At 66.2% G+C, this 55511-nt stretch carries 55 protein-coding genes (2 of these 55 cut by a window edge); 29 read left to right on the top strand and 26 right to left on the bottom strand.

The window, feature by feature from the left end; all coding sequences use genetic code 11:
• The 9 genes in view from QTI66_RS07315 to QTI66_RS07275 are tightly spaced (at most 44 nt apart) and all read left to right on the top strand, a layout consistent with a single transcriptional unit that may run on beyond the window.
• Window positions 1-397: the 3' end of a tripartite tricarboxylate transporter substrate binding protein gene (locus QTI66_RS07315; RefSeq protein ID WP_444814960.1), read on the top strand. Its footprint begins 587 nt before the window's first position; the window shows 397 of its 984 coding nt (coding positions 588-984); its start codon lies off the left edge, out of view; its stop codon occupies window positions 395-397.
• 44 nt (window positions 398-441) lie between these two features.
• Complete coding sequence (locus QTI66_RS07310; protein ID WP_286558520.1) at window positions 442-1605, top strand: Gfo/Idh/MocA family protein; 1164 nt, start codon at window positions 442-444, stop codon at window positions 1603-1605.
• Window positions 1606-1626: 21 nt separating this feature from the next.
• A complete protein-coding gene (locus QTI66_RS07305; RefSeq protein ID WP_286558518.1) occupies window positions 1627-2811 on the top strand; it encodes a dihydrodipicolinate synthase family protein in 1185 nt (394 codons plus the stop codon).
• A 41-nt stretch (window positions 2812-2852) separates the two neighbouring features.
• Window positions 2853-3812 (top strand): Bug family tripartite tricarboxylate transporter substrate binding protein, encoded by a 960-nt coding sequence (locus QTI66_RS07300; RefSeq protein WP_286558517.1) that lies wholly within the window; start codon window positions 2853-2855, stop codon window positions 3810-3812.
• Window positions 3790-4497 carry an SDR family NAD(P)-dependent oxidoreductase gene (locus QTI66_RS07295; RefSeq protein ID WP_286558516.1) on the top strand — a complete coding sequence of 236 codons (708 nt, stop codon included), beginning with the start codon at window positions 3790-3792 and terminating at the stop codon, window positions 4495-4497. The genes QTI66_RS07300 and QTI66_RS07295 overlap by 23 nt, the downstream gene beginning before the upstream one ends.
• The gene (locus QTI66_RS07290; protein WP_286558515.1) at window positions 4497-5423 is read left to right on the top strand and encodes an NAD(P)-dependent oxidoreductase; all 927 of its coding nucleotides are present in this window, start codon (window positions 4497-4499) and stop codon (window positions 5421-5423) included. Before QTI66_RS07295 ends, QTI66_RS07290 begins: the two co-directional genes overlap by 1 nt.
• 5 nt (window positions 5424-5428) lie before the next feature.
• Window positions 5429-6307, top strand: a complete 879-nt coding sequence (locus tag QTI66_RS07285) for a sugar phosphate isomerase/epimerase family protein (protein WP_286558514.1) — start codon at window positions 5429-5431, stop codon at window positions 6305-6307.
• A 33-nt stretch (window positions 6308-6340) separates the two neighbouring features.
• Complete coding sequence (locus tag QTI66_RS07280) at window positions 6341-7432, top strand: DNA glycosylase AlkZ-like family protein (protein ID WP_286558512.1); 1092 nt, start codon at window positions 6341-6343, stop codon at window positions 7430-7432.
• 15 nt (window positions 7433-7447) lie between these two features.
• Entirely contained in the window at window positions 7448-8563 is a 1116-nt protein-coding gene (locus tag QTI66_RS07275; RefSeq protein ID WP_286558510.1) for an acyltransferase family protein, read from the top strand.
• Here the strand turns inward: QTI66_RS07275 and QTI66_RS07270 are convergent.
• Window positions 8520-9884 carry a PQQ-dependent sugar dehydrogenase gene (locus QTI66_RS07270; RefSeq protein ID WP_286558509.1) on the bottom strand — a complete coding sequence of 455 codons (1365 nt, stop codon included), beginning with the start codon at window positions 9882-9884 and terminating at the stop codon, window positions 8520-8522. The two genes, QTI66_RS07275 and QTI66_RS07270, sit on opposite strands and share 44 nt — an antisense overlap.
• Before the next feature lie 57 nt (window positions 9885-9941).
• Complete coding sequence (ettA, locus tag QTI66_RS07265; RefSeq protein WP_286558507.1) at window positions 9942-11603, bottom strand: energy-dependent translational throttle protein EttA; 1662 nt, start codon at window positions 11601-11603, stop codon at window positions 9942-9944.
• 287 nt (window positions 11604-11890) lie between these two features.
• Here ettA and QTI66_RS07260 point away from each other — a divergent pair, with 287 nt between their 5' ends.
• Together QTI66_RS07260 and QTI66_RS07255 are read left to right on the top strand one after the other, a co-directional pair.
• Window positions 11891-13729, top strand: a complete 1839-nt coding sequence (locus tag QTI66_RS07260; RefSeq protein ID WP_286558506.1) for a DEAD/DEAH box helicase — start codon at window positions 11891-11893, stop codon at window positions 13727-13729.
• A gap of 112 nt (window positions 13730-13841) precedes the next feature.
• Window positions 13842-14687: a GNAT family N-acetyltransferase gene (locus QTI66_RS07255; protein ID WP_286558505.1), complete on the top strand. Its 846-nt coding sequence runs from the start codon at window positions 13842-13844 to the stop codon at window positions 14685-14687.
• A gap of 40 nt (window positions 14688-14727) precedes the next feature.
• On the opposite strand, the gene QTI66_RS07250 is transcribed toward QTI66_RS07255, so the two are convergent.
• Genes QTI66_RS07250 through QTI66_RS07215 form a run of 8 tightly spaced genes read right to left on the bottom strand, consistent with a single transcriptional unit; the run spans window position 14728 to window position 23932 of the window.
• On the bottom strand, window positions 14728-16233 hold the full coding sequence (locus QTI66_RS07250) for an N-acyl-D-amino-acid deacylase family protein (protein ID WP_286558503.1): 1506 nt from the start codon (window positions 16231-16233) through the stop codon (window positions 14728-14730).
• Window positions 16230-17150, bottom strand: coding sequence for a MurR/RpiR family transcriptional regulator (locus QTI66_RS07245; RefSeq protein ID WP_286558502.1), 921 nt, complete (start codon window positions 17148-17150; stop codon window positions 16230-16232). Before QTI66_RS07245 ends, QTI66_RS07250 begins: the two co-directional genes overlap by 4 nt.
• Before the next feature lie 11 nt (window positions 17151-17161).
• A complete protein-coding gene (locus QTI66_RS07240; RefSeq protein ID WP_286558501.1) occupies window positions 17162-18436 on the bottom strand; it encodes an amino acid deaminase in 1275 nt (424 codons plus the stop codon).
• A 27-nt stretch (window positions 18437-18463) separates the two neighbouring features.
• Window positions 18464-19453: an ABC transporter ATP-binding protein gene (locus QTI66_RS07235; protein WP_286558500.1), complete on the bottom strand. Its 990-nt coding sequence runs from the start codon at window positions 19451-19453 to the stop codon at window positions 18464-18466.
• Window positions 19450-20487, bottom strand: a complete 1038-nt coding sequence (locus tag QTI66_RS07230) for an ABC transporter ATP-binding protein (RefSeq protein WP_286558498.1) — start codon at window positions 20485-20487, stop codon at window positions 19450-19452. The genes QTI66_RS07235 and QTI66_RS07230 overlap by 4 nt, the downstream gene beginning before the upstream one ends.
• Window positions 20484-21344 carry an ABC transporter permease gene (locus QTI66_RS07225; RefSeq protein ID WP_286558496.1) on the bottom strand — a complete coding sequence of 287 codons (861 nt, stop codon included), beginning with the start codon at window positions 21342-21344 and terminating at the stop codon, window positions 20484-20486. Before QTI66_RS07225 ends, QTI66_RS07230 begins: the two co-directional genes overlap by 4 nt.
• Window positions 21341-22291, bottom strand: a complete 951-nt coding sequence (locus QTI66_RS07220; protein ID WP_286558494.1) for an ABC transporter permease — start codon at window positions 22289-22291, stop codon at window positions 21341-21343. The genes QTI66_RS07225 and QTI66_RS07220 overlap by 4 nt, the downstream gene beginning before the upstream one ends.
• A gap of 30 nt (window positions 22292-22321) precedes the next feature.
• Window positions 22322-23932: an ABC transporter substrate-binding protein gene (locus QTI66_RS07215; protein ID WP_286558493.1), complete on the bottom strand. Its 1611-nt coding sequence runs from the start codon at window positions 23930-23932 to the stop codon at window positions 22322-22324.
• Window positions 23933-24047: 115 nt separating this feature from the next.
• Between QTI66_RS07215 and QTI66_RS07210 the strand changes: the two genes are divergently transcribed.
• From QTI66_RS07210 to QTI66_RS07195, 4 genes are read left to right on the top strand one after another with little or no spacing between them, the layout of a single operon-like run.
• Window positions 24048-24443 (top strand): RidA family protein, encoded by a 396-nt coding sequence (locus QTI66_RS07210; protein WP_286558491.1) that lies wholly within the window; start codon window positions 24048-24050, stop codon window positions 24441-24443.
• Window positions 24440-25318, top strand: a complete 879-nt coding sequence (locus tag QTI66_RS07205; RefSeq protein WP_286558489.1) for a 2-dehydro-3-deoxygalactonokinase — start codon at window positions 24440-24442, stop codon at window positions 25316-25318. The genes QTI66_RS07210 and QTI66_RS07205 overlap by 4 nt, the downstream gene beginning before the upstream one ends.
• Before the next feature lie 9 nt (window positions 25319-25327).
• Window positions 25328-25969: a 2-dehydro-3-deoxy-6-phosphogalactonate aldolase gene (locus QTI66_RS07200; protein ID WP_286558488.1), complete on the top strand. Its 642-nt coding sequence runs from the start codon at window positions 25328-25330 to the stop codon at window positions 25967-25969.
• Window positions 25970-25992: 23 nt separating this feature from the next.
• Window positions 25993-26724, top strand: a complete 732-nt coding sequence (locus tag QTI66_RS07195) for an aldolase (protein ID WP_286558486.1) — start codon at window positions 25993-25995, stop codon at window positions 26722-26724.
• Window positions 26725-26874: 150 nt separating this feature from the next.
• On the opposite strand, the gene QTI66_RS07190 is transcribed toward QTI66_RS07195, so the two are convergent.
• Genes QTI66_RS07190 through QTI66_RS07175 form a run of 4 tightly spaced genes read right to left on the bottom strand, consistent with a single transcriptional unit; the run spans window position 26875 to window position 30747 of the window.
• Complete coding sequence (locus tag QTI66_RS07190) at window positions 26875-27576, bottom strand: SDR family oxidoreductase (protein ID WP_286558485.1); 702 nt, start codon at window positions 27574-27576, stop codon at window positions 26875-26877.
• Between the two features lie 34 nt (window positions 27577-27610).
• Window positions 27611-29014 (bottom strand): MATE family efflux transporter, encoded by a 1404-nt coding sequence (locus QTI66_RS07185; RefSeq protein WP_286558483.1) that lies wholly within the window; start codon window positions 29012-29014, stop codon window positions 27611-27613.
• Window positions 29015-29021: 7 nt separating this feature from the next.
• A complete protein-coding gene (locus tag QTI66_RS07180; protein ID WP_286558481.1) occupies window positions 29022-30287 on the bottom strand; it encodes an MFS transporter in 1266 nt (421 codons plus the stop codon).
• Complete coding sequence (locus tag QTI66_RS07175) at window positions 30280-30747, bottom strand: MarR family winged helix-turn-helix transcriptional regulator (RefSeq protein WP_286558480.1); 468 nt, start codon at window positions 30745-30747, stop codon at window positions 30280-30282. The genes QTI66_RS07180 and QTI66_RS07175 overlap by 8 nt, the downstream gene beginning before the upstream one ends.
• Before the next feature lie 53 nt (window positions 30748-30800).
• Between QTI66_RS07175 and QTI66_RS07170 the strand changes: the two genes are divergently transcribed.
• The 5 genes from QTI66_RS07170 (at window position 30801) to gloA (ending at window position 35479) form a co-directional block, all read left to right on the top strand.
• Window positions 30801-31346: a PaaI family thioesterase gene (locus tag QTI66_RS07170; RefSeq protein ID WP_286558479.1), complete on the top strand. Its 546-nt coding sequence runs from the start codon at window positions 30801-30803 to the stop codon at window positions 31344-31346.
• 197 nt (window positions 31347-31543) lie between these two features.
• A complete protein-coding gene (locus QTI66_RS07165) occupies window positions 31544-32596 on the top strand; it encodes a Fe(3+) ABC transporter substrate-binding protein (protein ID WP_286558478.1) in 1053 nt (350 codons plus the stop codon).
• 82 nt (window positions 32597-32678) lie between these two features.
• Window positions 32679-34283: an ABC transporter permease gene (locus QTI66_RS07160; protein WP_444814959.1), complete on the top strand. Its 1605-nt coding sequence runs from the start codon at window positions 32679-32681 to the stop codon at window positions 34281-34283.
• 37 nt (window positions 34284-34320) lie between these two features.
• Window positions 34321-35010 carry an ABC transporter ATP-binding protein gene (locus tag QTI66_RS07155; RefSeq protein ID WP_286558476.1) on the top strand — a complete coding sequence of 230 codons (690 nt, stop codon included), beginning with the start codon at window positions 34321-34323 and terminating at the stop codon, window positions 35008-35010.
• 58 nt (window positions 35011-35068) lie between these two features.
• A complete protein-coding gene (gene gloA, locus QTI66_RS07150) occupies window positions 35069-35479 on the top strand; it encodes a lactoylglutathione lyase (RefSeq protein WP_286558475.1) in 411 nt (136 codons plus the stop codon).
• Window positions 35480-35722: 243 nt separating this feature from the next.
• Here gloA and QTI66_RS07145 read toward each other — a convergent pair whose 3' ends face one another.
• The 4 genes from QTI66_RS07145 to QTI66_RS07130 form a co-directional block, all read right to left on the bottom strand.
• Window positions 35723-36466: a haloacid dehalogenase type II gene (locus tag QTI66_RS07145; protein ID WP_286558474.1), complete on the bottom strand. Its 744-nt coding sequence runs from the start codon at window positions 36464-36466 to the stop codon at window positions 35723-35725.
• Entirely contained in the window at window positions 36463-37110 is a 648-nt protein-coding gene (eda, locus tag QTI66_RS07140) for a bifunctional 4-hydroxy-2-oxoglutarate aldolase/2-dehydro-3-deoxy-phosphogluconate aldolase (RefSeq protein ID WP_286558473.1), read from the bottom strand. Before eda ends, QTI66_RS07145 begins: the two co-directional genes overlap by 4 nt.
• Window positions 37101-38939: a phosphogluconate dehydratase gene (edd, locus tag QTI66_RS07135; protein ID WP_286558472.1), complete on the bottom strand. Its 1839-nt coding sequence runs from the start codon at window positions 38937-38939 to the stop codon at window positions 37101-37103. Before edd ends, eda begins: the two co-directional genes overlap by 10 nt.
• Before the next feature lie 115 nt (window positions 38940-39054).
• A complete protein-coding gene (locus QTI66_RS07130; RefSeq protein WP_286558470.1) occupies window positions 39055-39606 on the bottom strand; it encodes an OmpA family protein in 552 nt (183 codons plus the stop codon).
• A gap of 120 nt (window positions 39607-39726) precedes the next feature.
• Between QTI66_RS07130 and QTI66_RS07125 the strand changes: the two genes are divergently transcribed.
• The gene (locus QTI66_RS07125; RefSeq protein WP_286559044.1) at window positions 39727-40377 is read left to right on the top strand and encodes a gamma-glutamylcyclotransferase; all 651 of its coding nucleotides are present in this window, start codon (window positions 39727-39729) and stop codon (window positions 40375-40377) included.
• A 10-nt stretch (window positions 40378-40387) separates the two neighbouring features.
• Window positions 40388-40930: a superoxide dismutase family protein gene (locus QTI66_RS07120; RefSeq protein ID WP_286558469.1), complete on the top strand. Its 543-nt coding sequence runs from the start codon at window positions 40388-40390 to the stop codon at window positions 40928-40930.
• Here QTI66_RS07120 and QTI66_RS07115 read toward each other — a convergent pair.
• Window positions 40917-41495 (bottom strand): nucleotidyltransferase family protein, encoded by a 579-nt coding sequence (locus QTI66_RS07115; RefSeq protein WP_286558468.1) that lies wholly within the window; start codon window positions 41493-41495, stop codon window positions 40917-40919. The two genes, QTI66_RS07120 and QTI66_RS07115, sit on opposite strands and share 14 nt — an antisense overlap.
• A 37-nt stretch (window positions 41496-41532) precedes the next feature.
• Here QTI66_RS07115 and pdxH point away from each other — a divergent pair, with 37 nt between their 5' ends.
• The 4 genes from pdxH to QTI66_RS07095 all read left to right on the top strand — a co-directional run bounded on the left by pdxH (window position 41533) and on the right by QTI66_RS07095 (window position 44102).
• A complete protein-coding gene (gene pdxH, locus QTI66_RS07110; RefSeq protein ID WP_286558467.1) occupies window positions 41533-42180 on the top strand; it encodes a pyridoxamine 5'-phosphate oxidase in 648 nt (215 codons plus the stop codon).
• A gap of 156 nt (window positions 42181-42336) precedes the next feature.
• Complete coding sequence (locus QTI66_RS07105) at window positions 42337-43164, top strand: DMT family transporter (protein ID WP_444814971.1); 828 nt, start codon at window positions 42337-42339, stop codon at window positions 43162-43164.
• A complete protein-coding gene (locus QTI66_RS07100) occupies window positions 43161-43583 on the top strand; it encodes an acyl-CoA thioesterase (protein WP_286558466.1) in 423 nt (140 codons plus the stop codon). The genes QTI66_RS07105 and QTI66_RS07100 overlap by 4 nt, the downstream gene beginning before the upstream one ends.
• Before the next feature lie 162 nt (window positions 43584-43745).
• Window positions 43746-44102 (top strand): hypothetical protein, encoded by a 357-nt coding sequence (locus tag QTI66_RS07095; RefSeq protein ID WP_286558465.1) that lies wholly within the window; start codon window positions 43746-43748, stop codon window positions 44100-44102.
• Window positions 44103-44109: 7 nt separating this feature from the next.
• Here the strand turns inward: QTI66_RS07095 and QTI66_RS07090 are convergent, their stop codons facing one another.
• Together QTI66_RS07090 and QTI66_RS07085 are read right to left on the bottom strand one after the other, a co-directional pair.
• The gene (locus tag QTI66_RS07090) at window positions 44110-44898 is read right to left on the bottom strand and encodes an HpcH/HpaI aldolase family protein (protein WP_286558464.1); all 789 of its coding nucleotides are present in this window, start codon (window positions 44896-44898) and stop codon (window positions 44110-44112) included.
• 62 nt (window positions 44899-44960) lie between these two features.
• Window positions 44961-45806, bottom strand: a complete 846-nt coding sequence (locus QTI66_RS07085) for an isocitrate lyase/PEP mutase family protein (protein WP_286558463.1) — start codon at window positions 45804-45806, stop codon at window positions 44961-44963.
• 148 nt (window positions 45807-45954) lie between these two features.
• Here QTI66_RS07085 and QTI66_RS07080 point away from each other — a divergent pair, with 148 nt between their 5' ends.
• On the top strand, window positions 45955-47172 hold the full coding sequence (locus tag QTI66_RS07080) for an MFS transporter (RefSeq protein ID WP_286558461.1): 1218 nt from the start codon (window positions 45955-45957) through the stop codon (window positions 47170-47172).
• 7 nt (window positions 47173-47179) lie between these two features.
• Here the strand turns inward: QTI66_RS07080 and QTI66_RS07075 are convergent, their stop codons facing one another.
• Genes QTI66_RS07075 through QTI66_RS07065 form a run of 3 tightly spaced genes read right to left on the bottom strand, consistent with a single transcriptional unit; the run spans window position 47180 to window position 50223 of the window.
• A complete protein-coding gene (locus QTI66_RS07075; RefSeq protein ID WP_286558460.1) occupies window positions 47180-47956 on the bottom strand; it encodes a fumarylacetoacetate hydrolase family protein in 777 nt (258 codons plus the stop codon).
• Window positions 47953-48930: a tripartite tricarboxylate transporter substrate binding protein gene (locus QTI66_RS07070; RefSeq protein WP_286558458.1), complete on the bottom strand. Its 978-nt coding sequence runs from the start codon at window positions 48928-48930 to the stop codon at window positions 47953-47955. Before QTI66_RS07070 ends, QTI66_RS07075 begins: the two co-directional genes overlap by 4 nt.
• Window positions 48931-48981: 51 nt before the next feature.
• On the bottom strand, window positions 48982-50223 hold the full coding sequence (locus tag QTI66_RS07065) for a pyridoxal-phosphate-dependent aminotransferase family protein (protein ID WP_286558457.1): 1242 nt from the start codon (window positions 50221-50223) through the stop codon (window positions 48982-48984).
• A 123-nt stretch (window positions 50224-50346) separates the two neighbouring features.
• Between QTI66_RS07065 and QTI66_RS07060 the strand changes: the two genes are divergently transcribed.
• Together QTI66_RS07060 and QTI66_RS07055 are read left to right on the top strand one after the other, a co-directional pair.
• Window positions 50347-51054, top strand: coding sequence for a GntR family transcriptional regulator (locus QTI66_RS07060; protein WP_286558455.1), 708 nt, complete (start codon window positions 50347-50349; stop codon window positions 51052-51054).
• 7 nt (window positions 51055-51061) lie between these two features.
• Window positions 51062-54106 carry an FAD-binding and (Fe-S)-binding domain-containing protein gene (locus tag QTI66_RS07055; RefSeq protein ID WP_286558452.1) on the top strand — a complete coding sequence of 1015 codons (3045 nt, stop codon included), beginning with the start codon at window positions 51062-51064 and terminating at the stop codon, window positions 54104-54106.
• Between the two features lie 8 nt (window positions 54107-54114).
• Here the strand turns inward: QTI66_RS07055 and QTI66_RS07050 are convergent, their stop codons facing one another.
• Both QTI66_RS07050 and QTI66_RS07045 read right to left on the bottom strand, forming a co-directional pair.
• The gene (locus tag QTI66_RS07050; RefSeq protein WP_444814958.1) at window positions 54115-54912 is read right to left on the bottom strand and encodes an esterase/lipase family protein; all 798 of its coding nucleotides are present in this window, start codon (window positions 54910-54912) and stop codon (window positions 54115-54117) included.
• 75 nt (window positions 54913-54987) lie between these two features.
• On the bottom strand, window positions 54988-55511 hold the 3' portion of the coding sequence (locus tag QTI66_RS07045) for a TetR/AcrR family transcriptional regulator (RefSeq protein ID WP_286558449.1). 109 nt of this gene lie beyond the right edge of the window; only the last 524 of its 633 coding nucleotides appear in the window; its start codon lies beyond the right edge, outside the window; its stop codon occupies window positions 54988-54990.

The following is a 55511-nucleotide window of genomic DNA, read 5'->3' as shown; positions in this document are numbered from 1 at the left end:
AGTGCTCTCGGGCCGCGTCGACTACTACTTCTCGCCCATCGCGCCGGTCATCGGCCAGATCAAGGAAGGCCAGTTGCTGGCGCTGGCGGTCGGCTCGCCCAAGCGCGCCGCTGCGCTGCCCAACGTGCCAACGACCGCAGAAGCCGGCGTGCCGGGTTCGGAATTCAACTTCTGGATCGGCATGATGGCCCCGGCCAAGACCCCACGCGACATCGTGAACCGCCTGCACGACGAAGTCGAGAAGGCACTGGCCAGCCCCGAGGTGAAGGAACGCTTCCTGAAGCTTGGCGCTGACGCATGGACGCTGAAGCCCGAAGCGTTCGATGCCTACATCAAGGACGAGATCAAGAGCAACGCTGCACTCGTCAAGGCTGCCGGCCTCACGCCGGCGCAGTAACCCCGCGCCTTTTACCCAACACACCCACCCGGAGCCCCAACACCATGGCTACTCAACGACTCGGACTCATCATGCACGGCGTCACCGGACGCATGGGCATGAACCAGCACTTGATCCGCTCCATCTGCGCCATCCGTGCGCAGGGCGGCGTGACGCTTTCCAACGGCGACAAGGTCATGCCCGACCCCATCCTCATCGGCCGCAACGCCGAGAAGATGGAAGCACTGGCCAAGACGCACGGCATCGCGCGCTGGGGCACCGACCTGGACAAGGCGCTGGAGAACAAGGACGACACGATCTTCTTCGACGCCGGCACCACGCAGATGCGCCCCACCCTGCTGGCCAAGGCGATTCGCGCCGGCAAGCATGTGTATTGCGAGAAGCCCATCGCCACCAACCTCAACGAAGCGGTTGAGATCGCGCGCCTCGCCGAAGGCTCGGGCCTGAAGCACGGTGCCGTGCAGGACAAGCTCTTCCTCCCCGGCCTGCGCAAGCTCGACATGCTGCGCCGCGCCGGCTTCTTCGGCCGCATGCTGAGCGTGCGCCTGGAGTTCGGCTACTGGGTGTTCGAAGGCGACTTGCAACCGATCCAGCGCCCGAGCTGGAACTACCGCAAGGAAGACGGCGGCGGGATGATCCTGGACATGATGTGCCACTGGCGCTATGTGCTGGACAACCTCTTCGGCGAAGTGAAGTCCGTGTCGTGCCTGGGCGTGACGCACATTCCGAAGCGCTGGGACGAAAACAACAAGCCCTACGAATGCACCGCCGACGACGCGGCCTATGCGACCTGCGAACTCACCGGCCACAACGGGGAGCCAGTCGTGGCGCAGCTCAACATGAGCTGGGCCACGCGCGTTCGCCGCGATGACCTCGTGACCTTCCACGTCGACGGCACCGATGGCTCGGCCGTCGCGGGCCTCTCGAGCTGCCGTGCGCAATCGCGCGTCGCGACGCCGCGCCCCGTCTGGAACCCGGACGAAAAGCAGATGATGAATTTCTTCGACCAGTGGCAGGAGATTCCGGACTCGCAGGTCTACGACAACGGCTTCAAGATCCAGTGGGAGCACTTCATCCGCCATGTGGTGGAAAACGAGCCCTACAAGTGGACGCTGCCCGAAGGCGCCAAAGGCGTGCAGCTGGTCGAGAAGGCGCTGGAAAGCTGGCAAGAGCGTCGCTGGGTCAACGTCGAGCCGCTCAAGGTCTGACCCTTCAACCGGAAGACCACCATGGCCCTCACGCTTTCACTCCCCACCGCCAGCGGCTCGCTGGCGCCGTACACGCTCAAAGGCACCGTGCTCACGCGCCCGGCCGCCGGGCTGAAGTTCAACCGCATTGCGTACTCGGCGGCGCACGTCGTGGCCGATCCACTTGCTGCCGTCGATCCGTGGCTGCAAGCGGCCGTCGACTGGGACGCCACCATCGACTACCGCCGCCACCTGTGGTCGCTCGGCCTGGGCGTGGCGGAAGCCATGGACACGGCGCAGCGCGGCATGGGCCTGGACTGGGCGACATCGCTCGAACTCATCCGCCGCTCGCTCGATGCGGCCAAGGATGTGCCGGGCGCTTTCGTCGCCTCGGGCTGCGGCACCGACCACCTCGACATCGACCGCGTCAAGAGCGTCGATGACGTCATCCGCGGCTACGAAGAGCAGATGGAAGCCATCGAAGCGCTCGGCGGCAAGCTGATCGTCATGGCGAGCCGCGCACTGGCCCGCGTGGCAAAAAGCCCCGCCGACTACGAGCGCGTATACGACCGCGTGCTGCGTCAGGCGAAGCAACCTGTGGTGCTGCATTGGCTGGGCGACATGTTCGACCCCGCCCTCGCCGGCTACTGGGGCACGAAGGATGTCGACGCGGCCATGGACACGGCCCTGGGCATCATCGCGGCCAACCCGGCCAAGGTCGATGGCATCAAGATTTCGCTGCTCGACAAGGACAAGGAAATCGCCATGCGCCGACGCCTGCCCTCGGGCGTGCGGATGTACACGGGCGACGACTTCAACTACGCCGAACTCATCGCCGGCGACGGCTTCGGCAACGAGCCGCTGCATGGCAAGAGCGATGCATTGCTCGGCATCTTCGACGCGATCGCACCCGCTGCCAGCGCCGCACTCGGCGAACTCGTGCAGGGCAACGAGGAGAAGTTCCACGCCCTGCTCGGACCCACGGTGCCGCTGTCGCGCCACATCTTCGCGGCGCCCACGCGCTTCTACAAGACCGGCGTGGTGTTCATGGCCTGGCTCAACGGCCACCAGAAGCACTTCACGATGGTCGGCGGCCAGCAGAGCACGCGCTCGCTGCAACACCTGGCCGAGTTGTTCCGCTTGGCCGATGCGGCCAACGTGCTCGAAAAGCCCGAGCTCGCCGTGCAGCGCATGAAGACGCTGCTGGCGATGCACGGCATCGACTGAGCTCCCCCATTTTTTTGCCGATCCATCGAGGAGACACCGAGATGAAGCGCTTCCTGAAACGTGTGTTGATTCTGAGCCTGAGCGCCGCCGCCCTCTCGGCGGCTGCGCAGGGCTATCCCACCAAGCCGGTGCGCGTCATCATCCCGTTCCCGCCGGGCGGGACGCTGGACACCGTAGGACGCCAACTCGCGCAAAAGCTCCAGGAACAGACTGGGCAGCCTTTCGTGATCGAGAACAAGCCCGGCGGCAACGGCACCATTGGCGCCGACACCGTGGCCAAGGCGCCCGCCGATGGCTACACGTTGCTCTTCAACGCCTCCACCTTCGTCACCGCACCGATGACGATGAAGTCCACGCCCTACGGCGTGGTGAAGGACTTCGAGCCCATCGCGCTGGTGGCCAAGGCGCCGCTGGCCGTGTCGATCAACAAGAACCTGCCCATCACCGATATCAAAACGATGATGAGCTACGCCAAGGCCAACCCCGGCAAGATGACTTTCGCGGTCGGCTCGATCGGCTCGGCCGGTCACCTGTCGACGGAACTGCTCAAGCGCGAAGGCAAGCTCGACTACCTCATCGTTCCGTACAAGGGCACGGCACCGGCATTCCAGGACCTGATTGGCGGGCAGATCGACGGCTTTATCGACCCCATCCTCGGCGCCTTGCAGTATCACAAGGGCGGCATGCTCCGCGTGATTGCCGTGACCTCGAAGGCGCGCGCACCCAACCTGCCCGATGTGCCGACGGTGGCCGAGACCGTGCCGGGCTACGAGTTCTACAGTTGGTACGGCTTGTGGGGTCCGGCGAAGCTGCCAGCTGCCGTCACGACCTACCTCAACACACAAGTCAACAAGGCGCTCGAAGGCGAGATGAAAGACAAGCTCGCGCAGCAGGGCCTGCTGCTCACGCCGGGCAGTCCCGCAGACTTCGCCAAATTCCAGCACGACGACATGGCGCGCTCGCAGAAGATCATCACCGATGGAAACATCCGCATCGAGTGAGCGCCGGGCGCTGGTCACCGGCACGAGTTCAGGCATCGGCCTGGCCGTGGCGCTGGACTTGCTCGGCCAGGGCTGGCACGTCACCGGATTCGACGTGGCGCCAAGCCACATCGGGCACGAGCGCTTCGAAGCGGTGCGCGTCGACCTGTGCGACGACGCGGCCGCCCACGCGGCCATCACGGCGCTGCCACCGCTGGACGCCTTCGTGCATGCCGCCGGCGTCTTGCGTGTCGGGCCGCTTGGCCAACTCGCGGCAAGCGACGGCGCGCTGATGTGGAAGCTGCACGTCGATGCAGCCACGCGCATTGCCAACCACGTGTTGCCTGCGATGGCCGCTGCCGGTCGCGGTCGCGTCGTGCTGATCGGCAGCCGCGTCGCGGACGGCATCGCGGGGCGCAGCCAGTACGCGGCGACCAAGGCGGCTTTGCGCTCGCTGGCCCGCAGTTGGGCTGCGGAAGTGGTGGCGCGCAGTGTCACGGTCAACGTCGTGTCGCCCGCTGCCACCGAGACGCCCATGCTCGACGATCCAGCGCGCAGCACGGCCGCGCCGAAGCTGCCGCCCATCGGGCGACTCATCAAGCCGGGCGAGATCGCTTCGCTGGTGAGTTACCTGCTTTCGCCCGCCGCAGAGGCCATCACGGGTCAGGACATTCGTATTTGCGGCGGCGCGTCGCTGGGGGCGTGATGATGAGCAACTACACGCCATTGCAACCACCGACGATCGGCATCGTTGGCTTGGGCCTGGTCGGCAGCGCCATTGCACAGCGCTTGTTGGCGGCGGGCTTCCTGTGCGTGGGTTTCGACGTGCGCGAAGAGGCACGCGCCGCGCTCAAGGCGAGCGGCGGCCGTACCGCTGCGACGATTGCAGACGTGGCAACTGTTGCCAACATCGTCGTGCTGGCAGTGTTCGACAGCCGCGACGTGCTGGAAGTCGTCGAGGGCGCTGGCGGACTCACGTCCTGCGGAGAAGTGCAAACCATCGTCGATTGCTCGACCGGCACACCCGACGTGCTCGAAGCCTTGTCGGCCAGGCTCGCTGCGCGCGGCATCGACTTCATCGAAGCGCCGCTGTCGGGCTCCAGCCAGCAGATCGCCAAGGGTGAGGCAACCGTGCTGCTCGGCGGCATCCCGGACGCGATCGCACGCTGCACATCGGTGCTCGACGCCCTGTCGACACAACGCATCCACGTGGGCGCCGCAGGCTTCGGCGCCAAGGCCAAGCTAGCCACCAATCTCGTGCTCGGCCTGAACCGCGCGGTGCTGGCCGAAGGCATGGTCTTCGCCGAGACGCTGGGCATTGCGCCTGAAACTTTCCTCGCGCTCGTGCTCGCGACGCCCGCGCGATCGGCCGCGGCTGAAACCAAGGGCCGCATGATGGTCGAAGGCGACTTCGCACCGCAGTCGCGCATCCGCCAACACCTCAAGGACGTGGACCTGATGCTCGATCGCTCGCGAGTCGCAGGCCAACGTCTGCCGCTGTCCGAAACCCACGCAACGCTGATGCGCCATGCCATTTCCGCCGGCGATGGCGAACTGGACAACGCAGCCATCGTCAAGCAGATCCGCCGCGAAACCACGGCCTCCCGCACCACCCCGAACACGGACGACTGAACACCATGCGCGACTTTTCACAGAACCACGACTGGCTTTCCATCAACACCGCCACGATCCGCAAGCAATCGGGCGTCGAGGTGCCTCTGGACCGCATCATCGACCAGTGCGCCGAGCGCGGCATCCGCGCCATCAGCCCTTGGCGCGACCAGGTCGCAGCCGTTGGGCTCGACAAGATTGCGAAGCAGCTGAAGGCGCATGGCATCGGCCTGTCGGGCTACTGCCGCGGCGGATTCTTTCCTGCCCCGGATGCGGCGGGACTCAAGGCCGCCCTCGAAGACAACCGCCGCGCCATCGACGAAGCCAAGACGCTGAACGCACCCTGCGTGGTGCTGGTGGTCGGCGCCCTGCCCGGCGCGCTCGAAGGCAAGGTCGCGTACAAGGACATCGGCCGTGCCCGCGGCGAAGTGCGCGACGGCATCGCGGCATCGCTGGAGTACGCCCGCGAAGTCGGCATGCCGCTGGCCATCGAACCTTTGCATCCCATGCAAGCGGCCGACCGCGCCTGCATCAACACGCTTGAACACGCGCTCGACATTTGCGATGAACTCGATGCAGGCAAGAGCGGCATGCTCGGCGTCGCCCTGGACATCTATCACGTGTGGTGGGACCCCAAGCTGCAGCAGCAGATTGCACGCGCGGGCAAGGAGCGCCTGCTGGCCTACCACGTATGCGACTGGCTCACGCCCACGCGCGACCTGCTGAGCGACCGCGGCATGATGGGCGACGGCGTTGTCGAGCTCAAGAAGGTTCGCGGCTGGGTCGAAGCGGCGGGCTTCGAGGGCTTCAGCGAAGTCGAGATCTTCTCGACGCTCGACTGGTGGCAGCGCAGCGGCGACGAGACGCTGAAGACCTGCATCGAGCGGCACCGCAGCCACGTCTGAAGCGGCCGCGCTGGAGGATGTTTATCCTCCAGCATGGCCGATCCGACCCTCGATGACCTGCGGCGCTACGCCGTCGCACGCACACTGTTCAAACCGACGACACTGGGGCGCGCCATCCAGCGCCTGGGCTTCGTGCAGGCGGACCCGATTCGCGCCCCTGCACGCGCGCAAGACCTCACGCTTCGCCACCGGGTCAAGGACTACCGGGTGGGCGACCTGGAACGCAAGTACACGCGGCTGGCCATCGAAGAGGATTGCCTCGTCAACTACGGCTTCCTGCCGCGCGAGCACCTTGCACTGATGCACCCGCGCGAAGCCAAACGCGATTGGGATGCCGATACGCGACGCAAGGCCGCCGACGTTCTGGCCTTCGTGCGGGAACAGGGCCCGGTGCATCCGCGTGACGTCGAGCTGCACTTCGCGCACGGCCGCATCAAGAACTACTGGGGCGGCTCCAGCAACGCGACGACGCATCTGCTCGATGGCATGCACTACCGAGGCATGCTGCGCGTCGCACGGCGCGACAGCGGTACCCGCGTGTATGAAGCGGTGGACCACGCACCATGCGACGACAGCGCCGACGCCCGCGAGCGCCGTGCCCGCGCACTCATTGAACTCGTGGTGCGCAAGTACGCCCCGCTCCCGGCCGCAAGCCTGACCTACCTGGTGCGCCTGCTCGGCTACGGTGCGCCGCATCTGGCAACGCAATCGCAAGCGGCCCTGCGCGCCGCGCGCGAGCATTTCACCACCTGCCGTATCGATGGCACCACTTGGTATTGGCCGTCCGACGAAAACCCCGCCTCGCGCCGGCACGCACCCGACGGTGCCGTGCGCCTGCTCGCGCCTTTCGACCCCATTGCGTGGGATCGCCGGCGATTTGAATTGCTCTGGGGCTGGACCTACAAGTTCGAGGCCTACACGCCAGCGCCCAAACGCCAGCTCGGCTACTACGCCCTGCCCTTGCTGTGGCGCGAACAGGTGATCGGCTGGGCCAATGTGTCCACGCCTAACGGGCAGTTGCAAGCCTCCTTCGGCTTCGCCCACGCGAAGCCAGGAGATGTGGCATTTCGCACCGCATTGGATGACGAGTTGCATCGCATGGCGCAGTTCCTGCAACCGCGTTGATACGATGGACTTCCAATGACCACTTCACACCACGCTGACAAGCGCGTTTTCCATGCGCTGGACGCCGCACGCGGCATCGCGGCGCTGGTCGTTGTCGTGTATCACCTGCCCAACGCCATGCGCGGGAACGGCTTTGGCAGCGGCCATCTGGCGGTCGATTTCTTCTTCGGGCTCAGCGGCTTCGTGTTGGCCCATGCCTACCTTGGCAAGCTGTCCAGCGGACAAATGAGCCTGCGCGAATTCGCACTGGTGCGCCTCATCCGTCTCTATCCGCTCTACCTGTTCTCGTTGCTGATGCTGCTGGTTTTCCTGGCGGGCATGTTGGCGTTGTCCAAGCCCATTCCTTGGTCCACGCAGGCGCTTGCCGGCAAGCTTCCCTTTGCGCTGCTCATGCTGCCCTCGCCTTCAGGGGATCCACAGGGCTATCTGTACCCGTTCAACGTGGCGGCGTGGTCGATCTTGTTCGAGCTGGGCATCAACCTGGTGTTCGCCATGTTCTGCGCGCGCATCCTGAATTCGCGCACGCGCTGGGCTGTCGTCATCGTCTCGGGTTTGCTGTTCGCGCTGCAGTTGATCTGGCAGGACGAAGTCGGCGGCGCCAGCTGGAACACGCTGCTGGCGGGCGTGCCGCGCGTTTTCTTCTCGTTCTTCCTCGGCATCCAGATCCATGAATGGCACAGCCGACGGGCGGCTACGCGGCCGGCGAAACAGGGGCTCTGGAGCCTGATCGCGCTGGCTGTCCTGTTCGGCTGCCTCTACGCGCCCGCGCACCTGTGGTTCAAGCTGGCGGCCATCTTCGTGATTTTTCCGGTGCTCATAATGGTGCTGAGCTTTGCGGAACTGCCCAGGGGCAAAGTCGGCGATGGGCTTGCGCAGCTCGGCGTGCTGTCGTACGCCATCTACGTGGTCCACGGAACGGTACTGCAGGTGTGGATGAGCGGATATGCGGCCGCGGGTTTGCCGTTACCAACTTCCGGCTTGACCTTCATGCTGCTGATCGGCGCGGTGCTCGCCGTCAGTTGGCTGGCCGACCGCTGGTTTGACCGGCCGGTACGCTCGTGGCTGCAGGCGATGCTGCGGCGGCGCTTCAATTCTGGTAGCGCAAGAGCTTTGCCGGCGTCCCGTCCGTGAGGACGTAAAGCCAGCCATCGGGGCCCTGCTCCACGTCACGAATGCGTTCGCCGCGATCGGCCAGCAGGCGCTCCCGTGCAGTCACGGAATTGCCGTCGACCGTCAAGCGCCACAGCGCGGTGCCTGCCAATGCAGCGACGAAGAGATTGCCCTTCCACTGGGGAATGTTGTCCGCGTTGTAGAAGGCGATGCCGCTGGGCGCAATCGACGACTTGGTGCCACCCGTCCACGCCGATCCGTCGATCTTTTCCCAGTAGGTCAGGGGTGGGTCCATGCCGGCCTTGGCGGTGCCTTCGCCGACCTGGGTGGTGGTGCCGTACTCCTGCCCGTAGCTGATGACCGGCCAGCCGTAGTTGTGACCCGGCAGCACCCGATTGATTTCGTCGCCCCCTTGCGGGCCATGCTCGCTCACCCACAACTCGCCCGTGGCGGGATGGATGGCAGCGCCCTGTGGGTTGCGATGGCCATAGCTCCAGATGGCGGCCTGCGCGCCGGGCGTGGCGGCAAAGGGATTGCCGGGCGCTGGCGCACCATCGGTGGTGATGCGCATCACCTTGCCGTTGCCGCGCGTGAGGTCCTGGGCAAACACGCGCTGCTCGTTCGTCAGGCGCTCACCGAGGGTGACATAGAGGTAGCCATTGCGATCGAACACCAGCCGTGAGCCGAAATGCGCGGTGCTGTCGACCTTGGGCAGCTGCTGGAAGATGACCGTGACGTTTTCGAGCGTGCGTGTGGCCAGGTTCAACTCCGCTCGCGCGACCGCAGTGCCGTTCAGCGTCGCGCTTCCCTGGGCAAAGCTGAGGTAAATGCGCCGATTGGTTGCAAAGGCAGGATCCACCGCCACGTCAAGCAGGCCACCCTGCCCGGCCACCAGGACCGCGGGCACGCCCGAGATGAAATCATTGACGCCGCTTTCGGGTGTGCCGTCCGCCTTGCGCAGTCGCAACTGTCCACCCCGCTCGGTGATGAGCATGTGCCCATCGGGCAGGAAGGCCATGCCCCACGGGCTGTTCAGGTCAGTAGCGACTTCGACCAGCCGCAGGCCGACGGGCACCGAGGGTGGCGACGGCGTAGATCCCGGCGGCGCCGGAGTGGATGCCGGAGTCGGCGTCGAAGACGTGGGTGTCGAGCCAGGCGTGGGAGACGATGCGCCCGTTGCACCTGTCCCGCTCGCATCGCCGACGACCGTCGTATCAGCAATTGCGTTCGACACGTTGGCGGCCGCCGGTGCCGAAGAACTGCCGCCGCCTCCCCCGCCGCAACTTGTTGCAGCGATGGAGAACGCCAGCAGAACCAGCGAAAGGAGTTTCGACTGTTGCATGAGGCCGAGCTTGGGGCAGCCCCAAGTTTGCGCCCTTCAGCCGAAATCCGGAATCGCTTACTTGAGCGCTTTGTAACGCATCCGGTGCGGACGCGCGCCTTCTTCACCCAGGCGCTTCTTCTTGTCGGCTTCGTATTCCTGATAGTTGCCGTCGAAGAAAGTCCACTGGCTGTCGCCTTCGGCCGCGAGGATGTGCGTTGCGATACGGTCAAGGAACCAGCGGTCATGGCTGATGACCAGCACGGAACCCGCGAACTCCAGCAACGCGTCTTCCAGCGCGCGCAGCGTTTCCACGTCCAGGTCGTTCGACGGTTCGTCCAGCATCAGCACGTTGCCGCCGGCGATCAGCGTCTTGGCCAGGTGCAGGCGTCCGCGTTCACCGCCGGACAGCGTGCCCACCTTCTTCTGCTGGTCGCTGCCGTTGAAGTTGAAGCGGCCCGCATAGGCGCGGCTGGCCATCTGGAATTTGCCGACGTTGATGATGTCCAGGCCGTTGGAGATGTCTTCCCACACGGTCTTGTTGTTGGCCAACTCGTCACGGTGCTGGTCGACAAAAGCCATCTTGACGGTCTGGCCGACGATGACTTCACCCGAATCCGGCTTCTCCTTGCCCGCGATCAGCTTGAACAGCGTCGACTTGCCGGCGCCGTTCGGGCCGATGATGCCGACGATGGCGCCCGCGGGCACGTTGAAGCTCAGGTTGTCGATGAGCAGGCGATCACCAAAGGACTTGCTGACGTTCTTGAATTCGAAGACCTGGTTGCCCAGGCGCTCGGCCACAGGAATGAAGATTTCCTGCGTTTCGTTGCGGCGCTGGTATTCGACGTCGCTCAATTCCTCGAAGCGGGCCAGGCGCGACTTGCTCTTGGCCTGGCGTGCCTTGGGGTTCTGGCGCGACCATTCCAGTTCCTTCTTCAAGGCCTTGGCGTGGGCTTCTTCGCTCTTCTGCTCTTGCGCCAAGCGGTCGCCCTTTTGCTCGAGCCACGTGCTGTAGTTGCCCTTCCATGGAATGCCACGACCGCGGTCCAGTTCCAGGATCCACTCGGCTGCGTTGTCGAGGAAGTAGCGATCGTGGGTGATGGCCACCACGGTGCCGCTGAAGCGCTTGAGGAACACTTCCAGCCACTCGACCGATTCCGCGTCCAGGTGGTTGGTCGGTTCGTCGAGCAGCAGCATGTCGGGCTTGGACAGCAGCAGGCGACACAGCGCAACGCGACGCTTTTCACCGCCGGAGAGCACGCCGATCTTGGCGTCCCATGCCGGCAGGCGCAGCGCGTCGGCCGCGATTTCCAGCTGGTGCTCGGAGTCGGTGCCGGCCGTCGCGATGATGGCTTCGAGCTGGGCCTGCTCGGCGGCCAGCGCATCGAAGTCGGCGTCTTCGGCTGCATAGAGCTCGTAAACCTGTTCAAGGCGTGCCTTGGCCGCGTAGACCGCGCCCATCGCCTCTTCGACCGATTCGCGCACCGTGTGCTCGGGGTTGAGCTTGGGTTCCTGCTCGAGGTAGCCGATCGACAGGCCAGGCATCGGCGTGGCTTCGCCTTCGATTTCCTTGTCGACGCCGGCCATGATCTTCAGGAGCGAAGACTTGCCGGAGCCGTTGAGGCCGAGCACGCCGATCTTGGCGCCCGGGAAGAAGCTGAGCGAGATGTCTTTCAAGATCTGCCGCTTGGGCGGCACGGTCTTGCTGACGCGGTTCATGGTGTAGACGTACTGGGCCATCTGGGTATTTTTGCTCGATCGATTGAAGTAAGAGGGCGCGCGCCCGCCCGAAATTGTGGCAAATGGACGGCGGCGAACCCTCGATTATCGTCTCGTGCGACAATACGGGTCGTTGCCGGGTCCAGTTACCCGCAACAGCGGCTCTTCTGCCGGGGACAAGACGGCCTTTTCAGGCCTTCGGCTCCCACCCCTGACTTCATCTGCCTTGACTGGCCCGGTTGCTTCCACAAACAAGAGCACCGCGGCGGGCTGATGCCACTGCGCCGTGGAAGGCGCTATTACTCTCAATGAACTTTGATGATCTGAAGTTGGCTCCGGCCATCCTGAAGGCCGTGCATGAGCACGGATACGACACGCCCACGCCGATCCAGGCCCAGGCGATCCCCGTGGTGCTCGAAGGCCACGACCTGCTGGGCGGCGCACAGACCGGCACCGGCAAGACGGCGGCTTTTACGCTGCCGATGCTGCACAAGCTCACCATGAGCCGCAGCGCCACGAACAAGTTCGGCGGCACCGGCATTCGTGCCCTCGTGCTGACCCCCACGCGTGAACTCGCGGCCCAGGTCGAAGAATCCGTTCGCACCTACGGCAAATACCTCCAGCTCGACTCCACCGTGATCTTCGGCGGTGTCGGCATGAACCCGCAGATCAGCAAGCTCAAGAAGGGTGTGGACATCCTCGTGGCCACGCCCGGCCGCCTGCTCGACCTGCAACAGCAAGGCATGCTCGACCTGTCGACCGTGCAGATCCTCGTGCTCGACGAAGCCGACCGCATGCTCGACATGGGCTTCATCCATGACGTGAAGAAGGTGCTGGCCCTGGTGCCGAAGGAAAAGCAGAGCCTGCTGTTCTCGGCCACCTTCAGCGACGAAATCCGCGACCTGGCAGCCACGCTGCTCAAGAACCCGCAAAGCGTTCAGGTCACGCCGCGCAACACGACGGTGCAGCGCATCACGCAGGTGGTGCACCCCGTTGGCCGCGGCAAGAAGAAGGCGCTGCTCGCGCACATCATCAACGAGAACAGCTGGAGCCAGGTGCTCGTGTTCACGCGCACCAAGTTCGGTGCCAACAGCGTGGCCGAGTTCCTGACCAAGAACGGCATCGAGGCGATGGCGTTGCACGGCAACAAGAGCCAGAGCGCGCGTACGCAGGCGCTGGCCGGTTTCAAGAGCGGCGACATCCGCGCACTGGTCGCGACCGACATCGCGGCCCGCGGCATCGACATCGACGAGCTGCCGCACGTCGTCAACTACGAAATCCCGAACGTCAGCGAAGACTATGTCCACCGCATCGGCCGCACCGGCCGTGCCGGCAACAGCGGCGAGGCGGTGAGCCTGGTCTGCCTGGACGAAGAAGGCTTCATGCAGGAAATCGAGCGCTTCACCAAGCAACAGATTCCTGTGAAGGTCGTTGATGGCTTCGGTCCCGAAGAAGGCGAACGCGCCGAACCGATCGCCATGGGTCGCCAGACGATCTGGGGCGGCGCGGGCCGTCCGCCGAGCCGTGAAGTCATGCAGGCCGCGGCACGTGCCGCTCGCACTGAAATGATGCAGCGCATCCGCGAAAACAAGGCAGGCCAAGGCGAGCGCAGCGGCGGTGGCGGCGGCAACGGCGGCGGTCAACGTCGCGGTGGCGGCGCTGCAGGCGGCGAAGCGCGCCATGCGGGCGGCGGTGCTCGCGGCAACGCTGGCAACGCGGGTGGCCAAGGCGGTCGTCGTCGTGGTGGTGGCGCAGGTGCCGGCGTGCAGGGCGCTGCCCGCGCACCGCAGCCGCACGGCACGCATCACGGTCATCAGAATCATCTGCCGCATGAAGAGCGCCAGCCGCGTCATCACGGCAACACCCACAGCCCGACGCAAGCCGACGCGCTGGCACATCGCCGTGCCGAAGTCGGTGCCGGCGGCCCCGCAGGCCAGCCCGATCCGCTGCGCACCAGTGTGGACAGCATGGGCGGTGGCCGCGGCCGTCGCACCGGCGGTGGTGGTGGTGGCGGCTATGGCGGTGGCAATCGCTCGGGCGGCGGTAGCCGTTCGGGTGGTGGCGGCGGCTATGGCGGCGGTAGCGGCGGCTACGGCGGTGGCGGCGGTGGCCGCTCCGGCGGCGGCGGTGGCCGGTTTGGTCGCTAATACGCGAATCGCCTGAAAGCAAAGGCAACAACAGGGGGCGCTTCAGCGCCCCTTGTCATTTTTTCGCGTTGTACACGTATCCTTGTCTTTGGCCGTTGAGCCAGATCGAGTCATGGCACTGAACATTCGTCCCCTGCTACGCAACGAGATGGCCTTGGCCATCGACTTCGCCGCGCTTGAAGGCTGGAACCCCGGCCTTCACGATGCAGCGTGCTTCTACGCGGCCGACCCCGAGGGCTTCATGATCGCGGAGATGGACGGCAAGCCCATCGGCTGCATTGCGGCCGTGCGCTACGAGGAGCACTTCGGCTTCATCGGCTTCTACGTGGTTGCGCCGCCGTGGCGCGGCAAGGGCATCGGGCTGGAGTTGTGGCGTGCCGGCATGACGCGGCTCACGGGCCGCGTGATCGGGCTCGATGGCGTGCTGGGGCAGCAGGACAACTACCGCCGCAGCGGCTTTTCAACGGCTTGGCAGAACGCGCGCTTTGCCAGCGTGACGCGTGCAGCGGGACTGGGCGTCTCGGCGCAGATCGTGCCCTTGCAAAGCGTCAAGTTCGACATGGTGCGCGCCGACGACCGCCGCGTGTTTCCGGCAGCCCGCGATTCGTTCCTGCACGCGTGGCTGCAGATGCCCGACGCCACCGGCTTCGCGTGGATGGAACGCCGGCGGCTGGCCGGCTGGGGCGTGATCCGGCGATGCCGCGAAGGCCACAAGATCGGCCCGCTGGTCGCGGACAACCGCGACATCGCCAAGGGGCTCTATCTGGCGCTGTGCCGCAGCGTGCCGGTGGACGAGACTGTTTACCTGGACATCCCGCTGTCGAATGCCAAGGCGGTCACCCTGACCCAATCGCTCGGCATGCAGCGTGTGTTCGAGACCGCGCGCATGTATGCCGGCAAGCGGCCCGCGGTCGAGATGGAACGCATTTTCGGGATCACCACTTTCGAGCTCGGATAGCCGCACGCGCCGGCGTTCGCAGGCGCGCTGATAGTCGTTCTCAGTTCGCTTGCGTCATTGGCGCGCTGGCACGGCGCACAAATCGCCCCGCGCGCACGCCGGTCGCACGACCTTGCGCCGTGTAGCTCAGAACGCCGTTGACCCACACCTGCTCGATGCCCTCGCTGAACTGTCGCGGCTGCTCGAAGGTTGCGCCATCCTTGACGCGTTGCGGATCGAAGACCACGACATCGGCGGCGCAGCCCGCCTGCAGCAGCCCGCGTCCGGGAATGCGAAAACGCATGGCGGACATGCCCGTCATCTTGTGGATGGCCTCTTCCAGGCGCAGCAAGCCCTTCTCGCGCCAGTACGACGCGAGCACGCGCGGAAACGCACCCCACAGTCGCGGATGCGGACGTTCGTCGTGCGGCAGGCCGTCGGAGCCGATCATCGACAGCGGATGCTTGATGACGCGCTCCACATCGTCCTCGCGCATCTGGAAATAGCACGCATTGCCCGGCTTGAGCCGCACCGCCGCATCCTGCTGCGAAACACCCCACTCCGCCGCGATGTCGGCCAGGTAGCGGCCGCCCATTTCAGGATGCGACTGGCTGCCCGTGATGAGGATGTCGATGACCCCATCGACCAGGTCTTCGCGCAGCACCGTGGAGCCGGCCGTGTAGGGATACACGTCCATCGCGATCTCCTGGTCGCGCGCCAATTGCTCGACCAGCGGCAACGTCTGCAGCGTGCGTCCCCAGTTGGCCGGACCGGCGCACTTGTGGTGCGAAAGCACGAGCGGCAGGCCCGACTGGCGTGCGGTCAGCGCCGCTTCCTGCAGCGCTGGAAGAATCCCGGCCAGTTCGTCGCGGATGTGCGTGGCGTACACGCCGCCATTGCGAGCGGCCACCGAGGCCACCGCCACCAGTTCCTGGACGTCGGCCGCGTAGGCTTCTTCGTAGAAGATGCCGGAAGACAGGCCGAGCGCACCTGCGTCCATGGCCTCCTGCATGTCTTGCGCCATGGCGGCACGTTCCGCCTCGTTGGCGGGGCGGTCGAGCACCGGCATGTGGCGCATGCGAAGGGCTGTGTGGCCCAGCAGCGCCGCCACGTTGACGCCCGGCTGTGCGGCATCCACCGCCGCGGCGTACTCGCGCATCGTCGCGTGGCGGAACTGGCCGCGGCCCAGCAAGGACAGCGGTGCGAGAGGCGCGTCCGTCACCACGGGCGCGAGCGAAATACCGCAGTTGCCGACGATGACCGTCGTCACGCCCTGCGAGAGCTTGGGCAGCATCTCCGGCCGCTCGATGGACGCCGCGTCGTCATGCGTGTGCACGTCGATGAAGCCCGGTGCAACGACCATGCCGCTGCAATCGACGACTTCATAGCCGCCCCTGGCTTTTGCGGCATCCGCCAGCAATGCGGCCGGAACCTGCCCCATGTCCGCGACGGCGGCGATCTGCCCGCCAATGATCAGCAGGTCACCCACACGCCCTGGCGCACCGGTGCCGTCGACGATCAGTCCGCCCTGCAGCAGCGCGGCACTATCGGCTTCGATTTTCATCATGGCCTCTCTTCTTCATCGTTCTCGCGATGCGGTGTTTCCATGGCGCCCGAGTACTCGGCGCTGTCGAAGCCATGCTTGTGCAACAGTTGCTTGAACTGCTGCAATCCGCGCGTGGCCACCGGCCCGAGCTTTTGCGCCAGCCGCACCATGAGGATTTCAATCACCACCAGATGCGCGAGATAGGCTTCAGTGCCCACGCGCATCACGGCATCTTGCGGCACGGACACGGCAAGCACCAGATCTGCGGCTTCGGCCAGTGGCGTGTCGGGCTGCGTCAGCGCCACCACCGTGGCGCCCTGCGAGCGGGCAAAGCGCGCCGCTTCCAGTGTGTAGGGCATGCGCCCCACATGCGAGATCACGAAAGCGACACCGTCCGGCCCCAGCGTGCTCGCCGAAACCAGTTGCTGGTGCGCATCGAAGATGGCATTGGACGTTCGGCCCAGCCTGAAAAGGCGGCTTTGCAACTCGCTGGCCATGAACGTGGACGCCGCGCCCACCGAATAGCAATCGATGCGCTGCGCCGCGGCCAAGCGTGTCGCCACCTTGTCCACCACCTCGACGTCGATGCTGCGGCCCAGTTCCGTCAGCGAGGACACGGCCGCGTGGACGATCTTGCTCGCCACGTCGCCCGCGCTGTCGTCGGCGAGCACGCTGCGATGCAGGTACGAGCCCCGCACCGCCAGGTCCTGCGCCAGCGCGAGCATGAATTCGCGCACCGAATCGAAGCCGAAGCTGCGGCAGGTGCGAACGATGGTCGGCATCGACACGCCCGCCTGCTGCGCCAGTTGCTCGACTGTCGCTGCGACAGCGGCGCCTGGATCGTCGAGCACGCACTGCACCACGCTGCGCTGCGCCGCAGGCAGCGCCTCGATGCGCTCACGCATGCGTTGCAGAAGGCTGGCAGCCGCGTTGTTCATGGCGGCGCGGCTCAAAAGCGGGTGCTGATGGCGCCGCTGACGGCACCGTCGTCTTCCACCAGCGGCAGCCAGCGCCATTTGTCGAAGGTCGTGCAGGGGTGCGAGATGCCCAGCGCCACACGATCGCCCACCTGCGGCGTCACGGCCGCGGGGTCGAATCGAAGGTAGGCGTGCTGGTCGTTCAGCGCGCTGATCTTCCAGTCAGGTGGCACGGCAACCGCCTCACGCGCGCCGCGCGGCGCCTGGCGCACGGGAATCGGCATTTCCAGGTCATACGAAATGTCGCGACGGCCGCAGGTCAGCAGCGCGAGACCGGGCTCGGGCACCGACTGCACCATCGACCACACCTCGAGCGCGGGGCGCAAGGAGGCGTCCAGGCCTTCGCGGTCTTCCACCTTGCGCAGGAATCGCGCGTAATTGCCATCGTCATGCGTGACGTAGCAGCCCGAACGCAACACGCCCTGTACCGGCCGCGAGAGGCCTTGCGTGCGCAGCAGCGGAACGACCAGGTCGAACACCGCCGAGCCGCCGGCCGTGAGCATGATGGTCTCGTCGCAGAAAAGATTCTCGGCGTCGCATGCGCGCGCAGCTTGGGTCACGCGACCGATGAGCGCCGTGACTTCGCGTGCGTCATGCTCGCTTTCGCAGCGGGCGACGCCGCCTTCGTAGCACTCGATGCCGCCCAGTTGCGCCGAAGGCGAACGCGCGATGGCTCGCGCCAGCGTCAGCGCTTCTTCGAGCGTGCGGCAACCCGTGCGCTGGCCGGGCACGCCAATCTCGATCAGCGTATCGAGGCGGCCCTTGAACGCGCGGCGCTTCGACCAGTCTTCGATCAGCGCCAGTTGGGCGAGTGAATCGACCAGGAACCACACGCGCAGGCCGTCGTGGTCCGCCAGCAGTCTTGCCAAGCCATCGAGGTCGGCATCGCACACCACCTGGTTGGCGATGACCGCACGGCGCGCGCCGGCTTCGACGCCCACCGACAGCTGGTAGATGGTTGCAAAGGTCAGCCCCCACGCGCCGCCGGCCAGTTGCTGGGCAAACAGCTCGGGCGACATCGTCGTCTTGCCGTGCGGCGCCAGCGTCACGCCCTTGCGCTGCGCAAAGTCCTGCATCCACGCGATGTTGTGCGCGAGCGCGGATCGCTTGATGACGGCCAGCGGAAACGGCAGGTCATCGGCCAGCACGTTCCAGCCCTTTTGGCCGATGTCGGCCGCGCGGCAGGGCGCGGCATCGAGGGGATAGCTCTTGCTGCGGTGGTCGAGGATCAGTTCGTTGGTGGTCATGGGAGATATCCGGTTGAGCGCGATCGATCAGAGATCATCGCGCCAGCAAGCATGCCAGTGTCCGGGCTGCACTTCACGAAGCTGCATGTCGGCGCTGGCGCAACGCGCTTCGGCGCGCGGGCAGCGGGTGCGGAAAACGCAGCCCGAAGGCGGATTGGCCGGGCTCGGCAGATCGCCCTGCAAAAGCGGCACGGTGCGCCGTTGCGCTGGGTCGGGAATCGGCGCAGCGGCCAGCAAGGCGCGCGTGTAAGGATGCTTGGGGTTGGCATAGAGCGAATGCGTCGGCGCAATTTCCATCACGCGGCCAAGATACAGCACCACCACCCGGTCGCACAAATACTCCACCACGTCGAGGTCGTGGGAGATGAAGAGCAGCGTGAGGCCCAGCTTTTCCTTCAGTTCGCCGAGCAGGTTGACGACCTGTGCCTGGATCGACACGTCCAGCGCCGAAAGCGGCTCGTCGGCCACGATGAACTTCGGCTCCACTGCCAGGGCACGCGCGATGCCGATGCGCTGACGCTGGCCGCCCGAGAACTCGTGCGGAAAGCGCTCAGCGTGTTCGGGACGCAGGCCGACCTGCGAGAGCAGTTCGTGGATGCGCGGCATGCGGGCCGGGCCCTTGCACAGGCCGTGCGTGTCCAGCGCCTCGGCCAGCACCTCGCGGATGCGCATGCGCGGGTTCAGGCTCGCGTACGGGTCCTGGAAAATGATCTGCACCTTGGAGCGCAAGGGCCGGAACTGCGCCTGCGACAGATTGGCAAGGTCTTGCGGCGCGGCGTTCGAGCCCTGCGCCTGGTACAGCATCTGCCCATCGGTGGGATCGACCAGCCGCGTCAACAGGCGACCGATGGTGCTCTTGCCCGAGCCCGATTCGCCCACCAGGCCGAGGGTTTCGCCCTTCCTGATGGTGAAGCTCACGTCGTCCACCGCGCGCACGGGGTGGCTGCCCTTGCCGAAGTACTTGCGCAGGTTGCGGATCTTGAGCAGGTTCTCGCCTGCCAGCGTGTTCGTCGTCATGCCGCCAACTCCTCGGTGAAACCAATGCAGCGCACCATGCGCTGGCCACCCGACGCTTCGAGCTTCGGCATGGACGTGTCGCAGACGTCGCTGCGAAAGCCGCAGCGCGGTGCAAAAGCGCAGCCGGGTGGCGGCGCGAGTGGGCTCGACACTTGCCCCGCAATCGCCACCAGTTGCGGCCGTTTGCCCGGCACGTGCGCCGTGCCTCGCTGGCGCGCCACGCCGGGCAGGCAGGCCAGCAGACCGCGCGTGTAGGGATGCTCGGGCCGCGCGAACAAATCGTGCACGGGCGCCGCTTCGACGATGCGCCCCCCATACATCACGGCCACGGCGTCGGCGTATTGCGCCACCACGCCGAGGTTGTGCGTGACGAAGAGCATGCTCATGCCGGTTTCCTTCTGCAGCCGGCCCATGAGCGCCAGGATCTGCGCCTGGATGGTCACGTCCAGCGCGGTGGTCGGTTCGTCGGCAATGAGCAGCGTCGGGTTACAGGCCATGGCCAGCGCGATCATCACGCGCTGGCGCATGCCGCCGGACAACTGGTGCGGATATTCGCGAACGCGTTGCGCCGCGGCCGGGATCTCTACCAGCTCGAGCATGCGCTGCGCGTGGGCCATGGCCGACTTGCGGTCTTGTCCCAGGTGCAGTCGAACCGATTCCGCGATCTGCTCGCCGATGGTGAGCACCGGGTTCAGGCTGGTCATCGGCTCCTGGAAGATCATGCCGAGTTCGTTGCCGCGCAATGCGCGCTTTTCTGGTTCGGGCATAGCCAGCAGGTTGACGCGTTGACCGTCGCGGCGAACGAACCAGGCCTCGCCTTGCACCTGCGCATGCGAGGTCTTGGCGTGCAGGCCCATCAGCGTCAGGCTGGTCACCGACTTGCCCGAGCCCGACTCGCCCACCAGCGCCAGTGTTTCGCCGGGACGGATCGAGAAGGACACGTCGGCCACGCTCTGGATGCGGCCCGCTTCGGTGGCGAAGGATGTCGACAGGCCCCGCACTTCAAGGCGCGGAGAAAGAGCTTGATCGGTCATGCGGCCTTCCTCAGTTTGGGATCGAGCAGGTCACGCACGCCGTCGCCCAGCATCTGCAGTGACAGTGCCGTCAGCACGATGGCCAGGCCTGGGCAGAAGATCGTCCAGAAGGCCTTGTCCGCGTATTCGAGGCTGCCGGCAATCATGGTGCCCCACGTCGGAATATCGGGCGGCACACCCACGCCCAGGAAGGAGAGCCCTGCCTCGGCCAGGATGGCGTACGCAAAGATGAAGGTCACCTGCACCAGGATCGGCGACATCAGGTTCGGCAGGATGTGCTTGAGCAGGATGCGCGGCGTGCGCACACCCAAAGCCCGCGCCGCATCCACGAACAGCAGTTCGCGCAGCACCAGCGTCGTGGCGCGCACCACACGTGCCACCCGCGGCGTGTAGACGATCACCAGCGCCAGCATCACGTTCCACAGCGACACGCCAAGAATGGACACGAGCGCGATGCCCAGCAGGATGTCGGGAAATGACATCATCGCGTCGACCAGGCGCATCAAGGGCGCGTCGAGACGGCGAAAGAACCCGGCGAGCATGCCCAGCAAGGTGCCGCACAGCACGGCGCCAGCCGCAGTCACGACGCCAATCGACAGCGAATAGCGCGCACCGTGGATGATGCGCAGCATCACGTCACGGCCCAGTTCGTCGGTGCCGGCCCAATGCGTCGCCGAAGGTCCATGCAGGCGCTCGCTGATCGCGATGGCGCCCGGGTCCGCGTCGGAGAGCATGGGATAGAACACCGCGACACCGACCACCAGCAGCAACAGCAGCGCAGCGGCGAGAACGATCTTGCGCGCGAACAGGCGGCGCAGCACCGGCGCAAGGCCGCGAAAGAAAGCGGGCGAACTCATTTCGACTCCAGGCGAATGCGCGGATCGACCAGCGTGTAGATGAAGTCCACACCCAGGTTGATGAAGACGTAGATGGCAGCGATCACCAGCAGCGTGCCCTGGATCACCGGATAGTCGCGCCGAAGCACCGCGCGCACCACGAGATTGCCGACGCCCGGCAGGTTGAACACCGTTTCGGTGACCACGGTGCCGCCGATCATCAGCGCGAGCGTGAGGCCCAGCACGGTGACGATGGGCACCAGCGCGTTGCGCAGCACGTGCTTGACCATGATCACGCCCTCGGGCAGGCCCTTGGCGCGTGCTGTGCGCACATAGTCCTCGCCCAGGATGTCGAGCATCGACGCGCGGGTGAAGCGGATGATGAGCGCCGAGTTGAGCAGCCCCAGCACCAGCGCCGGCAGCAGCAGGTGATGCAGGCGCTCGGCCAGCGTCGCACCCGGATCGCCATAGCCCGACGAGGGAAACCAGCCCAGCTTCACGGCGAAGAACTGGATGAGGATCAGCCCGAGCCAGAAGCTCGGAATGCTCGCACCCAGCATGGCTACGCCGCTCACGGCCTGGTCGGCCGCGCTGCCGCGCCAGATGGCAGCGGACATGCCGGCGGGAATGCCGATGAGCGCCGCGATGCCCACCGCGAAGAGCGCGAGGAACATGGTGGGCTCCGCGCGCTCCAGCAGCGCCTGCGCCACAGGCCGCTGCAGGAACAGCGACTGCCCGAGGTTGCCGTGCGCCAGCTCTCCGAGCCAGAGCACGAACTGCGTCACGAGGGGCTTGTCCAGGCCGTACTGGATCCGGGCCTTGGCGATGTCCTCGACGGTCGCCTGGTCACCGAGCAGCAGCGCCACCGGGTCGCCCGACGCAAGACGCGTCAGCGCGAACACCAGCACGGCGACGATGGCGAGCACCACAACTGCCCCAGCGAGGCGGGTGATCAAGAAGCGCAACATGGAATGGCTTGCAGTTGTACTTGCGGTGGCTTACTTCGCCAGCCCGGTGTTCCAGAAGAACGGCCAGATCGCAGGCGTGAAACCTTCCAGCTTGGCCGAGCGCGCCGACAGGCTGTTGAACTTGCCCACTTCGATGAAGGGCACTTCGTCATACACCGCCTGCTGCACCTGGCCCCAGAGCTGGCCGCGCTTGGCGGGATCGACTTCCTGGTTGAAGGCGGTGAGCGTCTTCTTCTTGGCATCGGAATCCCACCAGCCGGGCGCGCCGTCACCGAGTTGCGGCGGCGAGAGCATCGGCTCGGGGAACAGGCCCGAGTGCGTGAAGTACACGTCCCACAGCTTGGAGTCGTTGCGCCGCTGCACCAACGTGGCCCAGTCGACCACCTGCAGGTCGGTCTTGAAGCCGGCCTTCTTGAGCTGCTCGGACATCACGAGCGCCATGTTGTAGTGGAACTCGTACTGGCGGCTCGCCATGATGCGGATGGGCTTGCCGTCGTAGCCCGCCTTGGCGGCGGCTTCCTTGGCGGTCTTCGGGTCACGCGTGTTGTACAGGTCGGTGCCGGAGGCCGCGTAGTACGGCGTGCCCTTGGGGAAGAAGTTGGGTTCGACCACGAAGAAGCGGTTGTCGCCGAAGCCCGCGGCCAGCAGTTCGCCCTGCCCCACGGCCGTCTGCACGGCGCGGCGCATCGGCTGCTGGGCAAGCACGCCTTCCTTGGTGTTGAAGACGATGTAGGGGAAGCCGAAGTTCTTCGTCACGATCGGCACCACGGCCGGCGCGCCCTTCTCGACGCGGCCCGCGGATTCCACCGGCAGCAGGTCGGCGTACTGGAACTGACCCGACAACGCGCCTTCGACGCGCGTATTGGCGTTGGGCACCGGCACGAAGCGCAGCTCATCGAGCAGGGCCTCGCGCTTGCCCGCGTAGCCGCTCGGCGCTTCCTTGCGCGATGAATAGCCGTCGAAGCGGGTCAGCACCGTGAACTGGTCGGGGCGCCGTTCCTTGAACTTGTAGGGGCCCGTGCCGATGAATTCCTTGAGCTGCGGCGCAATGCTTTCCTTGGCCATGATGGCCGCCATGCCGCTGGGCAGGGCCAGTTGCGCGAGCAGAGGGGCATAGGCGTTCTTGAGCTTGAGTTCGACGCTCTGCGGCCCCTTGGCCGTGAGCGACGCGACTTCCTTGCCGACGGCCTTGCCGCGCGGCGACAGTTCCATCCAGCGCTGAAGCGAGGCGACCACGTCGTCAGCGTTCAGGTCGCGGCCGTTGTGCAGCTTCACACCCTTGCGGATCGCGATGGTGTAGGTCAGGCCGTCCTTCGAGATCGCGGGCATGCCTTCGGCCAGCATGGGCGCGACCTTCCAGTTGGCGTCGAAGGTGTAGAGCGGCTCGTAGACGTGCTGCATGATCGTGCCGACCAGGTCGGCCGTGCTCGTCATCGGGTCCAGGCCCTGCGGCTCGCCGACCATGGCGAGGTTGGCGGCGCCGCCCTTCGCCGGCTCGGCCTGCGCGGTGCCGGCTGAAAGGCCCAACGTGACGGCGGCGGAGACGGCGAGCACCCCCGCCAGCAGTTGCCTGCGCGGCGCAAGTGCCGCGAGAGGCTTCAAAAAACCATATGTCGGTACAGTGTCGACTGAAGATTGCATCGCGGCTCCATGAGTAATAACATTACATCTCAGATCGTATTTGCTGCAGTTTTCCGCGTCAAACAGGTGTTTACCCTGATTATTTCTGTAAATTCATTACATACCGAGACCACATATGTCCAAAGTTGAAATGCTCGGCCAATCGCCGATCGCCTCCGATCGTCAAGCGCGCCCCCTCTCGCCGGCCACCCGTGCCGGCGATTTCGTCTTCGTGTCGGGCCAGGTGCCCACCGATGACCAGGGCCAGGTCATCGTGGGTGGCATCGAGGCGCAAACGCGCCAGGTCTTCAAGCGCGTCGAGCAGGCATTGGCGCTCGCGGACTGCACCCTGTCGGACATTGCCAAGGTGAGCGTGTGGCTCAACGATGCGCGCGACTTCGGCAGCTTCAACCGCGTGTACATGGAAATCCTGGGCGACCATCGCCCTGCGCGCTCCACCGTCGAGTCGCGTTTGATGATCGACGCCAAGGTCGAGATCGACGTCACCGCGTACAAGCCGCGCGCGTCGTGAGTCCTGCCCGATTCGTCGCCGTCGACTGGGGCACCAGTTCGCTGCGCGGCGCTCTCATCGATGCGAATGGCCAGGTGCTCGAAGAGCAAAGCCATGCGCGCGGCATCCTGACGGTGGAAGCCGGCGGCTTTCCCGCGGTCTTCGAGTCGCTGTTCGGCGAATGGATGAAGCCAGCGGGTACCCAATGCCTCATCTCGGGCATGGCCGGCAGCAAGCAGGGCTGGGTCGAGGCGCCCTATTGCGCCTGCCCGGCCGGATTGGACGAGGTGCGCGGCAAGGTCATCGACATTGAACCGGGTCGCATCGCCATCGTGCCGGGCCTGAGTGACGAGCACAGCGGCGTGCCGGACGTGATGCGTGGCGAGGAAGTGCAGATCTTCGGCGCGATGGCGCTCACCGGCTTGCAGGACGGCCTCTTCGTCCTGCCCGGCACCCACAACAAGTGGGCTCGCGTGAAGGACGGTCGCGTGATCGGCTTCCGCACTTTCATGACGGGCGAGTTCTATGCGCTGCTGAGCCAGCATTCGATCCTGGCGCGCACGCTCGATGCCTCAGCGCCGCTGGACGAGGTGGCCTTCCTGCGCGGCGTCACGCAAACGGACAACGGCGAAGGCCTGCTGCACAACGCCTTCGGCGCGCGGACAATGGCCTTGTTCAACCGCATGGCGACGTCGGAGTTGGCCAGCTATCTGTCGGGCATCCTGATCGGCGAAGAACTGCGCACGCAGTCCGTTCGTGCGGCCGGGCAAGTGGTGCTGATCGGCACGCCGGCCCTCACGCAGCGCTACCTGCTGGCGTTGAATGCCATCGGCACCCAGGCGAAAACGCTGGGCGCCGAAGCCACCTGGGCCGGCCTGCACGCCCTTGCTTCCTGATTGACCACCATGACGACACCACAGCAAAAATTCGACGACGCTGCCCGAACACTTCCCCTCGTTGCCATCCTGCGCGGCCTCACGCCGGGGGAAGCGGCCGATGTCGGGGACGCGATTGTCGAAGCGGGCTTTCGCCTGCTCGAAGTGCCCCTCAATTCACCGGATCCGCTGGCGAGCATTGCCCTGCTGCGCAAGCGCTTTCCGCAAGCGCTGGTGGGCGCCGGCACCGTGCTCGACGTGCAGCAGGTGCGCGACGTGCACGCAGCGGGCGGCGAACTCATCGTCTCGCCCAACTGCAACACGGAGGTCATCGCCGAATCGGTCCGCCAGGGGCTGGTGAGCCTGCCCGGCGTGATGACACCGACGGAAGCCTTTGCAGCGCTGGCGGCCGGCGCGACGGGGCTCAAGCTCTTTCCCGCTGAACTGGCCTCGCCCGCCGTGGTGAAAGCGATGCTCGCGGTGCTGCCCAGTGGCACGCCACTGATGCCGGTGGGTGGCATCTCGCCGAACAACATGCGCGAATGGCGCGACGCGGGGGCCACGGGTTTTGGGATTGGCTCGGCGCTGTACAAGCCCGGCAAAAGCGCCGCCGCCGTGCGCGAAGACGCGTTGAAGTTCGTCGCCGCGTTCAACGGCAGCCTGCGTGCGTGAAGCCCTTCGAGAAGAGCCAAGTCATGTCCGCTGAATCCGACTACGCCAGCCCCTCCGTGCGGGCCCTGCGCAACGACCTCGCACTTGCTTTGCGCGCTGCCGCGCACCACGGCTTGTCGGAAGGCGTTTGCAACCATTTCAGCGTGTTGCTGCCGGGCGGGGAGCGATACCTCATCAACCCGCGCGGCCTGCACTGGAGCGAGGTGGGGCCCGATGACATCGTGCTCATCGACGTGCGCGGCAATGTGCTCGCGGGGCGCCATCGGGTGGAGCCGACAGCCCTCTTCATCCACGGCGCGGTGCATCGCATCACGGGGCATGCCGTGGTCCTTCATTGCCACATGCCCTATGCGACGGCACTCACGCTGACCAGGGACCGCGCGCTCGACCCGACGCTGAGCCAGAACGCGATGCGCTACATGAACCGCATTGCCATCGACACGCAATACAACGGCCTCGCGCTCGACGACGCGGAAGGCGAGCGCATCGCAAAGTCAATGGCGGGCAAAGACGTGGCGTTTCTCGCCAACCACGGCGTGATCGTTGCTGGCGCCACCGTTGCGCATGCCTACGACGATCTGTACTACCTGGAGCGGGCCTGCCTGCATCAGGTGATCGCGCAGTCCACCGGACGTCCGCTGGCGCCGGTGAATGCCGAACTGGCGGCGCATGTCGCGGCGCAGATCCAGGGGGAGCGCGAACAGTCAGACCTCTTTTTCGAGGCGCTGCGCCGGCTTCTTCCCGCGCCGCGCTGACGCCGCGGCTTGGCCTCTCTTGCTCCCTCGCCCCTCCGGGGAGAGGGTTGGGGTGAGGGGCGTCGGCGATGGATGGCTTGCAGCTTGTCTACCGTGCGCTGCCCTCACACCAGCCCTCTGCCCCCGGGGGAGAGGGAGCAAGACACGCAGTCAGCGCGCAGCCGCGTACGCCGGCGGATCGGCCACCAAGCCCTGCTTGACCTGCTGCGTGGTCGCGTCCGCCAGCACTTCCGGCAACCCCGCCTCCACTGCCGCAAAGGTCTGCTTCGCCACATCGTCCGGCGACGTCTTGTTGCCCGGAATGCCGCGTGCCATGTCCGTGTCCATGAAGGCGATGTGCACGCTGGTCACCTGGGTGCCCTGCCCGCGCAGTTCATTGCGCAAGCCGTTGCTCAGCGACCATGCGGCTGACTTCGACACGCAATACGTGGCCGCACCCGGCAGGCTGAGCCAGCTCAACACCGACAGCACATTGACGATGCCCCCACCGCCGTTGGCTGCCAGCACCGGCGCGAAGGCGCGACTCAAGGCCCACGGCCCGAAGAAGTTCGTCTCCAGCTCGGCGCGGGCCGCATCGAAAGCACCCTGAGCCAGCAGGCCCGAGCCACGCGAAATGCCCGCGTTGTTGATGAGCAGCGTCACGTCGCCGCACGCCTTGGCCGCCGCCTCGACTTGCGCGGCGTTGGTGACATCAAGCGCGATCTTTTCGACGCCATCCAGGGCGATGGAGGCCGGATCACGCGCCGCCGCGTAGACCTTCTTGGCACCAGCCGCCAGTGCCGCACGTGCAAACGCCAAACCGAGCCCGCGATTGGCACCGGTCACGAAAACAACTGAGCCTTCGATCTTCATGAGATCTCCTTTTGTGTGAGAAGAGGAAAAAAAGTCAGGTCGGCTGGATGCGCCGCATCAGCCCGGCCGTGGTGCGTGGCCAGCCGACACGCCCAAACCATGCACCGCCAGCAATGGCCGATGCAATCACGACACCATAGACCACCAGCGCGACGCCTTGCGCGACGAAGACATTCGTCAGTTCGCCACCCCAGCGCAGCGCGAGCCAGCCACCAATGCCGGCCACCGCGAGCCGCGCGATGTTGCCGAGCACCGGCCACAACAACCGCCCCGCGCCTTGCGACGCGAAGTACAGGACGAGGCCCACGCCAAAGAATCCATAGAGCGGCCCGACGGCGCGCAAATATTGCGTGCCCGCCTCGAGCATCGCCGGATCGGCGCCAAAGAGCATCAGCCATGGGCGCGGAAAGATCGCCGCCGCCAGGCCGATCGCCTCCGTCAGCGTGAACGCCATCGCCGCGCCGATCCACGCTGCCTTCAAGGCACGTTCGCGCTTGTCGGCGCCCATGCAGGTGCCCACCATCGCCAGAAGCGGTGCGCCGAAACCGAAGACCAGCGGCACCAGCAAATATTCAAGCCGCGCCGCCGTGCCGTAGCCCGCAATCGCGCCCGGCCCGAAGTGACCGGAAAGCGCCGTCGCGATGCCGATTGCCAGGTTGGTCGCCACCGTCGAGATCGCGCCGACCAGCCCCACGCGCAGGATGTCCAGGAACAGCGGCCAGCGAAGGCGCACGCCTGCAATGTGCGGCTTGAGCAGGCTGCGCGGCGAGCGCAGGTAGAGCCACAGCGCCACCGTGCCCCCAAGGTAAAACACGAGCAGCGCCACCGCCCCGCCCGCAATGCCCATTCCCGGGATCGGTCCCCAGCCAAAGATGAGCAGCGGCGACAGGGGAATGAGCAGCGCTACGCCCGCCACCGTCACGTTGGCTGGCACGGCCATGTTGCCGGTGCCACGAATCACCGCGGCCAGCGAGTTGAAGAGCCACACCACCACCGCACCGGCGAACACCCAGTTCGAATAGACGAGCGCGTACTCCAGCGAGGCGCCCGTGCCGCCCATCACGCCATAGAGCCAGCGCCCGCCCACCAGCAGCGCGATGGTGAACACCAAGCCGAAGCCCAGCGCGATGACGATGGCGTGCAACACAAGCGCGTCCGCATCATCGCGGCGCTGGGCGCCAAGCGTGCGCGCAATGGCCGACGCGATGCCCCCGCCCATGGCGCCGGCCGAAGTCATCTGCATCAGCATGACGATGGGAAAGACCAGCGCCATCGCCGTCAGCGCATCAGCGCCCAGCTTGCCGACGAAGTAGGTTTCGATGAGCCCCACCGCCGCCTGCGCGACCATCACCAACACATTGGGAAAGGCCAGCCGCAGCAGCGTGGGCGCAATGGGCGCCTCCAGCAGGAGGCGCGTGCGCGGATCGATGGACTCCATGCGCCGCTCAGGCAGCAGCCTTGGCCGCACGAACGGGCATGGCCTCGCGGATGGGAAGGTTCACCAGCGCCGCACCGGCTGCGAGCAGGATGTCGATGTACCAGACCCAGTCATAGCTGCCCGTCGCCTCGAAAATGCGCCCGCCCAGCCAGGCGCCCAAGAAGCCGCCGATCTGGTGCGCGAGCATCACGATGCCGAACAGCATGGCCATGTTGGCCGGCCCGAAGAACTTGGCGACCAGCCCCGCCGTGGGCGGCACCGTCGACAGGAAGGTCACGCCCATCACCGCTGCGAACACCAGCATCACGGTCGCCGTCTTGGGCGCCAGCAGGAAGACCAGCACGGCAATGCCGCGCGTCGCATAGAGCAGGGCCAGCAGCGACTTCATGCGCCAGCGCCCCACCGCCCAGCCCATCGCGAGGCTGCCGACGATGTTGAACAAACCGATCATCCCCAGCGCCCACGCGCCGATCTCCGGAGGCAAGCCACAGGCCGCCACCACGCCCGGCAAGTGCGTCGCGAGGAAGGCCACGTGAAAGCCGCACACGAAGAAACCGAGAGAGAGCATGCGGTAGCTGGGGTTGGCCAAGGCCTGCCCGATGGCTTCGCGTGCCGTCAACGGCTTGGTGCCGGAGGCGGCCGCGGATTGCGCCGCCAGCAACTTCGAATTGCCCTTGAGCACGAAGGCTGCCGGCAAGGCCAGCAGGATCAGCACGCCCAGCCACTGCATGGCGCTGGCCCAACCGACGTTGACCATCAATGCTACGGCGATGGGTGCCATGGCGAACTGGCCGAAGGAACCGCCCGCATTCACGATGCCCGTGGCCAGCCCGCGCCGTTCCGGAGGCACCAGCCGCGTGCTCGCGGCCATCAGCACCGACGGCCCGGCCATGCCCGCGCCGCCGGCCGCCAATACACCGATGGCAAAGATCAGCCCGGCAGTCGTCGTCATCAGCGGCGTGAGGATGGTCCCCAGCGCCACCAGCAGCACGCCGACGAAGAGCACCCGCCCCGTGCCGACCCGGTCGGCCACCGCACCGGCAAAAGGTTGTGTCAGGCCCCACCACAACTGCCCGAAGGCAAACGCCAGGCTGATGCTGCCGATGCCCAACCCGGTCGATGTGTTGAGCGACGAAAGAAACAGGCCCATCGTCTGGCGCACACCCATGGTGAGCGCGAAGGTGCCGCCTGCTGCGAGCAGGACCAGCCACAAGGCGTAGCGCGCGACGGGACGCGGCGGGGTCGGCAGCACGGCCGCGTTGGATTCACTCATCGTCTTCTCCAGAAAGTGATTCGTCTTCGCCGCCTTGCAGGAGTGCAAGGCTTTCATCCAGCAGTGCGTGCAGCGCCACCACACGCTCCAGGCCCAGAGTTTCGTTGAGCTTTTCCTGCGCCCTGCGCCAGTCGAGTTGCGCCTGCGAGCGCTTTTGCCGTCCGGCATCGGTGATGGCGACCAGGCGGCTGCGCGCATCCGCGCCCTCGCCCAGCGTGAGCCAGCCTGCATCGACCATGGGCTTGAGGTTGCGCGTGAGCGTGGAGGCCTCGATGCTCATCGCCTTCGCGAGGTCGACCGGGCGGATGGGGCCCAAGTGCAAGACATGCGTCAGCAGCGAGTACTGCGTCGTCTTGAGGCCGCTGTGCGCAACCTCGGCGTCGTAGTGGCGCGCCACCTGCCGCATCAAGCGACGAAGTTTGAAATTGGTACAGCCTTGTGGCTTGACAGTGGTGCTCATGAGGTATTATTGTACCTACAACTGTTGTATATGCAACCCACTGGAGAAAATTGATGACGCAGAACAATCCGCTCGAGTCGTGGCTCGCCCAGGAACGCGAGGTCGTGGCACGGCTCGAAGCGGGCCCCGGCGCAGGCGTGGCGCGGCCCGACCAGATCGCCGGCAAGACCGGCCTGGAAATGATGGAAGCCATGTTGCGCGGCGAGCTCCCCTACCCGCCCATCGCCAAGACGCTGGATTTCCAGTTGCTGGAAGTCGGCCCCGGCCGCGCGATGTTCCAGGGCATTCCGTCGCATGAGCATCTCAACCCGATGGGCACGATCCACGGCGGCTGGTTCGCCACCCTGCTCGATTCGGCACTGGGCTGCGCGGTGCACACCATGATGCCGCCCGGCCGCGGCTACACCACGGCTGAACTCGGCGTGAACCTGGTCAAGGCCCTCACGCCCAAGGTGCAACGCGTGCGCGCCGAAGGCAAGGTGATCCACTGCGGCCGCCAGCTGGCCACGGCCGAGGCGCGGCTCTACGGTCCCGATGGCACGCTGTACGCGCATGCCACCACGACCTGCCTCGTGTTCGAGATGGTTCGTCCTGGTTGAGTCTGCCGGCAACGTTGAACAAGGCCCTCTGATGGCACGCGTGAGACGCGTACATGGGCCGGGTTCAGTGCTGCCCGCTAAGGCCTATTTCCCATAGGCTCAATGCGTCGGAAGGGCGAATCCACCAGTGATAATGATTCGTATATGCGTTCGCACAGAACGCCTATGCCTTCATCAATTCGATCTGGAGACGCCTCATGACCGCACGCCCCCGCGTGACCGCTCGCGCCAGCCGCGCGCTGACCTGCATCGCCGCCGCCTGGTTGGCTACGGCAGCCCTTCCCGCCCATGCCGCCGGGGAAGTCACGCTCTACACGACGCGCGAGGCCGCGCTGGTGCAGCCGTTGCTGTCGGCTTTCAGCGCGCAAAGCGGCGTGAAGGTCAACACGGTGTTCGTCAAGGACGGCCTGCTCGAGCGCGTGAAGGCCGAAGGTGCCCGCTCGCCGGCCGACGTGCTGATGACCGTGGACATCGGCAACCTGATGGATCTGGTGGACGGCGGCGTGACCCAGCCCGTGAAGTCTTCTGCGCTGGATTCGGCCATTCCTGCCAACTTGCGCGGCGCCGACGGGCAGTGGTATTCGCTGTCGCTGCGTGCGCGCGTGCTGTACGCCGACAAGACCCTGCCGCTCACCAGCATCCGCTACGAAGACCTCGCCAATCCCAAGTACAAGGGCAAGGTCTGCATCCGCGCCGGCCAGCATCCCTACAACACTGCGCTGGTCGCCGCGATGATTGCGCACGACGGCGAAGCCAAGACCGAGCAATGGTTGCGCGGCGTCAAGGCCAACCTCGCGCGCAAGGCCACGGGTGGCGATCGCGACGTGGCGCGCGACATCCTGGGCGGCATTTGCGACGTGGGCCTGGCGAACTCCTACTACGTGGGCCAGATGAAGGGCTCCAAGGAAGGCAGTGACGCGCGCAAGTGGGGCGATGCCATCAAGGTCGTCCGCCCGACCTTTGCCAAGAGCGGCGGCACGCACGTCAACATCAGCGGCGCCGCGGTCGCCAGGAACGCGCCGCAGCGCGCCAATGCTGTCAAGCTGCTCGAGTTCCTGGTGTCGGAACCGGCGCAGGCACTCTACGGCGAGACCAACTACGAGTACCCGGTGCGCAAGGGCGTGGCGCTTGATTCGGTCATCGGCTCCACCATTGGCGACCTGAAGGTCGACCCCCTGCCCCTTCCGGAGATCGCCAAACATCGCAAGCTGGCCAGCGCACTGGTGGACAAGGTCGGATTCGACCAGTGAGGACGAGGCGCCGCAACGCCGCTGACGCGGGATGAGCGCCGCGCGCCTGCATTCCGTGGGCCCGCTTTGGCGGACGGCGTCGATGGTCATTGCGCTCGGGGTGCTGATCCCCGTGATCAGCCTTGCCTGGCTGGCGCTGGGCACCGGCCTGCAGCATTGGTCGCATCTGGCGCAGCACGTGCTGCCGCAAGCCGCGCTCAACACCGCTGTGCTGCTGGCGGGCGTCGGCGTGCTCGTCCTGGTGATCGGCACGGGATGCGCATGGCTGGTGACGGCCTGCGATTTTCCAGGACGGCGGGTGCTCAACTGGGCGCTGCTGTTGCCGCTCGCGATGCCAACCTACATCGTCGCCTTTGCGTACCTCGATCTGCTGCATCCCATTGGCCCGGTGCAGGGCGCGATCCGCTGGGCGCTGGGCTTCGACAGCCCGCGCGAATTCCGCCTGCCCGACCTGCGCTCGATGCCGGGCGCCATCTTCGTGCTGGGCTTCGTGCTCTATCCCTACGTTTATCTCACCACGCGTGCCATGTTCATGACCCAGCCGGCGCACCTGATGGAAGCGGCGCGCACGCTGGGCGAAAGCCGAGGCGGCGCATTCTTTCGCGTGGCACTGCCGCTGGCGCGGCCGGCGCTGGCGGTCGGCGTGAGCCTGGCGCTGCTGGAAACGCTCAACGACATCGGCGCATCGGAATTCCTCGGCATCCAGACGCTCACGGTCGCGGTCTACACGACGTGGATCACGCGCTCCGACCTGGCCGGCGCTGCGCAGATCGCCTGCGCCATGCTGATCGTCGTACTCGCGCTCGTGCTGCTGGAGCGCAACGGGCGGCGCCACCAGCGCTTCGGCTCGGCGCAGCGCATGCGTGCGGCGAAAGCCCATCGCTTGCGCGGCGCCGCGGCGTGGGCGGCAAGCTTCGCCGCCAGCTTGCCCGTGCTCATCGGCTTCGTGGCGCCGGCGCTTTACCTCGTGTGGGAGACCCTCAAGCGCTTGCGCCTGGGTGGGGGCGTTTCGCGCGAACTGATCGGCAGCCTGGGCAACACGCTTGGCTTGGCCACCGGCGTGACGCTGGTCACTGTCGCGGCCGGGCTGGTCGTGGCGTGGGCCGTGCGCAGCACCGGATCGGCGCGCAACGGCGCGCGCTGGCAGGCGCGTGTGTCCACGCTCGGCTACGCGGTGCCGGGCACGGTGCTGGCCATCGGCTTGCTCACGCCGGCCTTGGCCTTCGATGCGGCATTCGGCGCGCTGGTGGGCCACGCGGGGCTGCCATTGATGGGCGCGGGCATCGTGCTCGTGGTGGCCTGCGCCATCCGCTTCCTGGCAATGCCGCTCGGCGGCATCGAGGCCGGCTTGGCGCGCATCCCGCCTGCGCTGGAACAGGCCTCGCGGTTGCTCGGAGAAAGCGCGAGCGGGACCTTGCGCCGCGTGCATCTGCCGCTGCTTCAACCGGCCATTGCGGCCGGCGCGCTGCTGGTGTTCGTCGACGCCATGAAGGAGCTGCCCGCTACCTTGCTGCTGCGCCCCGCCAACTTCGACACGCTGGCGACGTGGCTGTATGCCGAAGCCTCGCGCGGCACATACGAAGAAGGCGCCATCGCCGCGTTGGCCATCGTCGTCGCGGGGCTGCTGCCGGTCATCTTGTTGGCGCGCAACCGGCTGGGCACCGGGCCGGAGGATTTGCGCGCATGAGCAACGAGGACACGCAGTGCCGAGCGAGGAAACGGCAATGAGCGAACACTTGCAACTCGACAGCGTGCGTGTCGACTACGAAGGAGCGCGCGGCCTGCACACGGCCGTCGAGGATTTCTCGCTGTCGCTCGCTGCGGGAAACATTGGATGCCTGCTCGGTCCCTCGGGCTGCGGCAAGACGACGGTGCTGCGCGCCATCGCCGGATTCGAGCCGGTGCGCGCGGGAACCATCCAGCTGGGCGATGCCGAACTGTCTTCCACTTCTGTGCACCTGCCCCCGGAACAACGCCGCGTCGGCATGATGTTCCAGGAGTACGCATTGTTTCCTCACCTCAGCGCGGGGCAGAACGTGGCCTTCGGATTGCGGCGCCTCGGCCGTGCACAGCGGCAGGCGCGTGTGGCGCAGATGCTCGCGCTCGTGGGACTTGGCGATGCTGGCGATCGCTATCCGCATGAACTGTCTGGTGGCCAGCAGCAGCGCATCGCACTGGCGCGGGCACTGGCGCCAGCGCCCGCCCTGCTCTTGCTCGACGAGCCCTTTTCAAACCTCGACGCGGGCACGCGCGAACGCCTGACGGCGGAGGTGCGCGACATCCTCAAGACAGCCGGCCAGACGGCCGTGCTCGTGACGCACAACGAAGCGGAAGCGCACGCGATGGGCGATCACATCGGCGTGATGCACAGCGGCCGGTTGCTGCGCTGGACTGAAAACAACGCGCGCAGTTGACCGCCGCAGTGCGCGGCAACGGCCGTGCGACGAGCGTGGTGCCGAGTTATAAACAGCCATGCGACTCCTTCACACCATGCTGCGCGTTGGCAATCTCCAGCGCTCCATCGACTTCTATACCCAGGTGCTCGGCATGCAACTGCTGCGCACCTCTGAAAACCCCGAATACAAGTACAGCCTCGCCTTCGTCGGCTACGAAGGCAATCCGGCGCAGGCCGAGATCGAGCTGACCTACAACTGGGGCACTGAAAGCTACGACCACGGAACGGCCTATGGTCACATCGCGCTGGCCGTGCCGGATGCCTACGAAGCCTGCGAAAAAATCAAGGCGGCGGGAGGCAACGTGACGCGTGAGGCCGGGCCGGTCAAGGGTGGCACGACGGTCATTGCGTTTGTCACCGATCCGGATGGCTACAAGATCGAGTTGATCCAGCGCGCGGAGCATGCGGTGGGGGCTGGGCTTCGCTGAGGGTGTTCTTGGGGTAGGGGCGGCGTCGCGGGGGTGAACTGTCCGCCGCACACGGGCGGGGTGAACAGGACGTTTCGACGGTTGTGCCCCAGCAAAGAATGCGCGCGCCGCTAACTCTTGCGCACCGACGGACCAACGCGCAGGTTCGGATGGAAACGCCCACACCGTTGGCGCCATCCCGGAGCCCGGCAGCGAGCACATGCCAAACGACCCCAAAAGCGATCACGAATCAAGCAAATAAAATCAGCACCCCAACTGATCCGCCAACGCACAAAGATCCCGCGCATGCAGCGTGTTGTCCGCCACCGGCGACACGTCCTTGACGCGCCCCGCGCCGTATTCGAGCGGCCGCTCGATGTACGCCGCACGCAAGCCGCACCCCCGCGCGGCCGCCAGGTCATCGTGATGCGCCGCCACCAGCATCACCTGCAGGGGCGTGGCGTCAAACACCGCGGCCACGCCAAGATAGGTCCGCGGATCCGGCTTGTAGGCCTTGAAGACCTCCGCCGACAGGATGCAATCCCACGGCAAGCCCGCGCGCTTGGCCATCTCCGTCAGCAAGCCGATGTTGCCGTTGGACAGCGTGCAGACGGTGAACTTCTTCTTCAGCCGAGTCAGTCCCTCGACCGAATCCGGCCACGCCGGCAAGCGATGCCACGCGAGGTTGAGCACACGCCGACGTTCCCGGTCGAAATTCTCGACGCCGAAATCGCGCAGCACCTCGTCAAGGATGTGCAAGTGCAGCTCGTCGATCAGCGTGAAGCCGCCCTCGCCTGCCGCAATGCGCTCCATCACGCCGCGCATCGCCGGTTGATAGCCGGCTCTCCACGCGAGCGCGAACGCGTTGGCGTCCACGTCAGGCAACAGTTGCGCCACCTCCGCAGAGATGCCACCGTGCCAGTCGACCACCGTGCCAAAGATATCGAAAGCGAGAACCTTCAGGTCGCCCGCGTCAAACTGCTGCTGCGCCATGATGAAGCCACTCATCGTCGTTGAAGCTGGCTCGCCGCGCGTGCCAGATGTTCGATCTTGGACCAGTCGCCCGCCTCGATGGCATCGGTCGGCACGATCCACGATCCGCCCACGCAGGCCACGTTCGACAGCGCAAGAAATTCATGCGCGTTCACCGCGTTGATGCCGCCCGTCGGACAGAAGGTCACGTCACCGAAGGGCCCTTGCCACGCCTTGAGCATCGGCAAGCCGCCGGCCTGCATCGCCGGAAAGAACTTCAGTTCGGTGTAGCCGTCTTCCTGCGCCTGCATGATCTCGCTGCCCGTGGCCACGCCCGGCAGCAGCGGCAAGCCGAGGTCGTGGCAAGCCTTGCCCACGGCGCGCGTGTAGCCCGGGCTCACGCCGAACTTCGCGCCCGCGAGCGCCGACGCCTGGGCGTCGGCAGCGCTGCGGATCGTGCCGGCGCCGGCCACCGCATCCGGCACTTCCTTCGCGATGGCTTCGATGCATTGCAAGGCCTGCGGCGTGCGCAGGGTGACCTCCAGCATGCGGATGCCGCCGGCGACCAGCGCACGTGCCAGCGGCACGGCATGCGCCACGTCGTTGAGCACGATGACCGGAATGACCGGCGCGTCGCGCATCACGTCGAGCGAGGTGAGTCTCGTTGTGTTTACAGCCATGAACAGGCTCCTTCTTCTGCTGTCAATGCGTTGCGGCGCATGCCGGCGAACAGTTCGCGGCCCAGGCCATGCCCGTCGGCAATGCGCTGTTCTTCGGGCATCTTCGCAGTTTCGCGCGCCGCCCATTCGTCGTCCGGCACCAGGACCTGCAACGTGCCGGCCACCGCGTCGAGCCGGATGAGGTCGCCGTCGCGCACTTTGGCGATCGGCCCACCCGCCGCGCCCTCGGGCGAAACGTGGATGGCCGCAGGCACCTTGCCGGACGCACCGCTCATGCGGCCATCGGTCACCAGCCCCACCCGAAAGCCCTTGCCCTGCAACACCGAGAGCGGCGGCGTGAGCTTGTGCAGTTCGGGCATGCCGTTGGCCTGAGGGCCTTGCCAGCGCACCACGCACACCACGTCGCGCTCCAGTTCTCCCGCGGTGAACGCCTTCTGGAGCGCCGCTTGCGAATCGAACACGCGCGCAGGCGCCTCGATGACGTGGCGGTCGTCCGGCACGGACGACACCTTGATCACCGCGCGCCCGATGTTGCCGGTGAGCAGCTTGAGTCCACCCGTGGCGCTGAAAGGATTCGACGCCGGCCGCGCAACTTCCAGATTCTTCGACGGCGCCGCAGGCTGCCACCCAAGCGCATCGACAGCCGACGCGTCGCCCTTGAGCACCGGGATGTTGGCGAACTCGGCAATGCCGCCAGCACGCACGGTGGCCACGTCACCGTGCATCAAGCCTGCGCCCACCAGTTCGCCAATGACAAAGCCCGGTCCGCCGGCGCTCTGGAACTCGTTCACGTCGGCCGTGCCGTTGGGATACACGCGCGTGAGCAAGGGCACGATTTCGGACAACTGCGCGAAGTCGTTCCAGTCGATCACGATGCCGGCTGAACGCGCGACGGCCACCCAGTGGATCAAGTGATTGGTCGAGCCGCCCGTTGCAAGCAACGCCGCCATGGCGTTGACGATCGCACGCTCGTCCACCATCTCTCCGATCGGCGGACAGGCAAAGAAATCTTCACTCGCACGCCCAAGCACCGTGCGCACGGCTTCGCGCGTGAGCGCCTCGCGCATCGAATCGCCCGGCTGGATGAAGGCCGTTCCCGGCACATGCAGCCCCATGGCCTCCAAAAGCATCTGGTTGCTGTTGGCCGTGCCGTAGAACGTGCAGGTGCCTTGCGAGTGATAGGCCGCCATTTCCGCTTCCATCAGCCCCTGCCGGCCCACCAAACCTTGGGCGGCCTGCTCGCGCACCTTGGACTTGGCGCTGTTGGACATGCCCGAAGGCATGGGCCCCGCCGGCACGAAGACCGTGGGCAAGTGGCCGAAATGCAAGGCGCCGATGAGCAGGCCCGGCACGATCTTGTCGCACACGCCCAGCAGCAGCGCCGCATCGAACATGTCGTGCGTGAGCGCCACGGCCGTGCTCATCGCAATCACGTCGCGGCTGAACAGGCTCAGTTCCATGCCGGGCGTGCCTTGCGTGACGCCGTCGCACATGGCGGGCACGCCGCCCGCGACCTGCGCCGTCGCACCAAAGCGGCGCGCTTCGTTCTTGATGATGTCCGGATAGCCTTGGTACGGGGCGTGCGCGGACAGCATGTCGTTGTAGGCGGTGACGATGCCCAGATTCGGGGCGCGCTCTGCCACGATCTTGAGCTTGTCGTTGGCGGGCACGCCGGCCACCGCGTGCGCCACGTTGGCGCAGCCCATGCGGTCGGAGCCCCGGTCCCGTTCGCGCGTTTCCCGCAGCCGTTTCAGGTAGGCCTCCCGCGAGCCGCGGCTGCGCTCACGGATGCGATCGGTGACGTCGCGAACGGTGGGGTGTGTTGTCATGGGGATCCATCACTCTGCCGGTGCTGCCGCGGCGCGGCGGGCAAGTGATCATCGTACCAACATGAAATGAAAAAGCCCGGTCAGGCCGGGCTTTTCCGTGCATCGGGGTGCGGCTTCAGTCGACGAGCTTGACTTCGACCCGACGCGCCTCGGCATTGCTGCCGGTGCCCGTGGTGCCTTCGGGCTTTTTCAGCTCGACCTTGCCGGCCGGCACGCCCAGGCCGACAAGCACTTCCTGCACTCTTTCGGCACGCTGCTTGGCCAGTTCGGCGTTCTTGGCGGCATCGCCGGTGTCGTCGTGGTAACCAGACACGACGGCCTTCTTGCCGCCTTCCACGCCCTTGATGACGGCTGCCAGTGCTTCGGCCGCGCCCGGTGCCAGATCAGTGCTGCCGGTGGCGAAGTAGAACTTCACGACACCGTCGACCACGCGCACGCTGGCGCCGTCGGGAATCACGACAACCACCGTTTCGGTGACTTCAACCACCTTGGGCGCCGCGGCGACTGCCATCGTCGCTGTCGCGGCCCCGCCGGCGGCGGCCGCGGCAGGCGCAGGGCTCCTGGAAATCGCAATCCCCACGACCAGGAAGAGAACGAGGGCAATGATGCCGCCCGCCAACCCGAGGATGAAGTAGGTTTGGCCGTCGTCTTCGCTGGTAGCTGCCATCGGTCGATCTCCGTAATCAAGTGGTCGGTAAATAATGGTGCGTTGGACCATAACCGCGGGATTGTAGGCGTGACCGAAAGCGCAAATGTGAATGATCCGGGCCCTCCCGGGCTCGACCCGATGATCAAGCCGCTGCGCGACCCCCAGCCCATGCTGGCGCGCGCCATCGACGAATGGGGTGGCCACCAGGACTTGTGGATCTTCGGCTATGGCTCGCTCATCTGGCGGCCCGAGTTCGAATTCGCAGAGCGCCGCGCCGCGCATCTGCACGGGTGGCACCGCGCGTTGAAGATGTGGAGCCGCGTCAACCGCGGCACGCCGCAGTGCCCGGGCTTGGTCTTCGGCCTCTTGTCTGGGGGAAGCTGCCGCGGCATGGTCTTCCGGATTCCTGCTGCCGATGGGCTCGAAACGCTGGGCCGGCTGTGGCTGCGCGAGATGCCCACCGGCGTTTACGACCCGCGCTGGCTCGACTGCGTGACACCCGGTGGCAAGGTCCGCGCGCTGGCCTTCACGCTCTCGCGGCGCAGTCCCAACTTCACCGGCGAATTGAGCGACGCGCGCTATCGCGAGATCTTTGCGCAAGCCACGGGCCGCTACGGCACGTCGATCGAGTACGCCCGCCAGACCTTTCATGAACTGCAGCGCCACGGCATTCACGATGCCGCGCTGGGACGTCTCGTGCGCTTGGCCGAAGCGTCGCTGTCGGGGTCCACCGATTGCGCGGCTGCCCCGCATGCGCTACACCGTCATTCATCGACAACAAACAGCTAGTGGAGAAAACATGAAACGCTACCTTGCCGCCCTGACCGTCATTGGCGCCACGAGCCTGCTCGGCGCTTGCGGCAACATGGCGACGGGCTCGGCCCGGCCGGGCGCCACGGCGAGCCTCGTGCCCACGGCGGCGGTGTCGCCCAATCCGACCGTCGGCAACGTGACGTTCACCGCCCTGGACCACGGCGTTCGCATCGCCGGCGAGGTGCGCGGATTTGCGCCAAACACCGAGCATGGCTTCCACATCCATGAAAAAGGCGATTGCGGCGACAACGGCAATGCGGCAGGCGGCCACTTCAACCCCGCTGGCGGCACGCACGGCAAGTACGGCGCTGCCGGCAGCCACGCAGGCGAGTTGCCCAGCCTCGTGGCAGACGCAGGCGGCGTTGCGCGCTTCAGCGTGGACGACCACGCAATTTCCCTGACGGACGGTGCGGCCAACAACGTGGTGGGCCGCGCGCTCGTGGTTCACCGGGACCGGGACGACTTCACCACGCAGCCGGCCGGCAATTCCGGCCCGCGCATTGCCTGCGCGGTGATCACGAGGAGCTGAGCAGCGCCTCGGCCCTGGCGAGATCGTCCAGGGTGTCGATGTCGGTGAGGATGCCGATGTCGTTCACGTCGATATCGACCACCGCGCCCTTTGCACGCAACGCACGCAGCACGGCGGCCGCACCCTGTGCGCCTTCCAGCGCTGCCAGCGCAGCGCCGCTTGCAGCGCCGAATCCGACCGGATGGCCCTTGGTGCCATCATGGGCCGGCTGCACCGCGCGTGCGCCTTCCGCGATGGCCTGAGCCACTCGCTGCAAGGTCGCCGGCTTCACCAGCGGCAGGTCGGCCGGAAGAATCAACCAGCCCGCCGCACCCGACGTGGCACGAACAGCCGCCCCGATGGAGTCGCCCATGCCGGCGTGACCCACGTCCTCGAGATGCCACGGCAGGCCGCTGGCACGCACGGCAGCCAGGGTGTGCTCCATCACCGGCGTGCCCGCCAGCAAGGCACGCAGCTTGGAGCCGCTGCCACCGGAAGCGACAAAGCGCTCGCCGCGCCCGGAGGCCAGCACGATCACCACCGGGAGCGCATGCGACGAATCAGGAGAAGAGGCAGTCGTGGACATGGCCGCAGTATCTCCCGCCTTCCCCGACAATGGCGCCATGACGTCTCCCAATGAAACGCTGGCCGCGCTGCGCAAGAGCTACGAGCGCGCAGAGCTCGATGAAACCCGCAGCGATGCCGATCCGCTTCGCCAGTTCGAACGCTGGCTTGCCGAAGCCATCGATGCGCAACTGCCCGAACCCAACGCGATGACGCTGGCCACCGTCGGCAGCGACCTGCGTCCCTCCACGCGCATCGTGCTCATCAAGGGCTTCGATGAGCGCGGCGTGGTCTGGTACACCAACTACCAGAGCCGCAAGGGCCAGGAGCTGGCGGGCAATCCCTTTGCGGCGCTGCAGTTTCACTGGGTCGAGCTGGAACGCGTGGTGCGCATCGAAGGCCGTGTCGAAAAGGTCGATGCCGCGCAGAGCGACGCCTACTTCGCCAGCCGGCCACTCGATTCGCGCATTGGGGCTTGGGCCAGCCCGCAAAGCCAGGTCATCAGCGGGCGCGACGTGCTCGTGAAGAACGCGGCCATCTTTGCCGCCAAGCACCTGCTGTCCCCGCCCCGTCCGCCGCACTGGGGCGGCTATCGGCTGGTGCCGGACACCTGGGAATTCTGGCAAGGGCGCAAGAGCCGGCTTCACGACCGCCTGCGCTACCGGCGCGAAGACGGTCAATGGCTGCGCGAACGGCTCGCGCCTTGAGCGGCAAGGTCTTCCAGAGTGGAAACTGATTCGGTTCGACGGCCCGCCGTCGATGGCGGCGCGGCGCATCGCGCGTTGAGTCCCCATGCCCTCGTCGGCATCGCGGCAGGCTTGGCCGCGGGCGCGCTTTGGGGGCTGGTGTTCGTGGCGCCCCGCATGCTGGGCAACTTCGGCATGGTGGACATCACGGCCGCGCGCTTCGTGGTCTTCGGCGTGGTGGCATTGGCAGCCGTGGCCACGCGGCCGGCGGCGCGGCGCTGGCCGACGGCGCGGCAAGCCGGCGGTGCGCTCTGGCTCAGCGTGCTGGGTTTTACCGGCTACTACCTGCTGCTGGCGTTCTCCATTGCCGCGGCGGGCACGGCCGTGCCGAGCCTCATCATCGGCACGATCCCCGTCTGGGTCATGCTGCTGGGCCGGCCTCATGGGCTGCGCTTGCGCACGCTGATGCCGGGCTTGGCGCTCACCGCCGCGGGCATCGGCCTCATGGTCGCCAGCGCATGGCCCGAAGGCGGAGGCACCAACGGCGGCAGCGCCTGGGGCTGGGGGCTGGTGCTGGCCCTGCTGGCGATGGCAAGCTGGACGGCTTTCGCCCTCCTCAACGCTCGTTGGCTGGCGCATCACCATGAAGTACAGGCTACTGACTGGGCCAACTGGCTCGGCATGGCCACCGGTCTGGGCGCCTGCGTGTTGTGGCTGGTGGCCGGATCGGGCATCGGCGCCCTGATGGCCCAGCCGAACATTGCGCTGTTCGTGGTGATCGCGCTGGCCGTGGGCATCGGCTCGTCGTGGCTCGCCACCATCCTGTGGAACATCGCCAGTCAGAGGTTGTCTCCGAGCTTGTGCGGCCAGCTCATCGTGAGCGAAACGCTGTTCGCCCTGCTCTACGCTTTCCTGTGGGACGGCCGCTGGCCGCAAGCGAGCGAGTTCGCGGCGGCCGTCCTGTTCGTCCTGGGCATCCTCGCATCGATCAAGGCGCACAAATGAAGTTTGAAATTCCCGGGAAGAAGAAGTTCGTCTATGAAATGTCGATCCCCATTCGATGGGGCGACATGGATGCCATGGGCCACCTCAACAACGCAAGCTACTTCCGGTACCTGGAGACGGTGCGCATCGACTGGTGGCACTCGCTCGCCGTGCAGCCCGAACCGCAAGGCCACGGCATGGTGATCGTCAACGCCTTCTGCAACTTCTACAAGCAGCTGGAGTACCCCGGCAACGTGCGCGTGAAGATGTATGCCAGCGACCCGGCGCGCACCACGTTCGAGACGTGGGCCACGATGGAACGCGAGGACACGCCCGGCGTGATCTACGCGGCCGGTGGTGCGACCACCATCTGGGTGGATTTTCCGAAGCAGAAGGCCGAGCCGCTGCCGGACTGGCTGCGCGCGCTGGTGAGCGACTGAACGGGGGGTTGCGGCTTGCCGGCGCATGGGTCGCGCTGGAAACAGATCGCAAGAACGCATCGCGAAAGCCGTAACTCTTCACGTTTTCGTCGGTGCATGTCCGCGATCGCTTCGCGAGACCGATGGCATGCCGAAGCGAAGGAGCCTAAGCTGGCCCTCGCCATGAAGTCCAAGTTGAATCACTCGACACCCATGCGGTTCTGGCAGCGCGGCGCGCACCCGATGAGCGCGCCACTTCCGGCCAAACCAAGAGGCTACCCGCCCGCCCCGACCCGCGCGGCCAACGGACATCTTCTCGGCCCCCCAACGTCAAGCTTGCGCCGCCGCATCGCCGCATGGTGGACCTATCACTTTGTGCAAATTGCCGTCTGCCGCGTTCAGGGACTCCACGGCCCGGTGTACTTTCGCGCGAACGTAACGCCTCTGCAGTTTCGCAATGAACTGCACTGCATGGCGTTCAAGACCGAGTTCATGACTCGCGCCGCGTTCGACAAGCTGCCCTCCTTGCAGAAGGCGTAGCGCCAAATCAATACGAGCCCGCCGCCGGTGATGGCTGTTGCGCGCGCATCGCCGCGATCACCTGCTGCGCCCCTGCCGCCATCAGCCGCGCGTCCGAGCTGACCGTCGTGAACTGGAATCCGTTGGCGATCCGCGCCAGCGCGCCATTGGCGTTGCCGTTGTGGATGCCGGCGACCACGCCATGCGCCTTGGCACGTTCGAGGATGTGGTCGATCGCCTCTTGCGCCTTCGGGTCCACGTCGTCGAACACGGGCCGGCAGCCGAGCGCCAGCGACAGGTCCGAAGGGCCGATGTAGATGGCGTCGAGCCCTTCCACCGAGAGGATGCCGTCCAGGTTGTCGAGCGCCTTGGCGGTCTCGATCATCGCGAAGGTCACGATGGTGTTGTTGGCATGCTGGGGGTAGTCGGAACCGCCATAAAGCAGCGCGCGGATCGGGCCGAAGCTGCGGGTGCCCTGCGGCGCGTAGTGCGTCCAGGCGACGAGCTTTTGCGCGTCTTCGCGCGTGTTGACCATCGGGCAGATCACGCCGTAGGCGCCGGCATCGAGCGACTTCATGAGCACGCCGGGCTCCAGCCACGGCACGCGAACGATGGGCACCGTGTCTGTGGTCGAGATGGCCTGCAGCATCCCGACCATGGCCTGGTAGTCCACCACGCCGTGCTGCAAGTCGATGGTGAGGGAGTCCCAACCCTGATGGGCCATCGTCTCGGCGGAGAAACCGTTCGGAATGGCGAGCCACCCGTTGACGGCCGCACCACCGGATTTCCAGATCTCGCGCAAACGGTTGGGACGCATGTGAAGTCTCCTGTTGGGGTTTGAATCTTGCCTGATTGGAATCCTTTTCCCCGGTTTGCGGTTCAGGCTCGATCCCCACCCCGAAACATCGCGTTGAGTTCCACACCCGGGGCCGCATCGGCAAAACCATCAAAGCGGCCCTGCTCGGCAATAGCACGGGCGGCGCGCATGAATCCGCCCCACGCCGAACGTGCCAGTGCGCCACCCACGCTCACCCGCCGCACGCCCAGCGCGGCGATGTCCTGCATCGTGAGATCGCTGGTCCCGCCGACGAGCAGGTTGACCGGCTTCGGCGCCACGGCAGCGACCACCGCGGCGATCTGCTCGCGCGTGCGGATGCCCGGCGCGTAGAGGCAATCGGCGCCCGCCTCCGAATAGGCCTTGAGCCGTGCGATGGCGTCTTCCAGATCGGGTCGGCCCACGATGAAGTTCTCGGCACGGCCGACCAGCAGCGTGTCGCCGCCGGACTTGTCGATGGCGGCGCGCGCGGCGCGAATCCGCGCGACGGACACATCGATGTCGCGCAGCGGATTGGCGGCGTCGCCCGTCGAGTCCTCGATGGACAGGCCTGCCACGCCCGTTTCAACGGCCATGCGCACGCTTTCCGCCACGCCTTGCGCGTCGGATGCGTAGCCGCTCTCGAAATCGGCATTCACCGGAAGATCGGTGGCCGCGACCATGTCGCGCAAGTGCGCCAGCACCACCTCTCGCGACAGGCCTCCATCGGGATGGCCGAGCGTCCACGCGTAGCCTGAACTCGTCGTGGCCAGCGCCTTGAAGCCAAGGCTTTGCAGGTAGCGTGCGCTGCCGATGTCCCACGGGTTGGGAATGACGAAGCAACCGCTTGCGTGCAAGTCCTTGAATGCGCGGCGGCGGGCCGCGATGCTGGAACTGGATGGGGTGATCATGAGTCTCCTTGCTTGGGTTCTGCAGCGCCGGGATCGCAAGGGTGCCACAGCAACGGCAATTGCGCTGCGGCAAGGCACGCATGCAATGCCGCGCGCCTGGAGATGAAGCGCCGACAATGCGGCGTCCGACGACCACCGAGACACATCCATGCCCGGCACGCCCCCATCGATCCTGCGCCAGATCCCGACAGGCGTCTGGGTGCTGGGCTTCGTGAGCATGCTGATGGACATCTCCTCGGAGATGATCCACGCACTGCTGCCGATGTTCATGGTCACGACATTGGGCACCAGCGTGCTGGCCGTGGGCATGGTCGAGGGCCTGGCGGAATCTGTGGCGCTGGTCGTGAAGGTCTTCTCGGGCGCGTTGAGCGACTACCTGGGCCGGCGCAAGGGGCTGGCCGTGGCGGGCTATGCGCTGGGCGCCTTCAGCAAGCCATTGTTTGCGCTGGCTCCGAGCCTTGGCGTTGTGGTCACGGCCCGCTTGCTGGACCGCGTCGGCAAGGGCATCCGAGGGGCTCCGCGCGATGCGCTGGTGGCGGACCTTGCACCGGCGCATTTGCGTGGCGCGGCTTTCGGGCTGCGGCAAGCGCTGGACACCGTGGGCGCATTTCTCGGTCCGCTGATCGCCGTGGGGCTCATGCTGCTGTGGGCCAACGACTTCAGGTCGATCTTCTGGGTCGCGGCGATTCCCGGCTTTCTGGCCGTGGCGCTGTTGCTGTTCGGATTGAAGGAGCCGGCCACCGGGCGCCCAGCGGTGCGCACGAACCCCATCCGGCGCGAAAGCATCCGGCGCCTGCCGCGTGCTTATTGGTGGACGGTGCAAGTCGGCGCCATCTTCACGCTGGCACGTTTCAGCGAGGCATTTCTCGTCTTGCGGGCGCTGCAGTGCGGCGTCCCGCCCGCGCTCGTGCCGTTGGTGATGGTGGCGATGAACCTCTTGTATGCGGCGTCGGCCTATCCCTTTGGAAAGCTCTCCGATTCGATGAGCCATCACAAGCTGCTGGTGCTGGGCCTGATGGTGCTGCTGGCAGCCGATCTGGTCCTGGCGAGTGGGACGCATTGGGCGGCCTTGTTCGCTGGCGTTGCGTTGTGGGGCGTGCACATGGGCATGACGCAGGGGCTGCTCGCCACGATGGTGGCCGACACCGCGCCCGCGGATTTGCGCGGGACCGCCTTTGGCGTGTTCAATCTGGTGAGCGGCGTGGCGATGCTGGCGGCGAGCGTTCTGGCGGGGTTGCTGTGGGATGCGCTGGGTGCGGAATCGACCTTCGTGGCCGGCGCTGGATTTTCTCTGCTCGCGATCGTGCTGCTGGGATGGCAGGCGATGCGCCGGAGTGCGCCTGCATCGGAACGCAAAGCACCCTGAGCGTTAACTAGAGCGTCGCTTCCGCCCGCCCGATGCCCGGGAATTCGACGACCACCTTTTGACCCGCGAGGATCGGCAGCACGCCCACCCACGTGCCCGTCGTGATAACGGTACCCGCCGGCACACTCTTCCCATGACGCGTCACATGACGCAGCCACGTCGGCAGCAGCCACGCAGGATCGCCCAATGAATGCGTCCCGGTGCGAGCAACAGTTTCCTGCGTGCCGATACGCGCCTCGCAGCGTTGCGCCGACCAGTCGCGCGGCGCATAAGGCACCCATTCGCCGAGCACCAGCGCGCCGTGCGACTGCATGTCAGCCAGTCGCAGGAGCGCAGGCGCCTGGTTGCCCGCGGCCCAGCGCGAATCGACGATCTCGATGGAGACCGCCATTGCGTCCACCAGCGCACCTGCATCTTCCGGCTTGAGGCCAGCCGCACGCTCCGGCGTCACGGCTTCGCCGAGGCGCAGCGCGATCTCGGCTTCGATGCCCGGCACATGGAAATGCATGTCACCAAACTGCGCCGGGCTGGCCCGAACGCCATGCGGCGGCAGGGGCGCATGGGTCAGCACGGCGTCGCGAGAAGGACCGCCTGACTTCCAGTGCCCCGGCACCGCCGTGGTACCGAACCAGGCCATGGCACGGCCCAATGCGTCCTGCGCGAGATAGGCGTCGTCCGCGTCCTGCAAGACGTCCTGCCACGGCACTGCGCTGGCAATGGAACGGCCCTCGTGCCATGCGGTCGCCAGCGCTTGCGCCAGATCATCCAGTTTGCTTGCGTTCATCCATCCACTTTCACATTGCCGTCCTTGACGACTTTCGCCCATTTTGCAATTTCGGTGGCGATGAACTGTTTGAACTTGTCGCGCGATCCGCCGCCGTCTTCGGCGCCATAGGTGTCGAGCCGCTCCTGTACGTCGGGCATGGCCAGCACGGTGTTGACGTCGGTGTTGATCTTGTCGGCGATGCCGGCAGGCAGCTTGCCGGGACCGGCGAGGCCGTACCACGTGGTGGCGTCAAAGCCGACAAAGCCCTCTTCCTGCATGGTCGGCACGGTCGGGTGGCCCTTGGCGCGCTTGGCCCGCGTCTGTGCCACCGCATGCACCTTGCCCGCCTTCACGTGCGGCGTCGCCGCCGTCATCGTCTCGAAGCAGTACTGGATCTGGTTGCCCATCAGGTCGGCCAATGCCGGCGCACTGCCTTTGTATGGCACGTGCATCGCGTCGACGCCGGCCTGCACCTTGAACATCTCCAGCGCCAGATGCTGTGCGGAACCGGGCCCGGCCGAGCCGAAGCTGATCTTGCCGGGGTTGGCCTTGCACAGCGCGACGATGTCCTTCACCGTCACTTCCTTTTGCCCCGGCGCAGCGACCAGCAGGTTGGGCGTGACGCCCACCAGCACGATGGGCACGAAGTCGCGCTGCGCGTCATAGCGCAGCTTCGGCTGCAGGCTGGGCGCAAGTGCATGGCTGTTGATGTGCGCCATCAGCAGCGTGTAGCCGTCGCTCGGCTGCGTGGCCTCGTACTCGGCCGCGAGCACGCCCGAGACACCTGCCTTGTTCTCCACGACCACCGACTGCCCCCACATCACCGACAGCTTCTGGCCGACGACGCGCGCGAGCGCATCGGTGCCGCCGCCGGGCGGAAAGCCCACGATGATGCGCACCGGCGCGTTGGGCCATTCCTGCGCGAACAGGCTGGGCGCGCCCAGCGAAGCGGCGGCCGCACCGGCGGCCTGGATCAGTTGGCGTCGTTGCATCGTGGAGTCTCCTTTTGTTGTTGACGATCGATCGTGATGAAGCGCAGGCGATCAGGCCGCCTTTTGCAACGCGGCAGGTGCGGCGTGGCTCGCGAAGTGATCCATGGCGGCCTGCACGCCGCTCGCCGCGAGCTTGATGCCGGCGAGCTTCATGCCCATCTCGACGCCGGCGACCATCGCCACCAGCGTGAGGTCGTTGCTGTCACCCAGATGGCCCATGCGGAACATGCGGCCCTTCAACTTGCCCAGGCCGGTGCCGAGCGACAGGTCGAAGCGTTGATGGATCAGGCGCCGCAGCGCGTCGGCATCGACACCGACCGGCGTGATGACGCCGGTCAGCACCGGCGAATAGACGGCCGGGTCGGCGCACTGGATCGGCAGGCCCCATGCGTTGACGGCGGCGCGCACACCGGCGGCCCAACGCTGGTGGCGGGCAAAGACGTTGTTCAGCCCCTCGCCGAGCAGCATGTCGAGCGACTCGGCCAGTCCATACAGCAGGTTCGTGTTCGGCGTGTAGGGCCAGTAGCCGTCCTTGTTCATCTCGATGATTTCGTCCCACGCCCAAAAGGAACGTGGCAGCGTGGCCGTCTTCGCGGCCTCGATCGCACGCGGCGAGAGCGCGTTGAAGCTGATGCCGGGCGGCAGCATCAGGCCTTTTTGGGAACCGCTGATGGTCACGTCCACGCCCCATTCGTCGTGGCGGAAATCGGCGCTGGCCAGGCCCGAGATGCTGTCGACCATCAACAGCGCCGGATGGCCAGCCGCGTCGATGGCGGCACGAACGCTGGCGATGTCGGAGGTGACGCCCGTCGACGTCTCGTTGTGCACAACGCAGACGGCCTTGATCTTCTTTTCGGTGTCCTTGCGCAGGCGCGCCTCGATCAGGTCGGCCTGCACGCCGCGCCGCCATCCGGGTGCCTGCGGCAAGTGCTCGTCAGTACCGTTCCATGACAGGAACTCGGTGGAGATGCCGAGCCGGGTCGCCATCTTCTGCCACAGCGAGGCGAAGTGGCCGGTCTCGAACATCAGCACGTGGTCGCCGGCGCTCAGCGTGTTGACCAGTGCGGCTTCCCAGGCGCCTGTGCCCGAGGCGGGGTAGATCATCACCGGATGGCGCGTCTTGAAGATGTTCTGGATGCCGTCGAGCACGCGCCGGCCCAGCAAGCCGAATTCGGGACCACGGTGGTCGATGGTCGGCAGGCTCATCGCTCGCAGGATGCGGTCGGGCACGGGGCTCGGCCCGGGAATCTGCAGGAAATGACGGCCTGTCGGATGAAAGTCGAGTTGAAGCATCGCAATGTCCTTTCAGCGCTAGTTTTGCATGCAAAACGTTGTTTCGCATAATCGTTAACCATATGGGCAGTGTGTTGAGCCTTTCATTTTTTGCATGCAAAATGCGCTTGAACGATTCAGGACATGGCAGAAATCATCGAAATCTCCAGCCTCGCGCTGCATGACCAGGTGGCCTCGCGGCTGCGCACCATGCTGGTCGAAGGCCACATCGCGCCCGGCGCCAAGCTCAACGAACGGGAGTTGAGCGAGCAGTTGCACGTCTCGCGCACGCCCCTTCGCGAAGCCATCAAGCTGCTGGGCGCGGAAGGATTGGTCGACCTGCTGCCCAACCGCGGCGCGGTGGCCGTCAAGCTCACCGAGGCGGACGTCGTCAACACCTTCGAACTGCTGGCCGCGCTCGAAGGCATGTCGGGCGAGTTGGCGGCGCAGCGCATCACCGATGCCGAGCTGGCGGAAATTCGCGCCCTGCACTACGAGATGCTCGCGTGCTTCACGCGCAACGACTTGTCGGGCTACTACCGCATCAACGCGCGCATCCACACCGCCATCAACGCTTCCGCGAAAAACCCGGTGCTCACGTCCACCTATCAAGGCATCAATGCCCGCGTGCAGTCGCTGCGCTTTCGTACCAACCAGGAAGCGGCCAAGTGGCAGCGCGCCGTGTCGGAGCACGAGCGCATGGTCGAGGCCTTGAGTGCCCGCGACGCGCCGGCGATGCGTGCCGTCCTCATCGAGCACCTGAATCACAAGCGCGACACGGTACTCGAGTTGCTGCGCGCCGGCGAGATCTATCCCGAAGCGAAACCCAGGCGCGGCAAGACGCGCCAATAAGGCCCCCATGCGCATCGACCCCGCGAGCCACCTGCAGCCAGCCGGCACCGTCTTGCCGCCCAACGAGACCTGCGAGTTGCTGGCGCGGCGCCTGCAGGCCGAGACCCAAGGCGAGGTGCTCTTCGACGATGCCTCGCGCGGCCGCTACGCGACCGACGCGTCGATCTACCAGATCATGCCGGTGGGCGTGCTCGTGCCCCGCAGCGAGTCGGACATCGCCACCGCCATCGACATCGCGCGCGAGTTGCAGGTGCCGGTGCTGCCACGCGGCGCGGGCACCAGCCAGTGCGGCCAGACCACGGGCGCGGCGCTTGTCATCGACAGCACCAAGTACTTCCGGCGCCTGCTTGAACTGGACCTCGAAGGACGCACCGTCACCGTGGAACCGGGCATGGTGCTCGACCGGCTCAACGCGCAACTCAAGCCGCATGGGCTGTGGTATCCGGTCGACGTGTCCACCAGCGCGCAAGCCACGCTCGGCGGCATGGCGGGCAACAACTCCTGTGGCTCGCGCTCGATCGCCTACGGCAACATGGTGCACAACGTGCTCGGCGCGAGCGTGTGGCTCTCCAGCGGCGAGGTGGTGGATTTCGGACCGGTCTCGCGCATGAGCGGGCGCGCAGCCGACATCGCCCACCATATTCGCCAGCTCGCACAACAGCACAAGGGCGAGATCGCGGCGCGTTGGCCCAAGGTCATGCGGCGCGTGGCGGGCTACAACCTCGACATCTTCGACAACCAGAGCGAGAAGCCCTACACCGAAGACGGCAGCGTCAACCTGGCGCACCTGCTCGTCGGGTCCGAAGGCACCCTCGCCTTCACGCGCAACCTCACGCTGAAGCTGGCGGACCTGCCGCGCGCCAAGGTGCTGGGCGTCGTCAACTTCCCGACCTTCCATGCGGCGATGGATGCGGCCCAGCACATCGTCAAGCTCGGGCCGACGGCCGTCGAGCTGGTCGACCGCACGATGATCGAATTGAGCCTGGCCAACCCGGCCTTCAGGCCGACGGTGGAGACGGCTCTCATCGGAAAGCCCGCGGCCATTTTGCTGGTCGAATTTTCAGGCAACGACAAGAGCGCGTTGCTCCCGCGGCTCAGGCAGTTGGTCGAGCTGATGGGCGACCTCGGCCTGCCGGGCAGCGTCGTCGACATGCCCGATGAAGCGCCGCAGAAGAACCTGTGGGAAGTGCGCAAGGCGGGGCTCAACATCATGATGAGCCTCAAGGGCGACGGCAAGCCCGTCAGCTTTATCGAAGACTGCGCCGTGCCGCTGGAACACCTCGCCGAATACACCGACGCGCTGACGGAAGTCTTCGCCCGGCACGGGAGCCGCGGCACCTGGTACGCGCATGCGTCGGTCGGCACGCTGCACGTGCGGCCCATCCTGGACATGCGCACCGACGGCGCCCTCAAGATGCGCGCCATCGCCGAAGAAGCCAGCGCGCTGGTGCGCAAGTACAAGGGCGCATTCAGCGGCGAGCACGGCGACGGCCTGTGCCGCGGCGAATGGATCGAATGGCAGTTCGGACCGGCCATCAATGAAGCCTTCCGCTCCATCAAGCAAAAGCTCGACCCGATCAACCTCTTCAACCCCGGCAAGATCATCGATCCGCCGAAGATGGATGACGGATCGCTGTTCCGCTTCGCGCCGCCGACGGCGCCCAGGCCCTACAAGCGCATCGCACTCACGCCGGTACTCGACTGGTCCGCGTGGAACGTGCAGGCCGACCCCGTGACCGAGGTGACCACCGCGCCCGGCACCGGCGGCGACGTGACGGGCGGCTTCGCCAAGGCCGTCGAGATGTGCAACAACAACGGCCACTGCCGCAAGTTCGACGCCGGCACCATGTGCCCGAGCTACCGCGTGACGCGCGACGAGCAGCACCTGACGCGCGGGCGCGCGAACACGCTGCGCCTGGCCATCTCCGGCCAGCTCGGCCCCGATGCCTTCACCAGCGACGCCATGCACGAGACCATGGACCTGTGCGTCAGCTGCAAGGGCTGCAAGCGCGACTGCCCCACCGGCGTCGACATGGCGAGGATGAAGATCGAGTTCCTGGCCCACTACAAGGCCCGGCACGGCCACACGCTCAAGGACCGACTGGTCGCCCACCTGCCTGACTATGCGCATCTGGCGAGCAAGGTCGGCTGGCTGCTGAACCTGCGCAACATCGTGCCCGGCGCGTCGTGGGTGAGCGAGAAGATGCTGGGCTTTTCCTCGCAGCGCTCGCTACCGCATTGGCGCAGCGACACCTTCTGGAAAGTGCGTGACGCGTCAATGTTCGCGAGCGTCGCTGACACAGTCGCTGCAGCCGGGGCCGGCCACAAGACTGCAGTGCTCTTTGTCGACACCTTCAACGGCACCTTCGAAAGCGAGAACGCACTGGCCGCCGCACGCGTTCTGGCGGCCGCGGGCTACGTGCTGCACACCGCAGAAAAATCGGGAAGCCACTTGTGCTGCGGGCGCACCTTCCTCGCAAGCGGCATGGTGGATGAGGCCAAGGCAAGAGCCGGCGCGTTGATCGACGCCCTGCTTCCGTTGGCCGAAGCCGGCGTTCCCATCGTGGGCCTCGAACCCTCGTGCCTGTTGACCCTGCGCGACGAGGCGCTGGTCATGGGCCTCGGCGACAGGGCGCAGACGGTGGCGAAGCAGGCGCTCATGTTCGAGGAGTTCATCGCACGCGAGGCTGCTGCCGGGCGATTCGAAGTGGCATTCAAGCCGGCAGGCAAGCCGATCCTTCTGCACGGCCATTGCCACCAGAAAGCCTTCGGCGCCGTGAGTCCGATCCTGGAGGTGCTCAAGCTCATCCCCGGCGCCAGGCCGGAGCTGATCGAATCGTCCTGCTGCGGCATGGCCGGCAGCTTCGGCTACGACGCCGCGCACTACGAGGTGTCGATGCAGATGGCCGAGGCCGCCCTGCTGCCCGCCGTGCGCAAGAACCCCGACGCGATCATCTTGGCCGACGGCACGAGCTGCCGCCACCAGATCGCCGATGGCGCGCAACGCACGGCCGTGCACGTGGCACGGCTTCTTGAAACGCTGCTGCCCTGACGGGCGCTTCAGGCGCGGCGCGCAGGATCGGGATAGACCAGCGGACCGAGCACGCTGCGATCGAAGGGCTTCCACTGGCCTTCGGGTTGCGCGAGTCGATCGGCCAGCGCGTAGAACACGGCCGGGTGTGCACCCAGGCCCATGTGGCTCGCGATCACTTCGATGTTCTCGGAATGCGGACCCGGCTTCTCGAGGCTGCAGCGCCATGCCACCACGCCATCGGTGCGGCTGAAGATGGAGGTGGTCGGCACGCGCGGCGTGGGCGTGACGTCGGCCACGTAGCGCGGGTCTTCGGCACTCTGGCCGCTCACGCCTTCGTAGAGTCGCCAGGCGTTGGTGGCCCGACCGGTGCCCGTGAAGGGGCTGCCGAGCGTGACCACGCTGCGCACCAGATCGGGCCTGCGCGCTGCAATCAGTCGCGCGTAGACGCCGCCGAGGCTCCACCCGACCACCGTCACCTTGCGCCCGCTCTCGGCGTGCATCGACTCGAGCTTGGCGAAGAGACCATCCTCAACCCCTTCGCGCGGCCCAAGGTTGCGCCCCTGACCCCAACCGTGCGCGTCGTAGCCGCGGCCCTTGAGATAACGGCGCAGGAGACGCGTGGAACCATCGCTTGCCACGAGGCCGGGCAACACGAGCACCGGATGCCCGTCACCGCGCGGCGCGAGTTGCAGCAACGGCCAGCAGGCGATTGCCGCGCCCGCCTCCCACAACGCGCGCCATTCGGCGAGCAGCAGTAGGCGCGATGGCGGCGCAAGGGGTTTCGCCATCGATGGATGTTGAATGGCTTTGGCAGCGGTCGTCATACAAAAGATCTCGAATTCGTTTCAGGTTCTCAATATGCCGCCCGCACCTTCCAGAGTCAGTCGGACGACTCCCCTTTATCCGAGGTATTTGCTTCGAAGGTAATCAAGATAAGCCCGTGATTCCCGCGAGACGTAGGGCGAAACCAACGTCAAGGTGTAAAAGGCCGCGAAGCCCGGATCCGCCTGCTGCAAGGCCTCGCGCCCCGGCAGCAGTCGCTCGAAGGAAGGCCAGCACGTGGTGGCAAAAACCATCTGCAGCGCCAGCATTTGCGCGTCATGTGCATTGGCCGTGATCACCCCCGCTGCCACCAGCGTTTCGCACAACGATTGCGTGGCCAGCAAATTTTGTGCCGTGAGGGCCTGCACGCGCACCCCCAGGGTGAGGTATTCGCTGGAAAGAAAGGCCATGTCGCGGTAGATGAAGCGATAGGCGTCGATGGCTTCAAAGCGCAGGTGCAGCGCGAGCCACAGGTCGTCGATGGCCTGCACCGTGCCGGACGATGCGTTCAGCAATTCGAGACGCTCTTCAAAGCGCCGCAGCAGCCGCTCGACAATGAGCTGCTTGGTCTTGAAGTGGTAGTGCAGATTGCCCGAGCTGA

Source organism: Variovorax brevis, from assembly GCF_030317105.1.
In the GTDB taxonomy this organism is placed as follows: Bacteria; Pseudomonadota; Gammaproteobacteria; order Burkholderiales; family Burkholderiaceae_C; genus Variovorax; species Variovorax brevis.
The sequence above is the reverse complement of the archived record's forward strand: the minus strand, read 5'-3'. Positions and strand labels throughout refer to the sequence as shown.

Bases quoted from the DNA above. Each gene is read 5' to 3' on its own strand.
- QTI66_RS07310 (WP_286558520.1), top strand. From the start codon at position 442: ATGGCTACTCAACGACTCGGACTCATCATGCACGGCGTCACCGGACGC.
- QTI66_RS07305 (WP_286558518.1), top strand. From the start codon at position 1,627: ATGGCCCTCACGCTTTCACTCCCCACCGCCAGCGGCTCGCTGGCGCCG.
- QTI66_RS07300 (WP_286558517.1), top strand. From the start codon at position 2,853: ATGAAGCGCTTCCTGAAACGTGTGTTGATTCTGAGCCTGAGCGCCGCC.
- QTI66_RS07295 (WP_286558516.1), top strand. From the start codon at position 3,790: ATGGAAACATCCGCATCGAGTGAGCGCCGGGCGCTGGTCACCGGCACG.
- QTI66_RS07290 (WP_286558515.1), top strand. From the start codon at position 4,497: ATGATGAGCAACTACACGCCATTGCAACCACCGACGATCGGCATCGTT.
- QTI66_RS07285 (WP_286558514.1), top strand. From the start codon at position 5,429: ATGCGCGACTTTTCACAGAACCACGACTGGCTTTCCATCAACACCGCC.
- QTI66_RS07280 (WP_286558512.1), top strand. From the start codon at position 6,341: ATGGCCGATCCGACCCTCGATGACCTGCGGCGCTACGCCGTCGCACGC.
- QTI66_RS07275 (WP_286558510.1), top strand. From the start codon at position 7,448: ATGACCACTTCACACCACGCTGACAAGCGCGTTTTCCATGCGCTGGAC.
- QTI66_RS07270 (WP_286558509.1), bottom strand. From the start codon at position 9,884: ATGCAACAGTCGAAACTCCTTTCGCTGGTTCTGCTGGCGTTCTCCATC.
- ettA (WP_286558507.1), bottom strand. From the start codon at position 11,603: ATGGCCCAGTACGTCTACACCATGAACCGCGTCAGCAAGACCGTGCCG.
- QTI66_RS07260 (WP_286558506.1), top strand. From the start codon at position 11,891: ATGAACTTTGATGATCTGAAGTTGGCTCCGGCCATCCTGAAGGCCGTG.
- QTI66_RS07255 (WP_286558505.1), top strand. From the start codon at position 13,842: ATGGCACTGAACATTCGTCCCCTGCTACGCAACGAGATGGCCTTGGCC.
- QTI66_RS07250 (WP_286558503.1), bottom strand. From the start codon at position 16,233: ATGATGAAAATCGAAGCCGATAGTGCCGCGCTGCTGCAGGGCGGACTG.
- QTI66_RS07245 (WP_286558502.1), bottom strand. From the start codon at position 17,150: ATGAACAACGCGGCTGCCAGCCTTCTGCAACGCATGCGTGAGCGCATC.
- QTI66_RS07240 (WP_286558501.1), bottom strand. From the start codon at position 18,436: ATGACCACCAACGAACTGATCCTCGACCACCGCAGCAAGAGCTATCCC.
- QTI66_RS07235 (WP_286558500.1), bottom strand. From the start codon at position 19,453: ATGACGACGAACACGCTGGCAGGCGAGAACCTGCTCAAGATCCGCAAC.
- QTI66_RS07230 (WP_286558498.1), bottom strand. From the start codon at position 20,487: ATGACCGATCAAGCTCTTTCTCCGCGCCTTGAAGTGCGGGGCCTGTCG.
- QTI66_RS07225 (WP_286558496.1), bottom strand. From the start codon at position 21,344: ATGAGTTCGCCCGCTTTCTTTCGCGGCCTTGCGCCGGTGCTGCGCCGC.
- QTI66_RS07220 (WP_286558494.1), bottom strand. From the start codon at position 22,291: ATGTTGCGCTTCTTGATCACCCGCCTCGCTGGGGCAGTTGTGGTGCTC.
- QTI66_RS07215 (WP_286558493.1), bottom strand. From the start codon at position 23,932: ATGCAATCTTCAGTCGACACTGTACCGACATATGGTTTTTTGAAGCCT.
- QTI66_RS07210 (WP_286558491.1), top strand. From the start codon at position 24,048: ATGTCCAAAGTTGAAATGCTCGGCCAATCGCCGATCGCCTCCGATCGT.
- QTI66_RS07200 (WP_286558488.1), top strand. From the start codon at position 25,328: ATGACGACACCACAGCAAAAATTCGACGACGCTGCCCGAACACTTCCC.
- QTI66_RS07195 (WP_286558486.1), top strand. From the start codon at position 25,993: ATGTCCGCTGAATCCGACTACGCCAGCCCCTCCGTGCGGGCCCTGCGC.
- QTI66_RS07190 (WP_286558485.1), bottom strand. From the start codon at position 27,576: ATGAAGATCGAAGGCTCAGTTGTTTTCGTGACCGGTGCCAATCGCGGG.
- QTI66_RS07185 (WP_286558483.1), bottom strand. From the start codon at position 29,014: ATGGAGTCCATCGATCCGCGCACGCGCCTCCTGCTGGAGGCGCCCATT.
- QTI66_RS07180 (WP_286558481.1), bottom strand. From the start codon at position 30,287: ATGAGTGAATCCAACGCGGCCGTGCTGCCGACCCCGCCGCGTCCCGTC.
- QTI66_RS07175 (WP_286558480.1), bottom strand. From the start codon at position 30,747: ATGAGCACCACTGTCAAGCCACAAGGCTGTACCAATTTCAAACTTCGT.
- QTI66_RS07170 (WP_286558479.1), top strand. From the start codon at position 30,801: ATGACGCAGAACAATCCGCTCGAGTCGTGGCTCGCCCAGGAACGCGAG.
- QTI66_RS07165 (WP_286558478.1), top strand. From the start codon at position 31,544: ATGACCGCACGCCCCCGCGTGACCGCTCGCGCCAGCCGCGCGCTGACC.
- QTI66_RS07160 (WP_444814959.1), top strand. From the start codon at position 32,679: ATGGTCATTGCGCTCGGGGTGCTGATCCCCGTGATCAGCCTTGCCTGG.
- QTI66_RS07155 (WP_286558476.1), top strand. From the start codon at position 34,321: ATGAGCGAACACTTGCAACTCGACAGCGTGCGTGTCGACTACGAAGGA.
- gloA (WP_286558475.1), top strand. From the start codon at position 35,069: ATGCGACTCCTTCACACCATGCTGCGCGTTGGCAATCTCCAGCGCTCC.
- QTI66_RS07145 (WP_286558474.1), bottom strand. From the start codon at position 36,466: ATGAGTGGCTTCATCATGGCGCAGCAGCAGTTTGACGCGGGCGACCTG.
- eda (WP_286558473.1), bottom strand. From the start codon at position 37,110: ATGGCTGTAAACACAACGAGACTCACCTCGCTCGACGTGATGCGCGAC.
- edd (WP_286558472.1), bottom strand. From the start codon at position 38,939: ATGACAACACACCCCACCGTTCGCGACGTCACCGATCGCATCCGTGAG.
- QTI66_RS07130 (WP_286558470.1), bottom strand. From the start codon at position 39,606: ATGGCAGCTACCAGCGAAGACGACGGCCAAACCTACTTCATCCTCGGG.
- QTI66_RS07125 (WP_286559044.1), top strand. From the start codon at position 39,727: ATGATCAAGCCGCTGCGCGACCCCCAGCCCATGCTGGCGCGCGCCATC.
- QTI66_RS07120 (WP_286558469.1), top strand. From the start codon at position 40,388: ATGAAACGCTACCTTGCCGCCCTGACCGTCATTGGCGCCACGAGCCTG.
- QTI66_RS07115 (WP_286558468.1), bottom strand. From the start codon at position 41,495: ATGTCCACGACTGCCTCTTCTCCTGATTCGTCGCATGCGCTCCCGGTG.
- pdxH (WP_286558467.1), top strand. From the start codon at position 41,533: ATGACGTCTCCCAATGAAACGCTGGCCGCGCTGCGCAAGAGCTACGAG.
- QTI66_RS07105 (WP_444814971.1), top strand. From the start codon at position 42,337: ATGCTGGGCAACTTCGGCATGGTGGACATCACGGCCGCGCGCTTCGTG.
- QTI66_RS07100 (WP_286558466.1), top strand. From the start codon at position 43,161: ATGAAGTTTGAAATTCCCGGGAAGAAGAAGTTCGTCTATGAAATGTCG.
- QTI66_RS07095 (WP_286558465.1), top strand. From the start codon at position 43,746: ATGAAGTCCAAGTTGAATCACTCGACACCCATGCGGTTCTGGCAGCGC.
- QTI66_RS07090 (WP_286558464.1), bottom strand. From the start codon at position 44,898: ATGCGTCCCAACCGTTTGCGCGAGATCTGGAAATCCGGTGGTGCGGCC.
- QTI66_RS07085 (WP_286558463.1), bottom strand. From the start codon at position 45,806: ATGATCACCCCATCCAGTTCCAGCATCGCGGCCCGCCGCCGCGCATTC.
- QTI66_RS07080 (WP_286558461.1), top strand. From the start codon at position 45,955: ATGCCCGGCACGCCCCCATCGATCCTGCGCCAGATCCCGACAGGCGTC.
- QTI66_RS07075 (WP_286558460.1), bottom strand. From the start codon at position 47,956: ATGAACGCAAGCAAACTGGATGATCTGGCGCAAGCGCTGGCGACCGCA.
- QTI66_RS07070 (WP_286558458.1), bottom strand. From the start codon at position 48,930: ATGCAACGACGCCAACTGATCCAGGCCGCCGGTGCGGCCGCCGCTTCG.
- QTI66_RS07065 (WP_286558457.1), bottom strand. From the start codon at position 50,223: ATGCTTCAACTCGACTTTCATCCGACAGGCCGTCATTTCCTGCAGATT.
- QTI66_RS07060 (WP_286558455.1), top strand. From the start codon at position 50,347: ATGGCAGAAATCATCGAAATCTCCAGCCTCGCGCTGCATGACCAGGTG.
- QTI66_RS07055 (WP_286558452.1), top strand. From the start codon at position 51,062: ATGCGCATCGACCCCGCGAGCCACCTGCAGCCAGCCGGCACCGTCTTG.
- QTI66_RS07050 (WP_444814958.1), bottom strand. From the start codon at position 54,912: ATGACGACCGCTGCCAAAGCCATTCAACATCCATCGATGGCGAAACCC.